Here is a 56,459-nt window from a genome sequence, read left to right as displayed (position 1 = left end):
ACGGCAGGAACCAGAACACCACCGTCAGGTAGATCGCGAACCGCGCCACCAGCAGGATGCCCTCGAGGACGCGCCCCCGGACGTCGCTGCGTCCGCCCGTCCCGCGGAGCACCGACATGACGGCGGCCCGGTGCAGGTTGATGCCCTCGAGCGTGAGCAGCGGGAAGAACAACCAGCCCTGGTTCTGCACGAACACCCGGAGCGCCCCGTTCTTGACAGCCGCTGCGTCCTCGGGCAGGAAGCGGATCGCGTCCGGCGCGATGTCCGGGTCCTTGCCGACGGTGTTCGGGTTGCCATGGTGCCGGGTGTGCTTGTTCATCCACCACGAGTAGCTCAGCCCCACCAGGAACGTGCCGAGCCAGCGGCCCGCGCGGTCGTTCCACTTCTGGGACTCGAACACCTGACGGTGCGCAGCCTCGTGCGACAGGAACGCGAACTGCGTGAACAGCACCCCCAGCGCACCGGCCACGATCAGCTGGAACCACGAGTCACCCAGGAACGCGAAGACGACCCAGCACGCGGCCGTGGCGACGACGAGTGCGGTGAACAGCGCCCAGTAGAAGCCCCGACGGCGACGGAGCAGCCCGGCTTCCTTCACCTGTGCCAGCAGCGCGGAGTACGACGAGGTGCCACCGGTCCGTGGTCCGGCCGGGGAACCGGTCTTCCGGAAGCCGCTGGAGAGGGGTTTCGAGCTGGTCTCCCGCTGCGGGCTGGTACCGGCGTGCTGCGTGGTCATGGGTTCCCTGGTCGTCATCGGAATGGAAGAACGTTCCGGCGGCCGGGGTCTGGGGCTGCTGGTCCAACGCTAGAGCCGTCACGCTCCCGGGTGCAAGCCACAGGTCCGCGTGTCCGCCGCTCGACTACGGTTGTCCCGCCTGCTCGACGGAAGGACCGTTCCCCACATGACCGAGGTACGCGAAGCACGACTGGTCGAGACGTTCGTGACCCTCACCGACTCTCTGGTGGCGGACTACGACGTGGTCGACGTGCTGCAGACGCTGGTCGACCGGGCCGTCGAGCTGTTCGACGCCGCCGCGGGCGCCATCCACCTGCTCGACAAGCACGACGAGCTGCGGGTCGTCGCCTCGACGAGCGAGCGCAGCAGCTTCATCGGCCTGCTCCAGCTCAACGCCGGCGAGGGGCCCTGCATCACCGCCGTGACCACCGGCCGGTTGGTGACGTCGGAGAACGCCGACGACCTGCGGCAGCACTGGCCACGGTTCGCCGAGGCGTCGCGGGCGCGTGGCTACGCGGGCGTCCACGCCATCCCGCTCCGGCTGCGGGACACCACCGTCGGGTCGTTGAACCTGTTCCGCGAGACGGAAGGGGCGCTGAACGGAGCCGATGCCCGGGCCGCCCAGGCCCTCGCCGACGTCGCGACGATCAGCCTGTTGCAGCAACGGACCCTCGAGCACGCGACCCTCACCGCGGAGCAGCTCCAGCGTGCCCTCGACAGCCGGGTCGCCATCGAGCAGGCCAAGGGGTACCTCGCACGTGCGGCCGGGGTCGACGTCGAGCAGGCGTTCGGCATGATCCGTCGCTACGCACGTGCCACCCAGCGGTCGCTGAGCCAGGTCGCCGCCGACGTGGCACGCGACGACGTCCCGCTCGCCGACCTCCTGGCCGCCGGAGCGTCCTGAGCGCCCTGAGGGTTCACACGGGCCGCCTCCGGACCCACCGTTCCTCGTCGAGCCCCGTCCCGGGGTCGGTCAGTCGCGGACCCTCCGGCACGAAGCCGTGCTTGGCGTAGAACCGGCGCGCACGGGTGTTCGCCGCGAAGACGAGCAGGTGTGCGTCCTCGTCGCCGATGGCCGCGTCGAGGAGCAGGGCGGCGACACCGGTGCCGTGCGCACCCCGGTCGACGTACAGGGTGACGAGTTCGAGCTCGGGGAGCCCGCCGGCCGGGTCCGCTCGGCGCTCGGTGCTCGCGACGCCGAGCAGGGTCCCGTCGTCGGCCCGCGCGGTGAGCACCCCGCGGGTGCGTGTCCGGATCCGCTCCGCCCAGCGCGCGGCGCGGTCGGCACCAGCCGTTCCGTCGAGGAAGGCGTCCGGCACCACCCCGCGGTACGTCTGCTCCCAGCAGCGCGCCTGGAACGCACCGATCTCGCGCGCGTCAGCCGTGGTGGCGCGCGCGATGACCGGTGCCGGACCGTGCACGGCTACTTCGTCGTCGTGAAGGTGCCCCGAGCCCGCTGGTCCGAGCCGTAGCCACGGGCGTGCACCACGTGCGTGCCCGGTGCCAGCGCCGCCACGGTCTTCGTGACCTTCAGGCGGACCTTGCCGGCGGCGTTGGCCGTCGTGCGGGTGGCCCGGCCGCCGTCGATGCTGACGGTGACCGACTCGCCGGCGCGGAAGCCCGTCGCCGAGATCGCGACCTTGGCACCCTTCCGGCTGCTCGCCGGCGTCACCGCGATCGGGGTGCTCGTCGCCTGGGCCTCGGCACACGCGTCGCCCGGGGTACCGACCGCCGGAGCGGATGCGGTCACGCGTCCGTTCACGGCGCGCACGCCGTCGTCCTCGCGGATGCGCATGGTGCCGATCGAGTCGCCGATCACCGAGCCGCCCTGGGTGTTGCTGAGCGTCATCGGGTAGTCCGCCGTCCGCGAGAACGACGGGGTGCGGTCGCCGTTCACCGACACGGCGACCGCGCGGCAGACCTCGCCCGGCTGGAACGTGACGGCCTGCATCGCCGGACGGATGCGGTTGTCCGACGCCTGGTCGAGGTCGAAGGAGACCGTCGTCGCCTGTTCGGCCGGCCGCGAGAGCACGACCGCTGCCCGGACGACCGTGCGGGTGCGCCCCTCGTCGACGAAGCGGTCGGCGATGCGGGCGGTGGGACGGTTCGTGACCACCGGGGTACCGAGGGTCGCTGCGGGCAGGAGCGAGAGGTCGCTCAGCAGCATCCCGCTGTTCTTCTGCGGGACGTCGATCGTCACCTCGCGCACCGACGCCAGGTCGATGCCGGTGAAGGTGTCGAGCGGGATGCGTGCCTGCTGCAGGATCGTCTTGCGCGGCGCTGTCCGGGTGCCGGGGAGCAGCTGACCGGCACGGCTGGTGTCCGACACGCGTCGGGTCGCCACGGCACCGGTGGCGTCGCGGAGGCTGATCGAGACGTCGGCGTTCGTCGTCGCCGTGTCGTCCGGGGTGAGCCGGAGCGACAGCGCCTGGAACCCGGTGAAGTCACCGGCCGTCGGGGCCACCGGGACGTGCACCTGTCCGCCGGTCGCCGCCTTGGTGGGCGTGACGTGCAGGGCCGGGGTCGCCGGCACCGAGGAGGCCAGGAACGCGGGCGTGTAGTCCGGGGCGTTCGACGTGATCGAGACGCACGCCGGCAGGGTCTGCTTCGCGGGCAGGTTGTCGGTGCTCGCGCAGGTCTTCGCCGTCAGGGCACCGGTGGTGGTGATCGCCGGGTTCGTCGTGTCGAACAGGGCCAGGTCGCGTCGGCTCGCGCCGGGCTGCGAGGCCGTCACCCGGATGTCTGCCGCGCCCAGGGCGGCGGGCTGCCGGTCGGTGCCGTCGAACATCGGCAGGAACTGCTGCTCACCGTCGAGCGTCAGGCGGAAGAACCCGCTGATCAGGCTCGTGCCGACGGCGTACTGCTGGTCGGACGACAGTCGGGTGGTGTGCTTCGCCTTCGCGCCGCAGACCGCGTCGGACTCGTCGTACCAGTCGTCCGACGACGCCTTCGCGTACTTGCCCGGGGTCCACGTCGTGTTGAAGAAGTTGTGGTTCGCGCCCATCACCAGGACCGAGGAGCGCAGCACGTCGTCCCCGAAGGCCGTGCGGGAGTCGTCGTAGAAGTGCTGGCCCTGCAGGTCGGACACGTCACCGTCGCAGTACGGCAGGACCACCGCCGTGTTCGTGTCCGGCAGGGTCATGCGCCCGAAGTCGGTCGGCGCCAGGGGCAGGACGGCACGGATGCCGAAGGGGCTGGTGCGCTGCATGTTGAGCAGGGCCGCTCGGACCACGCCGTCACCGCCGCGCGAGTGCCCCATCAGCCCGACGTGCTGCAGGTCGAGCTTGCCGGTCAGCAGCGGTGACAGGCGGGGTTCCTGCCCGGCGTCGGCGCGCTGGAGCAGGCTGAGGTGGTCGAGGACGAGCTGGCCGCGGGCCACCGCTCCGCCGTCGTCCGAGTAGCTGCCGTCGAGGGCGTTGATCGCGTTCGCGGAGATCGACACGACGACGTTGCCGTGGCTGGCGAGCGCGGTCGCCGCGGCGTTGTAGCCGAGGTAGCTCGGGATGTCCGTCTGGCCCTTCCCGCACGGCCACGCCCTGGGGTTCTCGGTGCCGCCGACGCAGGCCTCGTGGCGGCCGTGCAGGAACACGACGACGGGGCGCTTGCCCGGGGCGTCCTCCGGGACGAAGACCGCGGCACGCATCTCGCCCTTGCGGCCGAAGCCCTTGATCGTCTCGGCCTCGTTGCCCAGGTCGTAGTCGGCCCGGGTGACCGCGTACTGGCCCGCTGCAGCGGGGTCGTCGGTCAGGGGTGCCGGGGCCTCGCGCGGCGCCACCGTCTGCGGTGCGGTCGCCGACTGGCGGTTGCCCTGCAGGTCGGTCGCACCCGACCATCCGAGTTCGACGCTGCGGGCGTCGGCGACCGTGGGGTCGGTCGTGGTGACCGTCAGCTGCCGCTGGTCGAGGCTCGTCTGCGCCACGCCGATGTCCGTGCCGTCGACCAGCAGGACCGGTGCCGCTGCGCGGATCGGCAGGGGCTCGGCGAGGGTCAGGACGACGGTGTACCCGCCGTCGGTGGGCGTCACGGTCCAGTCCTCGCCCTGCGCGACGGGCGTGCCCGGGGTCGTGATCGTGGTCGTCCCCGTCGCGGCGGTGGGCCCGTCGCCCGGTGCTGCGGTCGCGGGCAGTGCCGCGACCGTGCCGGAGACGGCGAGCGCCCCGGCGATGAGTGTCGAACACGCGATCTGCAGCGCGATGGTGGAACGGCGTCTCGGCGAACGGTTCACGTCGGATCTCCCCTGGTGCGACGGGCATGCGCCACCGCACGCTCCGTCGCCAACAGTAGGGAGACAGCTGTTGGCACCGGATCGTCCTGGAGGATGACGTGACGGCTCAGTACCTGAGGGTCCTCACGGGTGCGATGACCGGGTCGTCCTCGACGAGCCGGGAGGCCCCTGGCACGTCGTCGACGACGCCGTCGGTCGGCATGCCCCCGCGCGGTCGGGCACGTGGACCGTTCGCGAGTCCGGTGACGGCACGCAGACGGCCCCGCGACCAGGGTCGCGGGGCCGTCGGTGGTGCGGGTGGATCAGATGCGGCCGACGGTGCGGCGGCGGCGACGCAGCAGGACCATGAGCGTGGCGCCAGCGGCGAGCAGGGCCGCGGCGATGCTCAGCGGGATGGTCGGGTCCGATCCGGTGAAGGCGAGCTGACCGGTGGGCTGGTCGGTTCCGCCGCCACCGCCGGCGCCCGCGGGGCCGGTCGGGGTGTCGGTGGGCACCACGGCCGGAGCGGTCGGGCTGGGTGTCGCGGTGGGCACCGGTGCCGGGGCACGGACCGTGATGGTGACCGTCTGGGTGTCGTCCGGGCTGGTCCCGTTGGACGCGGTGATCGTCACGGTCGAGGTACCCGGGGTGGTCGGGGTACCCGAGATGACGCCCGTGGTGCTGTTGATCGTCAGGCCGTCGGGCAGGCCCGTGGCGGTGAAGGTCGGGTTCGGGGTGCCGGTCGCGGTGACGGTGGACGAGTAGGGCACGTCCACGGTGCCGTCGGACGGGGTGCCCGAGGTGATGGTCGGCGACTCGGACGGGGTGCCCGGGGCGGGGCAACCGTTCGAGGCGGTGATCGTGTTGGTGTCGAGGGTCACCGCGCCGGTGCGGGCCAGCAGTCGGCCCTGCACGGTCGCGCCGGTGGTGGCGGTCACGGACCGCTGTGCCAGGACGGTGCCCTGGAACTGCGCGCCGGTGCCGACGGTGGCCGAGCTGCCGACCTGCCAGAAGACGTTGCACGAGCTGGCGCCACCGGTGATCGTGATCCGGCTGGCGGACCCGATGGTCAGGGTCGACGCGGCCTGGAACACCCACACGGAGTCCGCGCTGCCGGCCAGGGTCAGTGCGCCGTTGTTCGCCAGGGCGAGCGCGCCACCGGAGTACACACCCGGCGAGAGCGAGAGACCGTTCAGCTCGGTCAGACCGGTCTGGGTCGGGGAGAGCGACGCGGCGACGTTGTACGCGGTGGTGGTGTCGCGCTGGGCCTGTGCGGCTGCGGCGTCGGTCTGGTGCGTGGTGCCGTTGACGACGCCGTTCGGTGCACCGCCGAAGCCCGTGATCGAGGTGCCCGGCGACAGGCCGAGGTCGCCGTTGACCACGGAGGGGCCGGTGTTCGTGACCGCACTGGCGCCGAGGACGCCGTAGGTCGATGCGGTGCCGAGGTTGACGGGACCGTCGATGACCGTGGCGGCTGATGCTCCGCCGCCGGTGCCGAGGGTGATCAACGCTGCGACGGCCGCGGCCGAGACGACGAGGAGGGAGCCCCGTCGGCGGTGGAGAGCGTGCATGGCCGTCTCTTCCTGCTGGGAGAGGCGGGGTGACGTCGGCGACGAGCGCGCATTCTCGGAGACTCGAAGTATGCGCTTCTCCACAGCCAGGACCTAGGAATGTCTGCACATCCGGTCGAAGCCTGACAATCGGCCCGGATCCCAGCCGGATCGGGGGACGCGAGCGCATGATCACCACAGGTTGACCGGTCGCTCGCACCAGCGGCGGCCGGGTAGGGAGTTCGGGTCTCCCGTCAGCCGGTGCGGCGCCTGTCCTCGGGTTGGGCAGGTCGCCCACCCCCCGTGCCACACGGCGAGGGCCCCGCGATCGAGATCGCGGGGCCCTCGCTGGTACCGGGTGTTACTTGACGACGACCGTGATGGTCGGGCTGGTGCTCGTGGTGAGCTCCGAGGTCCCGGCGAAGACGGCGTGCAGGTTGTGCGCGCCCTTCTTCAGCAGGAGCTTCGACGTGACCACGCCGTCCTGCACCGTGACGGTGGCGAGGCGCTTCGAGCCCTGGTAGATCCGGGCGGTGCCGTCGACGCTGAAGCCGGTGGCCTTCACCTGGACGGTCGCCTTGCCACCGCTGTACTTGACGGCGGTGCGCGACGGGGCCTTCTCGACGGAGACCGTCATGGCCTTCGCGGTCTTCGAGTTCGTTCCCGAGTAGACCGGGTCCGCGTTGACGAACGAGGCCGTCACCGAGTGCTTCCCGATGGCGAGCGTGCTCGGCAGCGTCATGCTGGCCGCGCCGTCCTTGACCGGGGCGGTGCCGAGGACCTTGCTGCCGTCCTTGAACGTCACCGTGCCCTGCTGGGTGCCGATGCCACCGGCGATGGTCGCGGTGACCGTGGCCGGCTTGGCGGTGCCGTAGGTCTGCTCGGCGGCCGACGCGGTGAGCGTGGTGGTCGTCGTCGGCAGCGTGGCGTGCAGGTCGAACTTGTCGACCGTCGAACCGATCGCAGCCGGGTCGGCGGTGGCCGTCGGCTGGAGGGTCACACCGCAGCTGTCCACCTTGCCGTGCTGCACCGCCGAGTTGAGCGTCGTGCAGTCGCTGGCGCGGATGTTCTCGACGGCGAGCTTGTCGTCGGTGACCGAGACCTTCACGAAGGTGCGGACGTGCTCCTGGTTCTCGACCGAGTTGGCGAAGTGCCGCTCACCCTTGGGGTCGAGCGGGTCCGCGCCGTAGCCCTGGGTGGCGTCCGGGGTGGTGAGGTCGTAGTACTTCGAGCCCGAGGCCGAGTTCGCCGTCATGTAGATGACGCCGCCGGGGCCGGAGAAGACCTCGGGAGCAGCGGGCTGCTCGTTGACGTTGGCCTTCTTGCCGTTCTTGATCGCGTAGCTGCGCGAGTAGGAGTGGTCGTGGCCCTGCAGGACGAGGTCGACACCCATGTCCGAGAACGAACGCGTGAAGTCGAACCGGCGCTGCTGGTTGTCCTTGTCGTTCGCGTGGTCGGCCGGCGAGTAGATCGAGTGGTGGTAGACCAGCGTGGTCCACTTCGCGTCGTCGCCGTAACGGTTGATGACGTCGCGCACGTAGTTCACGTGGGCAGCGTCCGAACCGGCCGCGTAGGCGTTCGAGTTGATGTCGATGAACAGGACGCCCTTGTACATGTACCAGTAGTCGCCACCCGAGTTCGCGGTCGTGTTGCCGCCCGGGTAGAAGTCCGGCACCTTGAGGGAGTTCGGCACCTGGTTGTGCTGCTCGTAGGCCTTGCCGCCCACGTCGTGGTTGCCGATGGTCGAGGCCCACGGGTAGCGCTTCAGCACGTCGCTGCTGTCCGCGAACGCACCCCACTCGTACTCGTTGTTGGCGTGCTCGACCTGGTCGCCACCGGAGACCAGGAGCTCGGCGTCCGGCTCGGTCGACGTGGCGTACTCGAGCGTGTCCGCCCAGCCGGCGCCGTCGTCGTCGGTGAAGCCGGACGAACCGATCTGCGGGTCACCGAAGAACAGGAAGTCGAAGTCGCCGGAGAAGCTCTTCGTGGTGAAGGTGTACGACGCGGACCAGGCCGAGCCGTCCGCCGCACCGACGTGGTACGTGTACGAGGTGTTCGGCTCGAGGGCCGAGATCGTCGCGTGCGCGTTGATGTAGCCCGATTCGGCGGCGATGCCCGGGATGCTCTTGGTGTTCGAGTCGGTCGCGCTCGAGTCGGCTGCGGTGTTCGCGGCCTCCGAGGCGGCGACCGTCTGCTTGGCGTCGGTGAAGACGCCGTCCGTCATGGACGCGGTCTTCTGGATCTCGAGCGACTGCGCGACGTTCGTGGGGAAGTACCACGAGGCGATGCGCTGGCTCTCGGTCGCGCCGACGCCGAGCAGGATGTGGATCGGGCCACCGGTCGAGATGTTGGTGGTGGGGGTGTTCGTCGCAGCGGTGGCGGCGTTCGTGCCGACCATCGAGGCACCGGCGATGAGCGCGGCCCCGAGGACGGCTCCGCAGACGCGGAGGGTGGTGGTTCTGCGCCGGGTAGTGGCGCCGGACAGGAGACTCATGTTGGTCCGTTTCTCAGACGTGGGATGGTGCAGCACGGAAGACTCTGCACGCCCTGCAAAACGTCTTGGTAAACGCTGAGTGACGGTTCATCGTTGTTCAGGAACGGACGTCGAACGCCCCCGGGACGACGGGCCCGGTCAGCCCGCGGCCAGCCGTTCGACGAACCAGATCATCCCCATCACGAAGACCCCGGCGGTCACCGCGCCCGTCACCCAGAGCGACACCCGGTGCGCCTTCCGCCGCAGCAGCGCGAGCGGCGGGAACACGATGACGATGATCGCGAGCTGCACGGCCTCGATGCCGACGTTGAAGACGAGGAGCGAGACGAGCAGCTGCCACGAGAACGCCTCGTGGATGCCCAGGGCACCGGCGAACCCGAGCCCGTGGATGAGTCCGAAGGCGAAGACGACGGCCAGCCGGGTCCAGCCGGCGCGGTCGAGCGAGAAGTGTCCGTGTTCGCCGACCACCAGTTCGTCGGCCCGCGACCGGCGTCGCCAGAGCCGCCACAGGTACCAGCCGGCGACCGCGGCGATCGACAGGGCGATGAGCGGCTCGACGACGATCGCGGGTGGGCTGACCACACCGAGCGCGGCGAGGATGAACGTGATCGAGTGCGCGATCGTGAACGCGGACGCCGTGTAGACGACCTCGCGCAGGCGACGCGACCCGGCGATGAGCGCGACGAGGAACAGGATGTGGTCGATGCCGGTCAGCAGGTGTTCGGCGCCCAGGCGGAAGAACTCCCAGAAGCGCTCCCCCGCCGACTGTTCGGTGGAGAACGTGCGCTGCGAGGCGTCGAGGGTGGCCGATCCCGCGCGGTCGTCGACGTCGTACGTGACGATCGTCTTGGTGTCGCGGACGAAGGACTCGTCGTCGGGGAACAGCGTCGACGACACCACGTGTCCCGACTGCGTCTCGGACGCCTCCGGGCAGGTGAAGTCGGCGGTGACGTGGGCGTACGGCACCTCGTCCCGCAGGTCGACCGTGACCGTGGGGTCGAGGGTGCCCGTGCAGGCCCGCCCACCGGCTCCGGTCACCGTGAACCGGTCGAACACGTACTCCCCGATCGCGTCGGTGTGCGCCTCGGCGGCCGTCACCATCCCCGGGAAGTCCCCGTCGTCCCAGGCGCGCTGCCCTTGCTCGTGCAGCGCGTCGTCGTGCTCGCTCGTGGCCACCGAGACGAGCATCAGGTCGTACTCGAGCCCGAGCTCCGCCCGCACGACCGTCGGCTTCGTGGACGTCACGTCGGCGTACACGACCGAGCTGAAGCCGTGCGCCGACGCCGGTGCGGCTCCCCCGAGCACGCTGATCACGACCACCCCGAGCAGCACGAGCGCGGCGGCGACCCGTGCGGCCAGCGCAGTCAGCGCGGTCGGGGAAGACGAGTGGACGGGGCGGGCGCGCAGGAGCGCGGCGGTGGTTCCGGAGGGCACGCGCAGACGATCCGGCTCACAGACGACCGGAAGGTGAACAACCGGTGACCAGCAACGGGACGGGTGTTGGACAGGTCCCCCGACCGGCCCGGAGCGGCCGTCGGGCGTGCTTGCATGGTGCCGTGATCCGCCCCGCCACCCGGACGACCTCCCTGTTGACCGCCGTCGCCCTCGCCGCGGCCGGCGCCACCCTGCTGGCCGGCTGCTCCCGGGCGTCGGACGGCACCACTGGCGGCACCGGCACCGGCACCGGCCCGACGGCGAACGCCTCGGCGCACGCGTCCGCCGGCGTCCTGGGCACCGGGTTCTCCGATCCCGACCAGCCGCCGGCACCCGAGGCCACCATCCACCCCGAACCGGGTTCGTGGTCCGGCGTGCACGCTCCCGCGGGCTACGACGTCGTGCTGCTCTCCGACGCGGGGGACGCCGCGGACGCCCCGACCCGGACCCTGCTCGACGCCGTCGACTCGTGGGCGTCGGACGAGGACGTCACCGTCACCCCGGTCTCGGCGACGGACGCCGACGACCGGATCGCCGCGGTCCTGCGCGCCGTCGACGCCGAGCCCGACCTGGTCATCACCGTCGGCAACCACATGGTCGACCCGCTCGCGGCCGTCTCGCCGACCGCGCTCCACCAGCAGTTCCTGGTCGTCGGTGCCGAGATCGCGGAGCCGACGTCGAACGTCACGGCGGCGGACTGGACGGGCGGCGGGTTCCGTGGCGAGGGCCTCGGTCCGTCGAGCCACTACGACCCCGGCACCTTCACCGAGGACCGTGCCGCTCGCGGGCTGCGCGCCGGCCTCGCCGCGGTGCTGCACGACCTGCGCGGCATCGTCGTCTGGGTGCCCTGACCCGGCCTTCCCCCGCTACGCGGTCTCCGGCTCCAGCACCCGGGCCCGCACCTGCGCCGCTGCCCCGAGGGCCACGGCATCAGCCCCGAGCGTCGACTGTGCGAGCCGGATCGTCGCCCCGCTGACGGGCGGTTCCGCGTCGATCGCCGCCGAGATGGCGGGGTGGAGCAGGTCCCACGACCGTGCGATGCCGCCGCCGATCAGGACGGTGGTGACGTCGAGGATCCCCGCGGTCAGCAGCGCGGCACGGGCGAGACCCCATCCCGCGGTGGCGAAGACGGCGGCCGCGTCGGCGTCGCCGCCGCGCGCTGCGACGGCGACGTCCCGTGCCGAGAGCGTGCGCCCGGAGCGCTCGGCGTAGCGGTCGGCGATGCCGCGGGCGCCCGCGATGGTCTCCAGGTGCCCGGTCTGCCCGCAGGTGCAGCGGGCGTCGCCGAACCCGGGGACGTGGCCGATCTCGCCGGCGGCGCCGCGCGGGCCGGCGAAGAGCCGTCCGTCGAGCACGAGGGCGCCGCCGACCCCGGTGCCGAGGGTCATGCCGAGCACGTCGGACTCCCCCACCACCGCGCCGGTCGCGATCTCGCCGAGCAGGAACGCGTTCACGTCGTTGTCCAGTGTCGCCGGCACGCCGAGCGCGTCGGTGACGGCCCGCGTCACGCCGTACCCGGCCCAGCCGGTGAACGAGTTGCCGGTGACCAGCACGGTCCCCGTGGCCCGGTCGACGACACCGGCCGCGCCCACCCCGACACCCGCAAGGGAGGCCCGGTGCGTGTCGAGCAGACCCGTCACCGCCCCGAGGGCGGCCGTCACGATCGCCGCCCCGCCCGCGTGGGCGGGCGTCGGCAGGTCGACCCGGTCGATGACCTCGAGGTCGTGCGTGGTCAGGACGACCTTGGTGTTCGTCCCGCCGATGTCGACCCCGGCCAGGACCCGGCTCACGCGGTCACCGCCGCGAGCGAGGCGAGGCGCGCGGCCCGGCGCTGTCGTTGCAGCACGGGGTCGGGCACCGGCACCGCGGCGAGCAGGCGTCGGGTGTAGTCGGTGGTGGGGTGCAGGAGCGTGGTGCCGGTGGTGCCCTGCTCCTCGACGACGCCCTGGCGCATCACCACGACACGCTCGGCGAAGTGCTGCACGACGGCCAGGTCGTGCGAGACGAACAGGCACGCGAACCCGAGGTCGTCCTGCAGCTCGCCGAGCACCTCGAGCACGGTCTCCTGCACGCTGACGTCGAGCGCCGAGGTCGGTTCGTCGGCGACGAGCAGCCGCGGCTCGAGCACCAGCGCCCGGGCGAGCGAGACCCGCTGGCGCTGCCCACCGGAGAGCTCACGCGGGGCCCGGGATGCCAGGGTCCGCGGCAGCCGGACGGCGTCGAGCACCTCGTCGATGCGGCGACGCCGGTCGGCCGAGGACATCCCGCGACGGTGCACGGCCAGGGGCTCCGCGATGCACTCGGCCACGGACATCCGGGCGTCGAGGGACGCCACCGGGTCCTGCAGCACCACGCCGATGCCGGACCGGAGGGCACGGCGGTCGCGCCCCTTGGCCGTCCGCAGGTCCTGCCCGAACAGCGACACCGTGCCGGACGTCGGCTTGATCAGACCGAGCGCCACCCGGGCCGCGGTCGACTTGCCCGAACCGGACTCGCCGACCAGACCGACGGTCTCACCGGCGTGCACCGTGATGTCGATGCCGGCGAGCGCGTGGACGGCGCGCGCCCCGCGCCCGAACGTCACCGAGACGTCCCGCAGGTCGACCACCGGGGCCGCACCGGGCCTCCCGTCCGCCGCACCCGACGCACCCAGCTCGGAAGACGCCGGCGTCTCCGCGTCACGCCCCCGGATCTGGAGGCGTCTCGCCGACTCGGCGGCGTCGGATGCCGACGCCGGTGTCTCGAGCCGCGGCACCGCGGCGAGGAGCCGCTTGGTGTACTCGTGCTCCGGGCGGAGCAGGACGTCCTCGACCCCGCCGGTCTCGACGATCTCGCCCTGGAGCATGACCGCGACCCGGTCGGCGAAGTCCGCGACGACGCCCATGTTGTGCGTGACCAGCAGCACGCCGGTGCCGGTCTCGACGGCGAGCGCGCGCAGGAGCTCGAGGATCTCGGCCTGGACGGTCACGTCGAGCGCGGTGGTCGGCTCGTCCGCGATGAGCAGCTTCGGTGCGTTCGCGATCGCCATCGCGATGACCACGCGCTGGCGCTGCCCACCGGACAGCTGGAACGGGAACGACCGGGTGCGCGACTCGGGGTCGGGGATGCCGACGCGGCGGAGCAGGTCGACGGCCTCGGCCGCGGCGGCGGACGCGGAGACGTCACGGTGGTTCCGGATCACCTCGGCGATCTGGGCGCCGACGCGGGTGAGCGGGTCGAGGGCGGTCGCGGGCTCCTGGAAGACCATCGACACCGTCGAGCCGCGCAGTGCCCGGAGTTCGGGCTCGGCTGCCCCGACGACCTCGTGCCCGGCGACGACGGCGCTGCCCGATGCCGTCGCGTTCCCGGAGAGCAGGCCCATCGCCGCGAGGGCGACCGTCGACTTGCCGGAGCCGGACTCGCCGACCAGGGCGAGGGTCTCGCCGGGGGCGACCGACAGGGACACCCCCCGCACGGCGTCGACGGTGCCGGACTCGGTGCTGAAGGAGACGCCGAGGTCGGTCGTCCGCAGGATCGGTTCGTTGGTCATCAGCGGCCCCGCACGTCGAAGGCGTCCCGCAGTCCGTCGCCCACCGCGTTGAACGCGCAGACGACCAGGATCACGGCCAGACCCGGCGGCACGATGAGCCACCAGTGTCCGGAGTACGCGGCGGTGAGTCCCGCCGAGAGCATGCCGCCCCAGTCCGTCGCGGGCGGCTGCACGCCGAGCCCGAGGTACGAGACGTAGGCGACCAGCAGGATCGCGTCGGCGACCTGGAACGTCGCCGCGACGACGATCGTCGACACCGAGTTCGGCAGCAGGTGCTTGCCGATCGCGCGGGCGTGCGAGCCGCCGATCGCGCGCAGGGTCAGGACGTAGTCGCGGTTCTTGAGCGTCAGGGTCTCGGCACGGATCAGGCGGGACGGCACGAGCCACGACACCAGACCGAGGATGACGATGAGGCCGCCGACGCCGGGGTTCGTGATCGCCGAGATGACGAGCAGGATGAACAGCGCCGGGATCGCGATGCCGGCGTCGACGACGCGCATCATCAGGGCGTCGACCCAGCCGCCGACGTACCCGGCGACGGAGCCCCACAGGGTGCCGACGACGGTGGCCAGGACCCCGGCGGCGATGCCGACCATCAGGGAGACCTTGCCGCCGTACATCAGGCGGCCGAGGACGTCGTGGCCGACGGCGTCGGTGCCGAGCCAGTGCGCGGCGCTCGGGCCCTGGTTGGCCTGCTCGAGCATCGTGTGCGTCTGGTCGGTCGGGTACAGGAACGGGCCGACGAAGCAGAACAGCACGATGACGACGATCAGGGCGAGGCCGATCACGGCGAGGGTGTTGCTCCGGAACCGGCGGGCGGCGAGCCGGAACCCGGTGGCCGCGACGGTGACGGGGGCTCCCGGGGCTTCGGGGGCCATCTGGACGGCGGTCATGCGCGGCTCGCCTTCACTCGGGGATCGATCAGGGACTGCGCGACGTCGGCGAGCAGGGTGCCGATGACGGTCGCGATGGAGATGACGAGCACGCAGCCGAGCAGCGTCGGGTAGTCGGAGGACTGCGCGGCGTTCCAGAACAGCAGCCCCATGCCGGGGTAGTTGAACAGCTGCTCGGTCACCAGAGCGCCGCCGAACAGCACCGGCAGGTAGTACCCGAGCATCGCCACGACCGGGGTGAGCGAGTTGCGGAAGACGTGCCGCCGCAGGATCGTCGCGGTCGAGGCGCCGCCGGCACGGGCGGTGCGGACGTAGTCCTCCTGCAGGTTCTCGAGCGTCGAGGCGCGCATGTAGCGACTGAACACCGCGATCATCGCCAGCGCTCCGGTCACCACGGGCAGCACGAGTCCGGCCGGGTCCTGGAACACCTCGGCCAGGGTGTTGCCGCTCGGTGCCTGGGACGGCAGCCACGGCAGCTGCTGGCTGAACACGATGATCAGGACGAGTCCGAGGAAGAACGCCGGCGTCGAGTAGAAGACGAACGCCAGGGCGGTGGCGGCGTAGTCGACCGCACCGTTGCGGCGGGCCGCCTGGAGCATGCCGACCGGGATCGCGACGACGAGTCCGAGCACCGCGGAGATGCCGGTGAGCACGAGGGTCTTCGGCAGGCGCTCGGCGATGAGCTGCGAGACCGGCTCGTTGAGCGTGTACGAGGTGCCGAGGTCTCCGGTGAGCAGACGACCGAGGAACCGCAGGTACTGCACGGGCAGCGGCTGGTCGAGCCCCTGCGCCTGGTTGAACTGGGCGATCTGCGTGGGCGTCGCGGAGACGCCGAGCACGCCGCGGGCGGGGCCGCCGGGCAGCGCGTGCAACAGGCAGAACACCACGACGGTGACGATGAGGATCACCGCGAGCGCCTGCAGGACGCGCCTGGTGAGGTAGAGAGCTGTGGTCATGCGGGTTCCGATGGTCGGTTCTTGCCTGAGCCGGGGCGGAGGCGCGGTGCGGGTCGTGCCCGCACCGCGCCTCCAGGCCGTGGTCGCGTCAGCGACCTACTTGGTCCACTTCCACTGGGCCGGGTGGAAGTTGGCGAGCGAGTCCTGGTCGAACCCGGACAGGCCCTTCTTGACGACGGAGATCTGGTAGTCGGGGCTCGGCAGCCAGATCACCGGCAGGTCCTTCGCGACCGCGGCGCTGTAGTCCTGCACGGCGGTGGCGTCGGTCGAGGTGGTGGTCGCGTCGATCAGGTCGTCGACCTGCTTGTTCGAGTAGCTGCCGAAGTTCGCCGAACCGCCGGTCTGGAAGAGCGACTCACCGGTCGGGTAGGCCGGGAAGTACCAGCTGCCCGCGGTGCCGAAGAACGACAGGTCCCAGTCGCAGCTGGCCTCGTCCGAGGTGCAGGTGGGGGTCTGCGACAGCACGCTCGACACCGGCGCGGTCTTGATGGTGAAGTCGATGCCGGTCTTCGCGAGCGAGGACTGGATCGCGCTCATCATGTTGTCGGTCACGGTCGATCCGGACTGCGACAGCACCTGCATCGAGAACTTCGTGCCCTGCTCGACACCCTCGCCGCACTGGCTGGCCGAGGTGCCCGGGTCGGTGCAGACCATCGTGCCGCCCTGCTCCTCCCAGCCGTGGCTGGTGAGCAGGTCCTTGGCCTTCGAGGTGCTGAACGGGTACGGGTTCGACTTCTGCACGTCGGAGACGTAGTCGGACTCCTGCGCCTGCGGGACGGGACCGTAGGTCGAGGTCGCGGTGCCGTTGAAGACGACCTTCGACAGCGACTTCTGGTCGATCGACATCTGGACGGCCTGCCGGGCGTACAGCTGCTTGAAGACGGCGCCCATCGTCGGGTTGTTGAAGTTGTACGGCATGTACGTGATGGCCCAGCCGGTCCAGGGCTCCACGGAGTAGCCCTTCGCCGTGAAGGACGACTCCTGGTCCATGTCGGTGGCGTTGATGTAGCCGTAGTCGACCTCGCCGGAGCGGACCGCGTTCACCTCGGCGTCGGCCGTGGTGAAGGGGAGCAGGTTGACCGTGGTGATGGCGGGCTTCTGACCGCCGTCGTACTTCTTGTTGGCGACGAGGGTGACGTTGCCGGCCGTGGTGAAGGTCTTGACGCCGTAGGGGCCCGAGATCGTCTTCCACAGGGGGTCGCTGGCGTAGTCGCTGATCTTGCCGGCGGCGGTGTTCAGGTACTTCCAGACCTGCTTCGCGCCGGCGGGGGTCTCGTCGGCGTCGGTGACCTTCGCGCTCGCGCTGGTCTTGTCCCAGGCGTGCTGCGGCAGCGGGATGATGTTGCTCAGCTGGTTGGCGAGCATCCAGTCCGAGTTGTACGCCTTGTCGAACGTGATGGTGAAGTGCGTGTCGTCGACGGCCTTGAACGAGGTCCAGTTGTCCGGCGCCTTGCCCTTGGAGTACCCGCCCCACTGCGCCTTGTTGGCCTTGATCAGGTTGAACCAGAACTCGACGTCGCGGCTCGTGATCGCCTCGCCGTCGGACCAGTGCCGGTCGCCGAGCGTCATCGTGACGCTCTTGCCGTCGTCGGCGAACTTCGCGTCGGTGGCGACGGAGCCGGCCTTGTTCCACGCGATCTTGCCGGTGGAGCCGTCGTACGCGACGAGCGGTTCGTACAGCGACTGGGCGATGGAGCCGTTGTTCGTGTTGAGGTGCGCGGCGGTGCCGATCGGCAGGATCCAGTTCGGCGTGAAGTTGGCGGGGAGCGCGTAGTCGATCTCGTCGGTCGATCCCGGCGAGGCGTTGCCGCCTCCGGAACAGCCGGCGAGCAGCGCGCTCACGGCGATCGCAGCTCCGGTGAGGAGCGCCCAGCGACGGGGCTTGGACATGCGGTGTCTCCTTGTGCGAGGGACTTCGGGGAGTGGAGCACGAGGTGCCGAGCGGCACGAGGACAGTCAAGGACCAAAGCCATTGGAAAAACAAACATCTCGATGTAAAAACTGCGTTACTGCGGAACGGTGGAAAGGGTGGACCGCTCGATCCGCCCCGTAGGCTCGCCGAAGAACCGGGCATCCACCCGTGTCGTGTTCCCGTTCCGCCGGCAGCCGCCGGTGTTCCGTCCGGATTGGAGAAAGTCGTGGCCGATCTCAGCGCCCGCGTCCTCGAGCTCGTCGCTTCGGGGCAGGCCGCCAGCCGGACCGAGATCGCGAAGGTGCTCGGGGCCGCCCCGTCGACCGTCTCGCACGTCGTCGGCCAACTCCTGGAACACGGGATCCTCGCCGAGGAGGGCACCGACGTCTCCACCGGCGGCCGCCCCCGCAAGGTGCTCCGCATCGGCGGCGTCGACGAGTACGCGGTTGCCGCGGACGTCGGCGGCGGGCACGCGCGCATCGGCGTGGTGCTGCCGGGAGGCGCGCTCGAGTCGGTCGCGAACGTCCCGTTCGCGCTCTCCGACGGTCCGACCGCCGGGCTCCAGCGGCTGGCCGCGTTGCTCGAGCGGCTCGCCGACGACCGTGGTCGCGAAGGGCTGCGGGGCGTCGGGCTCAGCCTGCCCGGGCCCGTCGACGTCGTCGCCGGCGTCGTCGACCTGCCGAGCCGGATGCCGGGGTGGAACGGGTTCCCCGTGGCCGCCTGGCTGAGCGAGCGGTTCGGGCTGCCGGCGATCGTCGACAACGACGCGAACTGCATGGCGGCGGGCGAGCAGACCGTGCAGGACCCGGCTCGACGCCAGACCATCACGATCAAGGCGGGCTCGGCGATCGGCGCGGGCATCGTCATCGACGGCCGGCTCTACCGCGGGTCGACCGGTGCGGCCGGGGACATCACGCACGTGCGGATCGACGCCGCCGGGGACACCCCGTGCTCGTGCGGCAACACCGGGTGCCTCGAGACGGTGGCGTCCGGCGCCGCCCTGGTCCGCATCCTGTCGAACGCCGGGGTCGACGTCGCCTCGACCGCCGACGTCGTGCGGCTCGCCTCGGACGCGCACCCCGAGGCGACCCGCGCCGTGCGGATGGCGGGCAAGTACCTGGGCGAGGTGCTCGCCGCCAACGTGAACTTCTTCAACCCGGACGCCGTCTACCTCGGCGGCATCCTGTCGACCCTCGACCCCTTCATCGCCGCCGTGCGGAGCCAGCTCTACGAGAGCTGCCACCCGCTGATGACCCAGCACCTGGCGATCGAGCCGGTGTCGCTCGGCGCCGACGCCGGCCTCGTCGGCGCCGGGCAGTTCGCCCTGCAGCGGGGCCTCGCCGCCTCGCTCGAGGAGCTCTCCGCGCCCATCCCCCAGTCCACCACCAGGAACAGGAGCGTCCGTGTCTGAGACCGGTCCCGTCACCCCCGCCGTCCCCGCCTCCCCCGCCAGCGCCGCCAGCGCCGCCGGCGCCGGTCGCCCGGTCATCGCCATCGCCGGCCTGGCCATCGAGACCTCGACGTTCACCCCGACCCGGACCCACGCCCCCGCGTTCCACCCGGACCGCGGCGACGAGGCCATCACCCGCTACCCGTTCCTGGCGACCATGGCCGACCGTGCGGACTTCCGCGGGGCGCTCATCGGGCACGCACTGCCCGGCGGGATCGTCGACCGGGCGTCGTACGACGCGCTGGCCGACGAGATCGTCGAGCGGCTGGGTGCGATGGGGCCGGTCGACGGCCTCTGGTACGACATCCACGGCGCGATGGTGGTCGAGGGGCTCGACGACGCCGAGACGGACCTGCTCGGTCGCATCCGCCAGGTCGTCGGCCCCGACGTCATCGTGTCCGCGTCGATGGACCTGCACGGCAACGTCACGCGCGAGCTCGCCCACCAGGTCGACCTCGTCACCTGCTACCGGATGGCCCCGCACGAGGACACCCTCGAGACGAAGGAGCGCGCCGTCCGGAACCTCGTCGACGTGCTGACCGAACGGCCCGTCGGTGCGCAGCGCCCCGTGAAGGCCTGGATCCCGATCCCCGTCCTGCTGCCCGGCGAGCAGACCTCGACCCGGCTCGAGCCGGCGAAGTCCCTGTACGCGCAGGTCCCGCTCGTCGAGCAGACCGAGGGGGTGCTCGACGCCGCGATCTGGGTCGGGTACGCCTGGGCCGACCAGCCCCGCGACCAGGCCGTGACCGTCGTCACCGGGTGGGACGAGGCAGCCGTCGCGGCCGGCGCCGAGCGGCTCGCGTCGGCGTTCTGGGATGCCCGCGAGGACTTCGTCTTCGTCGCACCCACCGGCACGTTCGAGGAGTGCCTCGACGCCGCGCTCGCCCCTGGCGCCGCGAAGCCGTACTTCGTCTCGGACTCGGGCGACAACCCCACGGCGGGCGGCTCCGGGGACATGACGTGGGGGCTGACGCAGGTGCTCGCCCGTCCGGAGTTCCAGGACCCGTCGGGCCCCACCGTCATCTACGCGAGCGTGCCCGGCGCGGCCGCCGTCGCCGCCGCGGTGGAAGCCGGCGTCGGTGCGACGATCACCGTGACCGCCGGTGCGACGGTCGACCACGTGCACGCGGGTCCGATCACGATGACCGGTCGGGTGCACGCGATCAAGCAGGGCGACCGGGACGCCGAGACCGAGGTCGTGCTGCAGGTCGGCAGCGTGTTCGCGATCCTGACGAAGCTGCGGAAGCCGTACCACCACGAGCACGACTTCACCGACCTCGACCTGGCGCCGCGGCAGGCGGACGTCGTCATCGTGAAGATCGGGTACCTCGAGCCGGAGCTGTTCGACATGTCCGCCGACTGGATGCTCGCGCTCACCCCGGGCGGCGTCGACCAGGACCTGCTGCGCCTCGGGCACCACAGGATCGAGCGCCCGATGTTCCCCTACGATCGAGTGTTCCCGACGGCACCGGACCTCCGCGCCCGCATCGTCCCCGCCTCCAACGAACCGCTCGGAGCCCCTGCATGAGCACCACCGCCGCACTCGAGATCGCCGTCACCTCACCGGCCGGTGCGATCACCGCGCGGGACGGCGGCGCCGACCGCGTCGAACTCTGCGTCGGTCTCGAGCTCGGCGGGCTCACCCCGTCCCAGGCCCTGGTCGAGACGACCCACGAGACGGGGATCCCGGCGCACGCGCTGGTCCGCTGCCGCCCGGGCGGGTTCGTGCACTCCCCCGACGAGGTCGAGCTCATGGTGCGCGAGGTCCGCACGGTCCTGCGCTCCGGGGCCGCCGGCGTCGTGGTCGGAGCCCTGCGCCCCGACCGGACCCTGGACGAGGACGCCCTCCGCCGCTTCGTGGACGCCGCCCGCTCGGTCAGCACCACCGCCGAGATCACCCTGCACCGGGCGATCGACCACGCGATCGACCCCGTCGCCGCCGCCGGATCGCTCGCCGCGCTCGGGTTCACCCGCGTCCTGACCTCCGGCGCCGCCCCCACCGCGGTCGCCGGTGCCGAGACGATCGCGCGCATGGTCGGGGCAGCCGGGCCCGTCCAGGTGATGGCCGGCGCCGGCGTCACCCCCGCCGACGTCCGTGCGCTGCTCGCCACCGGAGCCGCCGCGGTGCACCTGTCGGCCAAGCGCCCGGCCGCCGGCAGCACGCACGCCGGGGTGCCGATGGGCGCCGGCGACGACGGTTCCGCGCACTTCGTCACCGACGCCGAGGTCGTCACCGCCGCACGGCGCGCGCTGGACGCCTGACCCGCTCGCCGTCACACGGGAATGGCGGCCGTCGGAACCCGCTTGACGCCCCCATGACATCGTCAGCAGCGCGCCGCGGGTGGCTCAGCGTCACGTCCGTCGCACTCGGGTCATTCGTGCTCGTCCTGTCCGAGTTCCTGCCCATCGGGCTGCTCCCCGCCATCGCCGACGACCTGGACGTCGGCATCGGCACCGCCGGCCTGATGGTCGTCGCCACCGGACTCGTCGGCGCCGTCGCGGCACCGGTCGTCACCGTCCTGACCTCGCGACTCGACCGCCGGGTGGTGCTCGTGTCCCTGACCGTGCTGCTCGTGGTCGCCGACGGCCTGGCCGCGATCGCGCCGTCGTTCTGGGTGCTGCTCATCGCACGCATGCTGCTCGGTGTCGGCATCGGCGGCTTCTGGGCGATCGGTGCCGGGATCGCCGGGCGACTCGTCCGGCCGGAGCTGACGATCCGTGCGACATCGCTCATCACGGCAGGCGTCTCCGTCGCGACCGTCGTGAGCCTGCCGCTCGGCGCCCTCGTGTCGTCGCTCGCCAGCTGGCGCCTCGGCTTCGTGATCGGTGGGGCGCTCGGTCTCGTCGCGCTCGTCCTGCAGCTGGCGATGCTGCCGCGGATCCCCGCGCAGCAGCGGGTGCGGTTCGCCACGCTCGGGTCGCTGCTCCTCGTGCCCCGCGCCCGGGTCGGGCTCATCGCCGCGGCCTTCGTCTTCGCGGCCCAGTTCGCCGCGTACACCTACATCGCTCCGTACCTGCAGCAGCTCGTCGGTGTCGGCCCCGACACCGTGACGATCGCGCTGCTGGTGTTCGGCGTCGCGGGCATCGTCGGCAACTTCGCCGCGGGCTTCACCCTCGACCGCAGTGTCCTCGGCACCATCGGGGCGTCGAAGTTCGTGCTCGCGGCGGCCGTCGTCCTGCTGCCGCTGCTCGCCCACTCCGTCGTGGGGGTCTTCGTGCTGCTCGTCGTGTGGGGCCTGGTATGGGGTGCGCTGCCGCTCGGGATGCAGACGTGGATGTCGACGGCGTCTCCGGCCGGGTCCGAGACCGGGCTCGCGCTGTTCGTCACGACGATCCAGCTCGCGATCGCCGCCGGTTCGGTGCTCGGTGGGGCCGCAGTGTCATCGTTCGGTCTCGCTGCCGACTTCTGGCTGGCCGGTGGGGTCGCGGTCGTCGGTGCCGTCGTGCTCGTCGCGATGGGGCTGCGGAAGTCGAGCGCCGTGCCGGTGGTCGAGCCGGTCGCGGCCGAGCCGACGCCGACCGGCCCGGTGGCCGTCGCCTGCCCCTGACCGCCGTTCCGGGGCCCGCAAAACACCGGTGTTCGTGCTCTGAACACGCGAGAACCGCGGTTCGACAGGCGAACACCGGTGTTTTGCGAGCCTGACGGCGCGGAACCGGTCCCGACGGCTGAGCACGAGCGCTCCCTGATCTCAGAATCGACGCACCAGATTTTCTGAGATCAGGCCGTATCTCAGAAAATCTGGTGCCCGTATCCTGAGATCGACACCGTCACCTGCTCCGGCGTCCGCAAGACACCGGTGTTCGCGCGCTGAACACGCGCAGACAGCGGTTCAACGGGTGAACACCGGTGTTTTGCGGAATCGCCCCCACGGGGAGGGTCAGGTCAGCGTGACGATGCGGTCGGCTGCGGCGATCACCGCCGGGTCGTGGGCCGCGTGCACGACCACGACACCGGCTGCGGCCTCGTCGGCGAGCGCCGCCACCACGAGCGCCGCCGACTCAGCATCGACCCCGGCGGTCGGTTCGTCGACCAGCAGCACCCCCGCCCGCTGGGCCAGCCCGAGCGCGACGAGCGTGCGCTGCCGCTGCCCGCCGGAGAGCTCCTCGATCGGCCGATCGGCAAGGTCCGTGATCGCCATCCGCTCGAGCTGCGCGTCGACGACCGCTCGGTCAGCGCGTCCGAGCGGCCGCCACCACGCGCGGTGCCGCCACCGCCCCATCGTGACGGCCGCGCGGACGGTGAGCGGGAGCGTGGTCGGCGGCACGGACTGGGTCACGTAGGCGACACCGTCGGACGGGAGGCCCGTCACCCGCCCGGCGGTCGGCCGCACGACGTCCGCGACCACGTCGAGCAGCGTCGACTTGCCGGATCCGTTCGGCCCGGTGAGCGCGGTGACGACCCCGGCGGGGAAGACCGCGTCCACACCGTCGAGGACGGTCCGGTCGCCGAGGACGGCCGTCACCCGGTCCAGGTGGACGGCAGATCGGGGATCGGCGGGGTCGGTCGGCTCGGTCGCAGGCACCTGAGCACGCTATCAGTATCGATACTCGTTTTCATGTAGCGTCTCGGACCGTGACCTGGCTGACCGATCCGTTCTCCGTCGACTTCATGGTGCGCGCCCTGGTCGGCGGCTCCCTGGCGGCGGTCCTGTGCGCCGTCGTCGGCACGTGGGTGCTGGTGCGCGGCATGGCGTTCCTGGGCGAGGCGCTCTCGCACGGCATGCTGCCCGGCGTCGCGATCGCCACCCTGACCGGGGTCCCGCCGGTGCTCGGCGCCGCGGTGAGCGCCGGCGTCATGGTGCTCGGTGTCGGAGCGCTGCGTCGTCGCGCCCGACTGTCGTACGACACCTCGATCGGCCTGCTCTTCGTCGGGATGCTCGCACTCGGCGTGATCATCGTGTCGTCGTCGCGGTCGTTCGCCACCGACGTCACCGCGATCCTGTTCGGGGACGTCCTCGCCGTCACCCGGGCGGACGTCGGCGGCCTCGCGATCGCCGCGGCCGTCGCCCTGGCCGTCGCCGTGGCGTTCCACCGGCCGTTCACCGCGCTGGCGTTCGACACCCGCAAGGCCACGACGCTCGGCCTGCACCCGCGCCTGGCCGAGGTCGTGCTCATCGGGCTCGTCACCCTGGCGGTCGTCGCCTCGTACCGGGCGGTCGGCACCCTGCTCGTCGTGGGCCTGCTGCTCGCGCCCGCCGCCGCTGCCCGCGCGTGGACCCGGCACGTGGCCTCGACGATGCTCCTCGGCGCCGGCATCGGTGCGGCCGCCGTGCTCGTCGGGCTCCTCGTCTCCTGGCACGCCGGCACCGCCGCCGGCGCGAGCATCGCCGCGGTCGCCGTCGGCGGCGTCGTGGTCTCGCGCGCCCTGGCCGCCGTCGTCCTGCGGCGCACCCCGATCCCGACACCGGCGCGCGCGGCCGCGCCGGCAGCACCACGATCCGCCGCACCGTCTCGAGAGGGAGCATGAAGCACTCGACCACCAACCGCGCCCCCGCGCGCATCCTGTCCACCATCGGCCTCGCCACCGGCATGGCCCTCACCGTCACCGCCTGTTCCACGGGCGCCCCGTCGGCCGACAGCTCGACCGGCACCGTCCGTCCCCACGGCTACGTGGCGGGCGCGAGCGAGTCCCAGGAACCCCAGGTGCGCCTCCTGGCCGTGTCGGCGACCGGCGCGACCGCGCTGCACGACCTGCTCACCGAGGAGACCACCGAGCTCGACACCGTGGACGCACCGGAGCACTCGGCGACCGACGGCCGGTTCCTCGTGACGAGCGACGCCGACCGCACGACGATCGTCGACGGCGGGTCCTGGACCGTCGACCACGGCGACCACACGCACTACTACGCCGCCGAGCCGCGGGTGGTGGGCACGATCGACGGCGGCGGCCGGGTCGCGGTGCACTCGTCCGAGACCATGACGACGATCACCTGGCCGGACCGAGCCGAGGCGGTCGTGCTCGACCGCGAGGCACTGGGACAGGGCGAGGTCGACGAGACCGCACGGATCGACGCGCGCGTCCTGCTGCCGATGGGCGAGCATCTCGTGGCGGCCGACGGCGACCGGGTCCGCGTGCTCGACGCCGACGGCGAGGCGACGAACGCCACCGACACCGACACCGACACCCAGGCCTGCACCGACCCCGCCGGCGGGATCGTCACCCGCGCCGGCGCAGTCGTGGGCTGTGCCGACGGGGCGGTCGTGGTGGACGACGCCGGCGAGACGTCGTTCGTCGACCTGCCCGACGGTGCCGAGCGGCCGACGGCCTTCGCCGCACGTGCCGGCCGACCCACCGTCGCCGGGCTGGCGGGCACCACCGGGTTCTGGCTGCTCGACGCGCGACAGGGTTCCTGGCGCCTCGTGCCGACCGAGCGGCCCCTGCGCGCCGTGGTCGCGGTGGACGACGAGGACGAGCACGTGGTCGGCGTCGACGACTCCGGCCGGGTGGTGGTCGTGACCGCCTCGACGGGGAAGGTCGCCACGACGAAGGCACTGGTCGACGCCAGCCCCGACGACGACGCCCCGCTGCTGCAGCTCGATGCCCAGCGCGCCTACCTGGCCGACCCCGCGGACGGCACCGTGCACGAGATCGACTTCGCAGACGGGGCCCGGGTCGCCCGCACGATCGAGCTCCCCGTCGCCCCAGTCGCCTTCGCCGAGGCCGGACTGTGACGCGCACCAGGGCCCTGACCGCGGGCCTCGTCGCCGCAGCGCTCGCCCTCGTCGCCACGGGGTGCACCACCACCGGCTCCGACCGCCCCCTCGTCGCGGTGACGACGAACATCCTCGGCGACGTCGTCAGCGAAGTGGTCGGGGACCGGGCCGACGTCATGGTCCTCATGCCGCCGGGCGCCGACCCGCACTCGTTCGAGGTCTCCGCGCAGCAGGCCGCACGGCTCCGGAGCGCCGACCTGGTGGTCGAGAACGGGCTCGGGCTCGAAGAGGGGGTCGCCCGGCACGTCGCGGCGGCGGCCGAGGACGGTGTGCCGGTCTCCACCGCCGGGGACGCGTTCGACCCGCTCGAGTGGACCACCGAGGACGACAGCGGCCCCGACCCGCACTTCTGGACCGACCCGGCCCGGATGGTCGACGTCGTCGAGGCCCTCGACCAGGACCTGCGCGACGCCGGGATCGAACCGGCCGGCACGGACGCCTACCTGGACGAGCTCCGCGACCTGGACGACACGATGACGACCGCGTTCAGCACCGTGCCCGAGGAACGCCGGGCGCTCGTCACGAACCACCACGTGTTCGGGTACCTGGCCGACCACTACGGCTTCCGGGTCGTCGGGGCGGTGATCCCGAGCGGGACCACCCTGGCCTCCCCGAGCGCCGCCGACCTGCGCGACCTGGCCGACGCCATCGACGAAGCGGGCGTCCGGACGATCTTCGCCGACGCCTCGCAACCCGCACGGCTGGCCGAGGTGCTCGCGGACGAGGTCGACCTGCACGTCGAGATCCGCCCGCTCGCGACGGAGTCCCTCACCGAGGACGGCGACGCCTCCACCTACCTCGGCATGATGCGCTCGAACACCGAGGCCATCGTCGACGGCCTGTCGACTGGTAAATGAGAATGAGAATCAATACAGTGAACGGCATGACGAACACGAAGACGCTCCGGGCCGTGTGGCCCGCCGCCCTGCTCGGTGCGGCCGCCCTGGCCCTGACCGGGTGCGCCACGGACACCGACGCCGGGTCCGACACCACGGACGCCCCGAAGGCCGACGGGACCCGCATCACCCTGACCTACGACGGCGGCCTGCTCGTCCTCGACCAGGACCTGCAGGTGGTGGCCGACGACGCGATCGACGGCTTCACCCGGGTCAACCCGGCCGGTGACGGACGCCACGTGCTCGTCACCGTGCCCGAGGGCTTCCGGGTCCTCGACACGCAGGCCGAGCCGGCCCTGACCGACGCGGTGTTCCCCGCCGACACCGGCGGCCACGCGGTCGTCCACGGCGACCGCACCGCCCTGTTCGCCGACGGCACCGGGGACGTGACGACGTTCGACCACACCGAGCTCGACGGCGCCGACCTGCCCGAGGTCGAGACGACGAAGTCCGAGGCCGCCCACCACGGCGTCGCGATCGAGCTCGAGGACGGCACGCTCCTGACCACCATCGGCACCGAGGAGAGCCGCTCCGGCGTGCGCGCCCTGGACGCCGACGGCGAGGAGATCGCCCGGTCCGAGCAGTGCCCCGACGTCCACGGTGAGGGTGCCGTCAGGGGTGAGGTCGCGGTGTTCGGCTGCACCGACGGCGCCCTGGTCTACGACGACGGCACGTTCGAGAAGATCGACGCCCCGACCGAGTACGGCCGCACCGGCAACCTGTTCACCACCGAGGACTCGTCCGTCGCCGTCGGCGACTACAACGACGACCCCGACAGCGAGGGCTACCTGCTCGACCAGATCGCCCTGATCGACGCGGCCTCGGGGAAGTACACCGTCGCGGACATGCCCGACGGCGTCGGCTTCACCTTCCGCGACCTGGCCCGCGGCCCCGGCGACGAGGCGGTCGTGCTCGGCGACGACGGTGCCCTGCACACCTTCGACGAGACGACCGGCGAGCCGCTCGAGTCGTACCCGGTGATCGACGCGTGGGACGGCCCGGCCGAGTGGCAGGACGCCCACCCCGCCCTGAAGGTCGCCGGTGACGTCGCCTACGTCACCGAACCCGCCGAGCAGAGGATCCACGCGGTCGACCTGACCACCGGCAAGGTGATCGCCTCGAGCGACGAGCTGCCGGGCGTGCCCAACGAGATCGCGGTCGCGTAGCGACGAGCGAACAAGCGAACAAGCGAACGAGCGACGGGGTCCGGAACACGACCCCGAGACGCAACAGGAGGCCCGTGGCGATCCCGCCACGGGCCTCCTGTCCGCTGTCAGCGCGTGGACCGCGCGACGTCAGCCGCCGTGCGTCAGCCCTTGACCGGGATCGACTGCGCCTTGAGCGCCGCGATGGTCTTGGACTGCCCGGACTCGAGCGCCTCGCTCAGCGTGCCCGAGCCGGACGCGGCCTGCCCGAAGCCGTCGGAGACGTCCGAGTAGGTCTGCGTCATCGTCGGACCCCAGGTGAAGGGCTGGATGTCCTTCGCAGCGGTGGCGAACTCCTCGTAGATCTTCTGGCCACCGTAGAAGTCGAGCCCCTGGGTCAGGGCCGGCAGCTCGGCACCGGTGGTCGAGGCCGGGTACAGGTTGGCCTCCTTGTTCAGCGCGGAGAGCGCCTCGGTCGAGGTGTTCAGCCAGACCAGGAACTTCGACGCCTCGGCCGGGTGCTTGCTGCCCGCGAAGACGACGTTCGACGAACCGCCCCAGGCGGCCGACTTGGTCTCGCCGGACTTCCACTGCGGCATCGGGGCGACGGCCCACTTGCCCGAGGTCGACGGGGCACCGCTCGAGATGGTGTTCGCACCCCAGACCGCGGAGACCCAGGTCCAGTCCTTGCCGCTGTCGTAGGCGTTGTTCCACTGGTCGGTGAAGCTCGGCAGGGTGTTCACGAGCTTCTTGTCGATCAGGTCCTGCCAGTAGTCGGCGACCTTCTTCGACGCGGCGTCGTCCAGGTTGACCTTCCAGTCCTGGCCCGAGTTCTCGAACCACTGGCCACCGGCCTGCGAGACGAGCCCGGCGAACTGGTTGACGTCACCCTTGGCGAAGTTGGTGATGTTGCCGCCGAGCTTCTTGATCTTCACGGCGTCCTCGGCGTACTCCTCCCACGTCTTCGGGGCGTCGAGGCCGGCCTTCTCGAACAGGTCCTTGCGGTAGTACAGCGCCATCGGACCGGAGTCCTGCGGCACGGCGTAGACCGACTTCCCCTCGCCGAAGGTGACCTGGTTCCACAGGCCGTCAGAGAAGTCCTTCTTCGCGTCGCTGATGCCGGAGCACGCGCCGATGTCCTCCAGGCCGCCCTGCACGCGGAACGCCGGCAGGGTGTCGTACTCGACCTGCCCGATGTCCGGCGCCTGCTTGGCCTTCAGCTGGTTGAAGAAGTTCTGGTAGGTGCCGCTGTTGCCGTTCGCGACGATCGAGACCTTGACCTGGATGTCCGGGTTGGCCTTGTTCCAGATCGCGACGACCTTGTCCATGTTCGGCACCCAGGTCGTGAAGTCGAGGGTGACCTTGCCGCCCGAGGGCTTGCAGCTGGCGGCCGCGGTGCCGGATCCGCCGCTGCTGCTGCTGCCGCCGGTGCTGCAGCCGGCGAGGGCCACGGTGGCGGCCACGGCGATCGCGGCGACGCTGAGGAACTTCGTTGTCTTCATGCTGTTTCCGTTCGGATGTGGTGTGGGGAGAGCTGGTGCGGGAAGGGGTGCGGGTCGAGGGGCTACTTCAGGCCGCCGGAGCCGAGGCCGGAGCGCCAGAAGCGCTGCAGGCTCAGGAAGGCGACGAGCAGCGGGATGATCGAGACGAACGACCCGATGAGCACGAGGGTGCGCAGGTCCGGGTACTGGTTCACGCTCGAGTTCCACGTGTAGAGACCGAGGGTGACGGGGAACAGCGACGAGTCGCGGAGCATCACGAGCGGCAGGAAGAAGTTGTTCCAGACGGCGACGAACTGGAACAGGAAGATCGTCACGAGCGCGGGCGACATGAGCCGCACGGCCACGGTGAAGAACGTGCGGACCTCGCCGGAACCGTCGATGCGGGCGGCCTCGATGATCTCGTCGGGCACGCTCGACGCCGCGAACAACCGTGACAGGTAGACGCCGAACGGGCTGACGATGCTCGGCAGGAACACCGACCAGAACGTGTCGGTCAGGTCGACCTGGCTGAAGATGAGGAACAGCGGCAGGGCCAGCGCGGTCGCCGGCACGAGCACGCCGCCGAGGAACACGTTGAACAGGACCTCGCGGCCACGGAACCGGTACTTCGCCAGGGCGTACCCGCACATCGCGGAGAGCACGGTGCCGAGCAGCCCGGCGACCCCGGCGTAGGCGATGCTGTTCAGCAGCCAGCGCAGGTAGATGCCGTCCTGCCGCGTGAACAGCTCGACGAGGTTGCCGAAGAAGTCCTGCACCGAGGTGGCGCTGAACCACAGCGAGAACGTCGAGTTGAAGTTCGCGGCGGTCTTGGTGGACGAGACCAGCAGCCAGAAGATCGGCAGCAGGAAGTAGAGGGTGAAGACCCCCATCACGATCATCGCGGCGCTGCGTGAGATGACGCTCTCACGGGGACCGCGCGCTCCGCGCTGGCGCAGACGGGAGGCCCGGTTCGGCTCGAGCGGTCGGCCGACGTCGCGGACGAGGTCACCTGGGGACGGGGCGTTGACGGTCACTGGGCGGCCTTCCGCTGGGTCAGTCGGAGGAACCCGATCGACAGGACGAACGTGGCGACGGCGAGGACGACCGAGAACGCCGCGGCGAGGTTGAAGTTCGGCACCGAGGACGTCGAGTAGACGAGCATGTTCGGTGTGAACGTCGACGAGATGGTCGAGGTGAACTGCCGGAAGACGGTCGGCTCGGTCAGCAGCTGCAGGGTGCCGATGACGGAGAACACCGCGGTGAGCACGATGGCCGGCACGACGAGCGGGATCTTGATCGACAGGGCGATCCGGAGCTGGGACGCACCGTCGAGCTTCGCCGCCTCGTACACCTCGGCGGGGATCGCGAGGAGCGACGAGTAGATGATGAGCATGTTGTAGCCGACGTAGACCCAGGTCACGACGTTGGCGACCGCCCACAGCACGGTGCTGCCGCCGAGCAGGTCGACCCGCGAGGTCACCGCGGAGAACGGCGACAGGTCGGGGGCGTAGAGGTAGCCCCACATGATCGCGGCGATGACGCCGGGCACCGCGTACGGCGCGAAGAACGCCAGGCGGAAGAACCGCTTGCCGCGCAGCAGCGGGGAGTCGAGCAGCAGGGCGAACAGGAGCGCGAGCCCGAGCATCACCGGGACCTGCACGACACCGAACAGCAGCACGCGGAGCACCGAGCTCCAGAACTCGCCGTCCTGGAACACCAGGGCGTACTGGCTCAGGCCGCCGAAGACCTGCGTCGGGGCGCCGAACGTGCCCTGCCGCTCGATCTTCTGCAGCGACTCCCACACGGCGTAGAGGATGGGGACCAGGTAGAACGCCGTGAACAGGACGGCGAACGGCAGGACGAAGATCGCGATCGCGCGGCGGTAGCGGAACCCGCCGCCCCGGCGTCGTCGGGTCGCGCTGGGCGACTGTGCGGTGGTGGTCATGAGCGGTTCCTGTCGGTGCGGATGATCTGGGTCCCGCCTGGGGCGATGGCGGTGGTGCCGGTGACGGGGCGGTCGGCGACGAGTTCGTGGCCGGCCTCGTGGTGCTCGACGGTGCGGTCGGAGTGGTTCAGCAGGAAGACCCACTCGTGGGTGTCGTCGCGGCGACGGACGACCTCGAGCCCTGGGCGGACGGCGGGGTCGGCGTGCACCCCGGCCTCGTCGAGCACGCGGTGGACGAACCCGCCCAGCGCTGCGGTGTCGAGGACCGTGGACGTGTACCAGGCGGTGCCGGCGCCGTGCTCGTTGCGGGTCACGGCGGGGCGTCCGGCGAGGGAGCCCTCGGCGTAGTCGACGACGCTCGTCGCGCCGCGCAGCTCGACCGGCTCGGACCAGACGCTGCCGGTCGTGCCGTCGGACAGCGCGATCGTGGCGTCGGCGGCGAGCGGGAGGAACTCGTCCACCCGCACGCCGAGCAGGTCGCGGAAGGCGCCCGGGTAGCCGCCGGTGCGGACCCGGTCGCGCTCGTCGACGATGCCGCTGAAGCAGCTGACGACGGCGTGCCCGCCAGCGGCGACGTGGTCGGCGATGACGGCCGCGTGCTCGTCGCGCACCAGGTAGAGCTCGGGGACGACGACGAGCGCGTACCCGTCGAGGGGTGCTCCGGGGGCGACGACGTCGACGGTCACGCCGAGGTCCCACAGCGCGGCGTGGAACGCGTGGACCTGCTCCAGGTAGCGGAGCGCGGTGCTGGGGTGGGCCTCCAGGTCGGCGGCCCACTGGTTCTCCCAGCTGAAGACGAGCGCCACGTCGGCGACCACGCGCGACCCCCGCAGTTCGCCGAGCCGCTCGACCAGGGCGCCGAGCGCGACCACGTCGTGCCACGTCGTCGACTCGGTGCCGGCGTGCGGCAGCAGCGCGGAGTGGAACTTCTCGCTGCCCTGCACGGACGCGCGCCACTGGAAGAAGCAGACCCCGTCGGCACCGCGGGCGATGTGCGCCGCGGTGTTCCGGAGCATCTCCCCCGGGGCCTTCGCGACGTTGTGCGGCTGCCAGTTCACGGCACCGGTCGAGTGCTCCATGAGCAGCCACGGGGCGCCGCCGGCCAGGCCGCGGGTGGTGTCGGCGGCGAAGGCGAGCTCGACGTGCGGCCGGGGCAGGCGGTGGTCCAGGTAGTGGTCGTTCGCGATGACGTCCATGTCGCCGGCCCACGACCAGTAGTCGAGCGCCGTGATGTGCGCGGCGACCATGAAGTTCGTCGTGACGGGCTTGTCGCTCAGCTCGCGCAGGACGGCGGCCTCGGCGCGGTGGTGGCCGAGGAGCTCGTCGGACGAGAACCGGTCGAAGTCGATGGTCTGTGCCGGGTTCGTGAACGACAGCGTCGCGCGGGGCGGCAGCACCTGCTCCCACGCCGAGTAGCGCTGGCTCCAGAACGAGGTGCCCCAGGCGGCGTTCAGCGCGTCGACCGTGCCGTACCGGGCCTGCAGCCAGCCGCGGAACGCCTGGGCGGAGACGTCGCAGTAGCAGTGCGCGTTGTGGCAGCCGAGCTCGTTCGACACGTGCCAGAGCCGCACGGCGGGGTGGTCGCCGTAGCGCTCGGCGGTGGCGCGGACCAGGGCGAGGGCGTGCTCGCGGTAGACCGGGGAGCTCGGGCAGAACGCCTGGCGGCCACCGGGCCAGCGGGTCGTGCCGTCGGCGACGACGGGCAGGACCTCGGGGTGGCGGGTGGTGAGCCACGGCGGCGTCGAGGCGGTGCCGGTGCCCAGGTCGACCCCGATGCCCGCGCCGTGCAGCAGTTCGATGACGGTGTCGAGCGCGGCGAAGTCGTACTCACCCTGCCGGGGTTCGACGTGCGACCAGCCGAAGACGTTGATCGCGACGAGGTTCACGCCGGCCTCGCGCATGAGCCGGACGTCCTCGACCCACACCTCGGGGTCCCACTGCTCGGGGTTGTAGTCGCACCCGAACGCGAGGCCCGTCGAGCCGAGGCCGAGCGCGCCGGTGGCGGTCGTCGGCAGGGTGGTGGTCGTCACGGGGATCCTCGCTGATCGGGGCGACCCGCCGCCTCGGCCGCGTGCGACCCCTTCGACGGCGAAGGCCACCCAGTGTTCTGGGAGCGCTCCCAGGCCGCACCGGGGATCAGGGCCGGAGGTTTCTGGGAGCGCTCCCAGATCAAACACCAGCGGCTGCACCCTGTCAACTGCGAGGCGTTCCGAGGGCTCCTCAGCGGCGGATATGGTTGCCCCATGTCCGAGGTCCGATCCGCTCGTCAGCGCGCCACGATCCAGGACGTCGCGGACGAAGCGGGGATGTCCCGCGGCACCGTCTCACGGGTGCTCAACGACGAGCCGTACGTGTCACCGAAGGCGCGCGAGGCCGTGCAGGACGCCGTCCGACGTGTCGGCTACGTGCGCAGTGCCGCCGCCCGCAGCCTGGTCACCCGGCGTTCCGGGGCGATCGCGCTCATCGTGCACGAACCCTCGGTCGTGGTGCTCGACGACCCCAACATCGGCAACATCCTGATCGGCACGAACGCCGTGCTGTCCGACGCCGACCAGCAGCTCGTCACGATCATGGTCGACTCCGCCCGCGACAGCGAGCGGGTGGTCGAGTACCTGCGCGGCGGCTTCGTCGACGGCGCCATCGTGCTGTCCGCCCGCGACGGCGACCCGATCACCGGGGCGATCGAGGAGATCGGCATGCCCGCGTGCTTCGTCGGGCACCCGTCCGACGCCGCGAACATCTCGTACATCGGCATCGACAACCGCGACGCCGCCGAGCAGATCACCCGACGGCTGGTCGACACCGGCCGACGACGGATCGGGATGCTCGCCTCCGGGCTCGACCGCGACTCCGGCCAGGACCGCCTGGCGGGGTTCACCGCGGCACTCGGCGAGCGCTTCGACCCCGACCTCGTCGCCCGGAACCCCCTGTTCAGCTACACCGCCGGCGCCGAGGGCATGCGCGAGCTGCTCGAGCGGGCCCCGGACATCGACGGGGTGTTCGCCGCGTCGGACGCCGTCGCCGCCGGTGCCATGGACGTCCTGCAGCGCAGCGGCCGGAGCGTGCCGTCGGACGTCGGTGTGGTCGGGTTCGACGACAGCGCCTGGGCGCTGCGGTGCGACCCGCAGCTGTCGACGGTGCGGCAGCCGGCGCGCCTGCTCGGCGAGCAGGCGGCACACCAGGTCCTCGAGCAGATCGGCGGCACCGACGACGGCCCACGCGGTCTGCTGTTGCCGACGGAGGTCGTCTGGCGCGGGTCCGCGTAGTCGGCCACGGAACGGACGGGAGGCCCGTGGCGGCGTCGCCACGGGCCTCCCGTCCGTCCGTGGGTGCGTTCCGCACCCGGCTGGTTCAGCCCTGCGGCGGCGAGTAGAGCTGCAGGTCGTTGCCTTCGCTGTCCTTGAAGGGGATGATCTTGCCCCACGGGTGCTCGCTGATCTCGCCCTGGATGTCCGCGCCGCGCTCCTTGAGCGAGGCGACCTCGTCCTCGATGCTGCCGTCCGGCTGGAACGACACGACGGCGCCGCCGTCGCTCGCCTGGCTGGCGGACTCGCGTCCGTTCAGGCCGATCATCAGACCACCGGCGTCGATCTCGCTCCAGTCGTCGGACTGGTCCTTGACGGTGAGACCGAGCGTGTCGCGGTAGAACGCGACGGCGCGCTCCATGTCGCTGACCGGGACCCAGACTGCTGCGACTCCACTTGCCATGGTGTTTCCTCTCGTCGTGGTGTGCCGTGGACGGTAGGCAGGGCTCGTGCACGCCGGTACAGGGTCGGTGTCCCCCGGCGTCGGGTCAGCCCGCCGCCGGACGCCACATGCTGATCGGGGTCGCCGCGCGGAACCCCGCGATCGGCGCGCCGTCCGCGAACCCGTGCCGTCGGTACAGCCGGCGGTTCACCGGGGTGGACGACTCCAGGTAGGTGCCCCGGGACGACCGGTCGGCGCGTTCGAGTGCGTGCCCGAGCAGCAGGCCACCGACGCCACGACCCCGCGCGGCGGCCGACACCCCGATCTCGGTGAGGTACCAGTGCGGGGTCATCGGGCGGGCGCGCTCCATGCGGCGCAGGTGCGTCACGGCGCGGAGCGCACCGCGGATCCCGAGCGTCCGGAGGAACTCGGGCACCTGTCGAACGAAGGCGCCGAAGCCGCCGGTGTGCCGACCGGGCGCCTGCCAGAACGCGGCGCCGACCACGCGGTCACCGATCGTGGCGACGTCCACCCGACGACCGGTCGTCGGCACCGAGCGGATGAGGGCAGCGAAGAGGCGGGCCAGCACGGCGGGACGGTCCTCGCCGGATCGGGGCGGCCGGAACTCGGCGAGCACCGGGTCGTCGGCGAAGGCCTCGGCCAGGACGGCTGCGGCCGCCTCGAGTTCGGCGGGTCCTGCTGCTCGGACGACGGTCTCCATGGTGACTCCTCGGGTCGAACGACTTGGCCACTTGGCCGACTTCATCTTGGCGGGCCTTCCTGCACGCGCACCGGGCACTTCCCGAGAGGATCGAGGGCAGATCGCGGGCGCTGCCGGTGCGTGAATCGGCCATCGCAGCCTCTCGCACCCCTGACCTGCAAACCGACCGTAGAAGCGCTCCGAATGTCATGTGTGCCGCACACTGCGGCGCGTACAGAAAAGAGGGCTGATCATGACCAGCAGCGCAGCAACCGCACGCACCGGCTCCGGCTCGACGTGGACCCAGCGGGGCGCGTTCGTCTTCGGTGTCGTCTTCCTGATCGTCGGCATCGCCGGGTTCATCCCCGGACTCACCATGGACATGGGCTCGATGTCCGTGGCCGGCCACGGCTCCATGGCCCTGCTCCTGGGCCTGTTCCAGGTGTCCGTCCTGCACAACATCGTGCACCTGCTCTTCGGCATCGTCGGGCTGCTCGCCGCCCGCCGTGCAGCCTCAGCGCGCCTGTACCTCGTCGCCGGCGGCATCGTCTACGCGGTGCTCTTCGTCTACGGGCTCTTCACCGCGGGCATGGCCGGTGGCGCGAACTTCGTGCCGCTGAACAGCGCAGACAACGTGCTGCACGCCTTCCTCGCCGTCGCGATGATCGTGCTCGGTTTCGTCCTGCCGCGGATCGGCACGCGCACCGCGCGCTGAACCGCAGCACACACCGGACGGGAGGCCCGTGGCGACACTGCCACGGGCCTCCCGTCCGCCGTGTGGTCCGCAACCGACCTGCCGGGGGCTTGAAAGGTATGCCTATTCAAGCGTCGGCTGCCGTCAGGAGCGCCCGTCGTCCGCGTCGAAGAGCACGCACTGCAGCATCTCGGCGTTCACCACCTTGCAGAAGTGGTGCGCCTCCATCTGCACGTCGGGCTCGCCCTTCACGCAGTGGAACCCGACCACGTAGACGTCGAAGCCCCGCAGCGGTGCCGAGGTCTGCAGCACGGCGGCACCGCGGTCGAGCAGGGCGAGCTCGAAGCCGCCGGGCTCTCCGTGTGGGGTGACACCGGTCTTCCGGTCGTGCACGGTGGGGTTCAGGGGCATGCGGGCGTCCTTCCGTCCGTTCGAGGTGCGCGCCATGCAACCCGGAACGCCCTTGCTGGCGTCGGAGGCCAGGTAACGACTTCGCATCGAAGTTTGATGTTCTACATATTTCTTTGGTTCTCCGCCAGGCTCGACGTTCATGAAGACTTCCGTCAAGAGCGCCCTCGTAGCTGCCGCCACCATCTCTCTGTTGCTCGCCAGCGGCACCGCAGCCGAAGCGACGCAACCGCGCGAGCCTCGAGCCGCGTGGGGGTACTACAACAAGGTGGTCAACAAGTCGAAGAAGTCCCACCACACCGGTTCGCAGATCCTCGCATCCTGCGGGTCCCGCACGTCCTCGATGAACTGCGGCCTCACGAAGGGCCGCGCAGCAACACGAACGATCGGTCTGGAGTTCGGTGCGACGAGGAAGTGGGCCGCGGGCAAGCTCGACTTCAGCGCTTCCCGCACACAGAGCGTCTCGGTGACCTGCAGCAGGCAGCGTGTCCCCAAGGGAAGGATGCTCGTCGCCTACCCGGTCGGGAACCGCTACAAGTACAAGATCGAGAAGCACATGACCGGCGCTGGGAAGGACTACGTCACCGGTCGTTCCGGCTGGTTGTACGCCTTCAACCCGGGCAGTGCACGCGTGACGTGCGACATCATCCGGTACCGCTGACCGATGTTCGCCCTGCGCCTGAGCATCAGAGTGACCAGCATTGCCGTCGCCGCCTTGCTGCTGGCGGGATGTTCCACAGCAGGTCACCCGGCCCGCGCGGACGTCACGGTCGGGATGACGGTCACCGAAGCCGGTGCCCTCGTCCCGGACGGTGACGCGTTCGTCTGGTACGACCTGTCTCCACAGGTGCTCCATCGCCCAGCGACACTGTCTCAGGCCGACGGAGCGGACGGCGTCATCGTCGCCGTCTGCGATGGGATTGGCCACGGGGACGTCGCGGTCGGGGTTGTTCCGGAGACCGACTTCGACGGCGCAGTGAGCACCGCTGCCCGCAAGGAGGAGTACCGGCACTTCCTCCCCGAGTGCGCGCAAGCCCGAGGACACCCGCGTTCCGCACCGTGACCGTGGCTGAACCCGACCGGCGTACTGTCCGCTGCATGCCCGCACTCATCGACACGTTCACCCTGTCCAACGGTCTGCACATCCCGAAGATCGGTTTCGGCACCTGGCAGATCCCGTCCGGCTCCGACGCGTACGACGCTACGAAGACCGCCCTCGAGCTCGGCTACCGCCACATCGACACCGCCCTGGCGTACGGCAACGAGGCGAGCGTCGGCGAGGCCGTCCGCGACAGCGGCATCCCCCGCGACGAACTCTTCATCACCACGAAGCTGCCGGCCGAGATCAAGACGGCCTCGGGCGCCCGCGACGCCTTCGAGGAGTCGAGCAACAACCTCGACCTCGGACACGTCGACCTGTACCTGATCCACGCGCCGTGGCCCTGGAGCGACATGGGCTCCGACCACCGCGACGGCAACGTCGAGGTCTGGAAGGTCTTCGAGGAGCTCTACGACGCCGGCCGCACCAAGAGCATCGGTGTCTCGAACTTCGCCGTCGCCGACCTCGAGGACCTGCTCGGCCGCACGAACGTCGTCCCGCACGCCAACCAGATCCGCTGGTTCATCGGCAACACCCAGGACGAGACGACCGCCTTCGACCGCGAGCACGACATCCTGACCGAGGGATACTCCCCGCTCGCCACCGGTGGCCTGCTCGAGAACCAGCAGATCGCCGAGATCGCGGCGAAGTACGACAAGACCGTCGCCCAGGTCGCCATCCGCTACCTGCTCGAGAAGGACGTCCTGCCCCTGCCGAAGTCCACGACCCCGTCACGCATCGCCGAGAACGCCGACGTCGACTTCGTGCTCGCCGCCGAGGACGTGGCCGCGCTCGACGCGCTCGAGGACACCGCGAGCTGACGCGGCCCCACCCCGGACGGGAGGCGCGGTGCCGGCTGGCACCGCGCCTCCGGTCGGTACACGGCCGAGTCACGGGCGAGGCTCAGCCGCCGTGCGGACGCACGGTGATCTCGGCTACGAAGTTCCGGTCCTCGCGCTCGAGGTCGTCGTCGGGGGCGTTCACGAACGTCACGGCAATGCCGGTGGCGAGAAGGATGCCGGCGCGCGTTCCCTGGCCTTCGTCATCCGGGGAGGCGTGTAGCGTTTGGCGCCCCTTCACCGGGCATTTTTGCGGGACAGGTATACGGCAATACCCCTGGTCAGGCGGCAGTAGGCAGCGGAAGGCGTCGAAGGTGACAATTGGGGTGTAGCGGTGAACCACCCGCTATTGGGACGTCTCGGACGGGCCGGGAGGGCCGTCGGGCGCGGCGGCCCTCCCGGCTTCGATCAGAGCGACCGGGCGTAGTCGACGGTTGGGTACGGGATGAAGCCAAGGGATTCGTAGAGGGCCCGTGCCGGCGCGTGGAACTCGTCGCCACCGGTCCCGATGTGCACCACCGTGACGCCGAGCTGTTCGAGCCTGGTCAGCGCGCCCGCGCAGAGCGCTCGCGCGACTCCACGGCGGCGAGCGTCTGGGTGGACAGCAACCATTTCGAGCCGGCCGGAGGACTCGCCTGTGGTGTTCCAGCCGACGTACCCCAGGGGTCTACCGTGCTCCTCGGCCAGCGTGATGAACCGACCTTCGTCGGGAGCGAGCAGGGATGGGACCTCCTGGCGGTAGTCGTCTTCCCAATGCCCATGGTCGTGCGCGGTCACATTAGGTCGGAGCTGTGGGAGCGAACCGGCGAGCAGTGGCCGGAAGGTCTCGATCGTCAACTCGATGAGCGTCGGCAGATCGAGCGGTGTGCAGTCGCGGATGTGCATGGTTGTGCTTCTTTCGTGAGCAGTCTGAAGGCTCCACGCCCGTGGTTCGGGGTGGAGGAGAGCGGCGGCCGGAGCCGTCCCGTCAGTAGCGCGTGCGCCAGCTCGCGAAGCAGTCCATGCGCACACGGTATCCAGCGGTGCCATGGTCACGGAAGAAGCGCGGCGCAGCGCGTCCCGACTGCCGATCGCGCTGCGACGCGCATCGCTAGTCTCGGTGGCTCGGACAGTGATGGAGGGATCCCGACGATGCGACCACTGATCCTCTCGGGCGGCCCGGCAGTCGGGAAGACGACTTGCGCTCGGGCTCTCGCGGTTGCCCAGGAGCGAGCCGCCTACATCGACGGCGACGACATCCGTCAGCTCGTTGTCAGCGGAGCCGCAACGCTGTGGTCTGGTCCGGAAGGTCAGGCGCAACATGAGCTGGCTGCCCGCAACGTGGCAGACCTCGCGCGGAACCTCCACGCCGACGGTTTCGCCGTCACAGTATCCGATGTAGTGACCACGGAGGTTCTGCCCGTGTACCGCGCGCAGCTGCCGGAATGCTTCATCGTGCACCTAGCAATCAGCCTCGACGAAGCCCGCGCTCGAGCCGCAACCCGCCCGGTGTACATCACAGACGAAGAGTTCGAGCTGCTGCATCGGATCACTGCCGCTCCTCCCGCGGTTGACCTCGTCATCGACGTCACGGACATGACTGTGGAGGAGCAGGTCAACCGGATACGCGACGCCTGGGCGGAAGCCACGCACGCCGCCTAGTAGCCGATCGGCTAACGAGACAGCCGGCCCGTGGAGCAGGATGTGTTTCGATACCCCGATGAAGCTCCACGTTGAGGTGCATGGCCAGGGGGACCGCACGGCGGTGCTGCTGCACGGGATGATGGGTTCTCGCGAGAGCTGGTGGCGAGTAGTGCCGCTGCTGGTCGCGAGCGGCTATCGCGTCTCAGTGGTCGATCTTCCGGGCCACGGACTGTCACCGCGCGACGACACCTTGACGGTAGATCGGGCCGCCCGATCGATCGCGGAGTCCGTTGCCGACGAATGCGGACCGACGCCTGACCTCGTGATGGGCCATTCGTACGGTGCGATGCTCCTCGCAGCGGCTGTGGACGCCGGGCTGCTGGCCCCGGCGCTCTCGGTCTACATTGATGCTCCCTTCACGTCGCGCGGCGGCTGGGACCGCACCGAACTCACCGCCGAGTACGAGCAGGACAAACGAGCGCGCACGTACGACGGGCTTCGAGCATCGCGGCCGTTCTACAGCGACCAGGACTGCGTTGTCGAGGCTCGTGCAGCGGACCACTTCGATCCGGCCACGGCGGCGTCGCCGGCAACGGGGCCTGGGGTGTCCTTCGAGCCGGAGCCCGGATCGATCATCGTGCGAGCGAAGCCGAGCCTGTACGTCAATGACGTGACAGCGGCGCACCACGAGAGCCGGGGCGTGATCGTCCGGGACGTCCCCGGAGCAGCCCACTCCGTCTGGTACAGCCACTTTGACAAGTTCGTTGGCGCGCTGCCCGAGGTGTTCCGGTAAGCCATCGCTATGGGGGACGAAGCGATCCCGGTAGCATCCGAGCGTGTCGACGCCGCAACCATTCGCTGCTCTGCCGCTGTCTCAGGACAACGTCTCGTACGAGTACGGACCTGACTCTGTGACACGCGTCGGCGTTGAGCCAGGCTCGGTCGAACAGTTCGAGCTCGAAGAGAGCCAGCGTTTCCCGGGTACCACGCGAAGTGTGTGGGTGCACCGCCCAGCAGGGCATCGGGCCGACGAGCCGAGCGCGGTCATGTTCTTCAACGACGGCTGGTGGTACCTCGATCCCGACGGCGACGTCCGCGGTGGGATCGTCCTCGACAACCTCGCTGCCAAGCGTGACTTGCCACAGATGATTGGCGTATTTGTGGACCCTGGCGTGCTCGATGTCAACGGAACGCCGACGAAGCACCGCAACGCTGAGTACGACGCGTTCAACGACACGTACGCCAGCTTCCTCCTCGACGAGGTACTCCCCATCGTGCGAGAGCGCTACGCGGTCTCGGACGATCCGATGATGCGCGGCATCTGTGGTGGCAGTAGCGGCGGGAACGCTGCCGTCACCGCGGCGTGGAGCCGACCCGAGGGCCTGGGTCGAGCGATCGCCTTCAATCCGAGCTTCGCGCAGATGCCCGGCGGCAACCCGTACCCGGCCCTTTTTGCTACCGAACCCCGCAGGCAGACACGTCTGTTCCTCCACGCCGCTCACCGCGATTTGCACTGGAACGAGCCTGAGTGGAATTGGTTCGCCGAGAGCCTGGACACCGCGGCTGCGCTCGGACGCGCGGGCTACGACTTTCGCCTCGTTGTCGGCGACGGCAACCATTCACCCAACCACGGCGGAGTACTCCTCCCCGACGCTCTGCGCTGGCTCTGGCAAGCTCACCCCGCGTCCGTTCGATAGCCGATCGCCTACAGGGCGCCTGCAGCCGGCACTCGCGGGGGTATCCACTTAGCTTGGTGGTACCCGGCGGCATGGACAGTTGTAGGGTCCGAAGCATGGCGCTGGTGCTGACGTGTGGGTTGTCGTTCTCCGGTAAGAGCACGTTGGCTGCTGCGCTGTCCAACGCATTGGCGGGTGAGCTATTGAGCCTTGACCGGATCAATGAGGAGCGTGGACTTCACGGTGGACAGGGCATCCCGTTGGAGGAGTGGGCGGCCACGAACCGGATCGCGCACGCGCGTGCGGGCGTGCTCCTTGCTGCTGGCCACCACGTCGTGGTCGATGACACAGGATCGCCGCGCTTCATCCGCGACGAGTGGCGCGCGACCGCATCAGCTGCAGGGGTGCCGTTCGTACTCGTGTGGGTGCAGATCAGTCCGGAGTTGCAGCGGGAACGGGTCCTGGCCAACAGGTTGGGGCAGGTGCGGCCCGACGTTACGGACGCGGTGCTCGCAGAGCACGGCGCGAGCTTCGAGCCACCGGTACAGGAGGCCCCGTTGGTCATCGACGCGACTTCCACGAGCGACCCAGTGACCATCGCAGCCATCGTCGAAGCGATTAAGGCTGCGGCTGTCCGGTAGTCGATCCCTCTGTGAGACATGGCAGGGGTTTCTGTGGCACGCGCCCCTGGTCAGGAAGGAACCAACGAAGCGTCCTCGGTGAGCAGCTATGCCAGGGTGGAGGGAATCTACGAGCGAAAGGCGACCTCCCATGGCGCAGAAAGTCACCACGCACCTCGTCGACGACCTCACCGGCGACACCATCGAAGACGGCAAGGGCCGCACCGTGTCCTTCTCTTTCGATGGCGGCCACTACGAAATCGATCTGACCGACGACAACACCGACGCGCTCCGCGAAACGTTCTCCGACTACATCGCCGCAGCACGCAAGGTCACCAGCCGCGCTGGCCGCACCAGCGCCGGCAGCGCGCCGAAGCGTGGCAACTCGGAAGAGCTCGCGAAGATCCGCGAATGGGCGAACGCGAACGGCCACGAGGTCTCCTCCCGCGGCCGCATCAGCCAGGCCGTCCGCGACGCCTACAACGCCGCGCACTGACGCCACTCTGCCAGCGGAACAGTCGGCCACCTCGAGGGGTGGCCGGCTGTTCGCGTTCGCCCCGACATGACGTTCACAGGTCGGCACGCCGCACGAATAGTTCACTTTCGTAAAGTGTCCTGTTCATACGCGTCCTTCCTGTCGCGCTTACCCTCCGCGCTCAGACCGAGAGATGGTCTCTTGAAGGAAGGTGATCCGGCGACCCTGCAGGCTCAACGGCTACTCCTGAACGTGATCTAAGATTCAGGTTCACCAACTGCCAAATCCCTCCCACTGCCGAGGCGTTGCGGTTCCGCGCCTTGGCTTGTCAAAACCTCCCACCCATGCTTGTGCGAGGAGCGCTGCGGACGTCAGCCTCCCGGGGAGAAGACTATGAACATCACCAAGAGGTCGCGCCGGTTGACTTCGCTCGGGGTAGCACTCGGGCTCGCCGTAGCAATCGCGGTTCCCACAATGGCTTCTGCGTCGACTGGACTCGAAGCCACACCAACGGTGAGCAACGCACCAAACACCGCCCAGTATGACGCCCAGCTCCACGCGTTGGCCGGCACGCAGACGGAAGCGGAGATCCACCAGGTCGAGTGGTCTGGCGGCCAGGTATACCTGCTGGTCGACGGCGCAACGGGCAAGGTCACAGCGGCGTACAAGCCCAATTCACGAGTACACACCGATGCTTTGTCGTTCTCGTCACCCGGCTGCACTTCAACCAGCCTCTGCATGACAACAACCTCATCGGTGCCTTATGGCTACACCGGCACCGGGTCGCTGTCCGGCCGCTGGGGCCCATTGAAGCGCTTCGCGGCGGGCGACCGCGAGGCATACATCAACTACGGGGGACATCAGTACAGCTTTCCGCCGGACGGCTTCATCGTCTTCGGAAGCCACCCGGTGACCATCACGCGAATTCAACGCCTCTAAGTTCTCTTAGGATGGGCGCGACACCGGCTGCCCGGTCACGCGCCCATCTGTTCTGCTTGGTGAGACCATGACACGCAATGCACCGCCTCAGCTGGGCGAATCACGATGGAGTAGCGGCCAATGATTCGACGCCTACGCAACCTGTCGCTGCGCGCGCGCCTGACGCTCGGGAGCGTAGGGGTCGCCGCGCTGGTCATCGCCGCGCTGGTCATGGTGATGCGCGTTCAGGTGGACAACGTTGTCGCGAACGCAACCCGCACATTGCTTCGCGCGGACGCTAGCCCGTACGTGACGGAAGTGGAACGCTCAGCGGACCCGAGTTTCCGTGCGCCAGGAAACGGGCAGCTTGTCGCCGTCCTCGATCCGAGCGGCAAGCGTGTTCTTTCATCAATCGAACAGCATTCGCTGCTGCGGAAGCTACCCGAGATCGCGCGATTTGACGACGGCTCCTCAACGGCGATCCAGGCTGGCTCGTCGTACCGGGTCGTCGTCGATCATCCGCAAAGCGCCTCGGGGCGTTGGACCGTAATCGCCGCAAGTGACGCTCAGGGAGAGGCGCTCGTCATCGACTCGCTGACCGGCGGCGTCGTCGTCGCCGGCGTGCTGGTTCTGGCCTGTTTCGGCGGCGCGACATGGCTGTTGTCCTGCGCCGCGCTCAGGCCCGTCTCGAGGATGCGTCGCGAAGCAGAACGACTCAGCGCCGGAGAAGCCGACGCCGACCTTCCCGTTGGAGACGCTCGGGACGAACTCCAAGCTCTTGCACGCACCTTGAACGAGTTCTTGAGCAGGACGCGCGACGCTGCCGCACGCGAGCGCCAGATGGTATCCGACGCGAGCCACGAACTCCGCACCCCCCTCGCCATACTCACAACGCAACTGGAACTCGCTTCACTCGACAGGGGCGACGCCGCCGCACTCCAAGTTCACGTCAAGCAAGCGCAGCACAACGTCGCGCGACTCGCGCGACTCGCGAACGACCTCCTTACCCTCTCCCGAGCGGACGAAGCCGAACGCGTGGACTCGACGTCGCGAACGCTCACCAGTTGGGAAGAGCTCAGCGATGAAGTACTGGTAGCAGTAGACCGCCTACGAATGATCGCAGCCGCAAAAAACATCACGATCGAATTCGACATCGATCCGCAAGACGGATCCGACTCGGAAGAAAATGCAACGCAGGAACCCCACGTGTTCCGACTGGATCGCCGCGGAATGAGTCAACTCATCACCAACACTGCCAGCAACGCGATCGACGCACTCCCGGAATCTGGGACGATCACAGTCGCCTGGTCGCTGGAAGACAGCTCCGCCCGGCTGACGGTCACTGATGACGGCCCCGGTGTGCCTCCGGACTTCATCGCCGTGGCGTTCGACCGATTTACCAGGCCGGACAAGGCGCGTACAGCGCGACCGACTGACGGCCAGCCGAAACTCGGAGGATCCGGACTCGGCCTCGCGATCGTCCAAGCCACAGCCCAGCTCGCCGGAGGCACTGCTTCAATGCGTAATCTCGACCCGCGCGGACTGGAAGTTACCGTCGTGATTCCACGGATAAGCCCCGAAAAGCCCAAGATAACTAAACGAGAGCGGCGTTTTGGACACGCAAACACCGGGAAAGCCGGCTGAAACCGTCGGCCGCACGCCACGCACCGGCGTCCTCCGCACAGCCCCCCGGGGGGGGGGGGGGCATGCCGGCGCCTCGCCCGTGCTGTGGTTGGAGCGCGAGGGCAGATGGCGCCTATTACGAGATCGACCTCACCGACGACAACGTCGACGCGCTCCGCGAAACGTTCTCCGACTACATCGCCGCCGCACGCAAGGCCAACGGCCGCTCCGTCCGCACTACTGCTGGCAGTGCGCCGAAGCGTGGGAACTCGGAAGCGCTCGCCAAGATCCGCGACTGGGCCAACGCGAACGGCCACGAGGTCTCCTCCCGCGGCCGCATCAGCCAAGCCGTCCGCGACGCGTACGACGCCGCACACTGACACCCCCGCGACACGGCACACGGGCGCGTGTCGGCTAGATAGGCACCTCAGCCGTGCAGTTTCCGCATCGTTCTGCGGGCGGGACGCGCTGACGACGACGACTGCACGTGCGCTGGTTGACGAGCAGGGGTCGCGCGACCGATGACGGCGCCCGACCCCTACTGTGGTTGCTGCCTGTCGTTCAGTCGCAGATCCGGTGGTAAATGTACGCGGTGCAGATCTGCCGCTTCTTGTCGCAGTTCTTCGCGTGGACCGTCTCGGTCCACGTGTGACAGACGAGTGGACGCGCCTGCGCAGGAGCCGCAGCAGCGGGCAGAACGACACCCACTCCCGCCAGCGCCACGACCATCCCCATACCGGCCAGTGCCTGCTTGATCTTGCTCATCGCATGTCCCCCTGTTTGTTCGGAGCCGTTCGGCACCTCATCGTAAACGGGCGGCCATGCCCTCGCACGCGCCATTGATGGCGGGTTGTATAGGGAGGTGACTCGTCCGTCAGGACGCTGGTTCGACGCCATAGGCTGAAGGGTTCCGGTTAATGGCGTGCAGCAGCCCACGGATCTTCCAGGCCCCGGCTCCGACCTCGATCGCGTACTCCCCGGGCGCATCGATGCGGCGGGCGATCGCCTGGTGATTTGTCATCGTCACACCCTTCGAGACGGTAGCCGATCGGCTATCGGGCACCGAGACCAGCGCTCCTGAGTCCGTCGACGACGCCATCCACCCCGCAGTCGGCCCGGTCTCGAAACCGACCTGGAGTGAACGGCATCAGGTCCTCGGGAGCGTGTGGCAGCGAGTTCGCTTGACGACGGTCACCTGATCGACAGATCGATCGCGACGACGCCGAGCACGAAGGTCAGGACGATGACCACGAGGCCGATCGCTGGCGTCACTACCCGTCGCCGCACCGTGGGAACACCGGACGCTCCGATGACCCAGGTCGTGATCGTGACGATGAGTGCGACCAGCGGTACGAGGAACTGCGCGGTCTCCCCGACGGCGTACGAACACTGCAACGTCGCGTCGGAAGCGCAGGGCGTGTACTGCTCCAGTTGCGCGGCGACCATCCCCGGCAGCGAGCCGATCGTCGCGAACACCTCGAGGAACACGAGGGAACAGAGCGCGAGCCCCAGTCCCCACGAACCACGCGGACGGCGCTGCCCCTCGTCGTGCACGGATGACCGCTTCATGTGGCCTGACCGTAGCGCAGGGGTGACACGGAGCACGGACTCGTAGGGTCGAGTCGTACCGACCGCACACCCGGGTGGGTCCGTGCCCCACAGCGGACCTGACGACGGGAACAGATCGTCCCTGTTGCCGGTTGCACCACACGGTGTCGCAGCCAGTGACACGAGAGCCCAGGAGGCCACCATGACCACCACCGAGACCGCCATCCTCGCCGGCGGATGCTTCTGGGGAGCGCAGCAGCTCCTCCGTCGTCGTCCCGGCATCGTCAGCACCCGCGTCGGCTACTCCGGCGGCGACGTGCCGAACGCGACGTACCGCAACCACGGCGACCACGCCGAGTCGGTCGAGATCGTCTTCGACCCGTCCCAGATCTCGTACCGGGACCTGCTGGAGTTCTTCTTCCAGATCCACGATCCGTCGACGAAGGACCGCCAGGGCAACGACATCGGTCGCAGCTACCGTTCGGCCGTCTTCTACACGACCGACGAGCAGAAGCAGGTCGCGCTCGACACCATCGCCGACGTCGACGCGTCGGGCATCTGGCCCGGCAAGGTCGTCACCGAGGTCACCGCGGCCGGCCCGTTCTGGGAGGCCGAGGACGAGCACCAGGACTACCTCGAGAAGAACCCGCACGGCTACACCTGCCACTTCGTGCGTCCGGGCTGGAAGCTCCCGCACCGCGACGAGGCGACCGCGGCCGTCTGACCTGACGAACGACTGAGAGGCACGGAGCCAGCTGGCTCCGTGCCTCTTTCTCTTGCCCTGTCCGCCGAACGCGAGCCGCGAAAGCGGCGTGGTCCCCCAGTTCTGGGTGGTCGCCGAACCACATCGCTGCGGGTTCGCGCAAGGTTCCGAGCTGACTCGATCTCTGCGGTGCAACGGGGTCCGGACCGGTTGTAACGTTTGCTCGCCTTTGCTGATCCTCAGAACTTCCGGAGAACCCGACATGCCCGAGACAACCCCCACCGAGCAGCCTCCTGCCTACGTTCCCGCGGCCCCCGAGCCGCGTCCGGCACGAGGCCGCCTCGGCACCGCAGCGGTCGTCCTCGGGATCCTCGGGATCCTCTTCGCGGTGATTCCGCCGACCAACGCGTTCGGCATCTTCCTCGGCGTCGTCGCGGTGGTGCTCGGCATCATCGGCATCCGTCGCAAGGGGCGCCGTGCCGTCGCGGGGACCGTCCTCGGCGCGGTCGCAGTGGTCCTCGGCAGCATGCTCGCGGGCGTCTACAGCGGCTCCTCCGACGACTCTGCTGCCCCTGACGCTCCCGCCGCCACCGAGGTCGCCGCTGCCAGCCCGGCCGCTGCGACCGAGGAGTCGAAGAAGGCGGCGAAGCCGAAGACCCCCGAGAAGGCCGCCGCAGAGAAGCCTGCCGAGGCATCCGGCACCGTCGGACAGCTCCAGGCAGCTGCCGCTGCGAAGAGCTACCTCGACTCCGGCATGGGCTTCTCCGCCGCCAGCCTGCTCCAGCAGCTGACCTCGAGCGCGGGCAACGGGTTCGCCCAGGCGGACGCACAGTGGGCCATCGACCACTCCGGTGCCGACTGGAACGCGCAGGCACTCGCCGCAGCCAAGGGGTACCTCGACTCGGGCATGGGGTTCTCCGAGGCCAGCCTGAACGGCCAGCTGACGTCGAGCGCCGGCAACCAGTTCACCCCCGAGCAGGCGCAGGACGCCGTCGCGAAGGCCGGGGCCGACTGGAACGCACAGGCAGTCACCGCCGCGGAGGGCTACATGTCCTCGGGCATGGGCTTCTCGCGCGCGAGCCTCATCGCACAGCTCACGTCGTCCGCAGGGAACCAGTTCACGCAGCCGCAGGCCGAGTACGCGGCGACGCAGGTCGGGCTGAACTGACCTGACGACCGCCGCGGATCAGCGCGATCCGCCGAGCAGTTCCAACCAGTCCCCGGGAAGGCGATCCGCCGGCCCGGGGACTGCCTGCGTCACGGGGTGGCTGGTGGGGGCTGCGAGCTCGAGCCCCTCGGAGCGGGTGTCGTCGCGGTAGTCCCAGGCCCAGGTCTCGCCGGGCTCGTAGCTCTGGATGACCGCGTGCCCGGTCTCCTCCCAGTGCCGCGTCGCGTGCGTGTTGAGGGAGTCGTCGCAGCAGCCGACGTGGCCGCACGCCGCGCAGCGGCGCAGCGGCGCAGGTGCACCCACCACGAGCCGGTCGCGTCGCACTCGACGCACCCGTCTCCGCTCGGTGCGATCTCGGGGTGGATCATCTCGGCCTGGTCCGTCATGGCCCCATCATGCCTGTGAAGGGCCACATGCGGTCGGGAGGCACGGGGCGGGCCCGCACCGCGCCTCCAGGCCGTCGTCGGGTCGCGTCCAGGGCGAGGCGTGGGGCGGTCGTGCGGGTGGCCGGGCCAGGATGGTTCTGGGGCCGACAGCCGATCGGCTCGCAGAGGGAGGACACCGTGGACACAGCGCCGTACTCGCAGCCGTTGCGGGAGTACATCGAACAGCTGCGGACCGAGGGGTACAGCGTCGCGGGCGGCCAGACGGCCGACCCGGACCTGATCGACCCGCACGGCAACCCGGTGCTGACCTGGCAGGACGACTACCCGTACTCGGAACGCCTGCCGCGGGACGAGTACGAGTACCAGAAGTACCTGCTGCAGATCGAGCTGCTGAAGTGCCAGTACTGGCTCGAGGACACCGGGCAGAAGGTCGTCGTGCTGTTCGAGGGGCGTGACGCCGCGGGCAAGGGCGGCACGATCAAGCGGTTCACGGAGCACCTCAACCCCCGGACCTCGCGGGTGGTCGCGCTGAGCAAGCCGACCGAGCGCGAGCGCGGTGAGTGGTACTTCCAGCGGTACGTGCAGCACCTGCCGGCCGCCGGTGAGATGGTCCTGTTCGACCGCTCCTGGTACAACCGTGCCGGCGTCGAACGGGTGATGGGGTTCTGCGACGACGACGAGTACGAGTCCTTCATGACCCAGGTGCCGCAGTTCGAGCGGATGCTCGTCGACTCCGGCATCCACCTGACGAAGTTCTGGTTCTCGGTGACCCGGCGCGAGCAGCGGACCCGGTTCGCGATGCGGCAGCTCGACCCGGTGCGGCGGTGGAAGCTGTCCGACATCGACCTGCTGTCGCTCGACCGGTGGGAGGACTACACCGAGGCGAAGATGGCGATGTTCACCCGGACGAGCAAGCGGTACGCGCCGTGGACGATCGTGCGGTCGAACGACAAGAAGCGCGCACGGCTCAACGCGATGCGGTACTTCCTGACGCAGTTCGACTACCCGGACAAGGACGCCGACGTGATCGGCAAGCCGGACCCGCTCATCGTCCGCCGGGGCAAGCGGGACGTCGACATCGAGTGATCCCCCGCGGCGGCTGAACCGCCCGCCGACTCGGAACGTTTACACGCCGCCGCTTCCCGTCACGCACTCGAAACAGACGGGCAACGGCGCCGACACAGGGCCGCAAGACACTTGTCGCACTACCTGTCACCCGACAGGTACTCCGCGAAAGGTCTGCAGTCATGCGTTCTCCGCAAGCACCGCTCCACGCACCGCGCGCCTCGTCCGACGTCGACACGCAGGGGCTCGCCAGCCTCGGCTACGAGCAGGAGCTCCACCGCGGGGTCGGCTCGTTCTCCTCCTTCGCGGCGGGCTTCTCCTTCGTCTCGATCCTCACCACGGTCTTCCAGCTGTTCGGACTCGGCTTCGGGCTGGGCGGTGCTGCGTTCTTCTGGGCGTGGCCGCTCGTCTTCGGCGGCCAGCTGCTCGTGGCGCTGAACTTCGCGCAGCTCGCGGCCCGCTGGCCGATCTCGGGCGCGATCTTCCAGTGGTCGAGCCGTCTGGCCGGAGCCCGGTTCGGGTGGTTCACCGGCTGGACGATGATCATCGGCCAGATCCTCACCGTCGCGGTGGCGGCCATCGCCGTGCAGGCCGTGCTCCCCGCGATCTGGGACGGATTCCAGATCGTCGGCGGTCCGGGCGCCGACCCGTCCGTCGCGTCGCCGACCGGTGCTGCGAACGCGGTGGTCCTCGGGCTGGTGATGCTCGCCGTGACCACGATCGTGAACATCACGAGCGTCCGGCTGATGGCCCGCGTGACGAGCTTCGGCGTGCTCATCGAGATCGTCGGCGTGGTCGTGCTCATCGGCGCCCTGTTCCTGCTGCCGCACCGCAGTGCCTCCGTGGTGTTCACGACCGCCGGCTCGACGAGCACCGAGCCGTACGTGTGGGCGTTCCTGGCGTCCTCGCTGATGGCCGCGTACGTGATGGTCGGCTTCGACTCCGCCGGTGAGCTCGCGGAGGAGACCCACAACCCGCGCCGGACCACCCCGAAGACGATCGTCCGGGCGCTGACGGTCTCCGGCCTCGGCGGCGGGCTGCTCATCATCGGCGCCCTGGTCGCCGCGCCGAGCCTGACCGACGGCAAGCTCGCCTCGCAGGGCCTGGCGTGGGTGATCACCTCGACCCTCGGCGACGTCTTCGGGCGGCTCCTGCTCTGCACCGTCGCCGTCGCCGTCTTCGCCTGCACCCTGGCCGTGCAGACCGCCGGCGCCCGGATGGTCTACTCGATGGCCCGCGAGAAGGCGCTGCCCTTCCACCGCACCCTCGCCCGGGTCTCGCCCCGCACCGGCACCCCGATCGCCGCGTCGATCGTCGTCGGGGTCGGCGCCGGGCTGGCCCTCGCCGTCAACATCGGGCAGTCCGCGATCTTCACCGCCCTGTCGAGCCTGTGCATCGCGATGCTCTACCTGGCCTACCTCGGGGTCACCGGGCCGCTGCTGGTCCAGCGCATCACGCTCCGTCGCACGGGCCTGCCGACCGGGGTGGACGAGGACGGCAAGCCGCTGTTCACCCTCGGCCGCTGGGGCATCCCGCTCAACGCCCTGGCCGTGGCGTTCCAGATCGGCATGGCGATCAACCTCATCTGGCCCCGGCCGGAGATCTACGACCTGACCGGCACGTCGTGGTGGCTGCAGTACAGCGCCCTGCTGTTCATCGGCGGCGTGCTGCTCGTCGGCTGGGCGTGGTCGAGCTGGCGGCACCGGGTGCACGGCCCGATCACCCTTGCCGAGGTCCCCACCACCGCGGCGGTGCCCGTCCCCGCAGCCGCGGCTGCCGCGAACCCGGTGGCCGAGGCCCCGGCGTCCGCCTCCGCCTCCGTCGAAGCCTGACCCGGAAGGAACCCCATGCGCGACCTCCACCAGACCGACAGCGTGCTCGCCTCCCGGTCCGACGCACGTGCCCAGGCCGGCTCGCAGTCCGAGTACATGCCGTACCTGCCGGCGTCGTCGTCGCCGTTCGCCCCCGCGGGCGTCGACCCCGCGCAGCTCGTGTGGGCGGAGACGGTGGCACCCGGCGGGTACACGCACAAGGTGCTGGCCCGCGGGTCACGGCTGCGGTTCGACGACCCGACGGGTGACGCCTGCGCCAACGTCCTGGTGTGCAACGCGCTCGAACCGTGGGAGCGGCTCAACGTCGCCGACACCCAGAAGATCCCGTGGCAGGCGTACCTGGGCCAGGGGTCGCCGCTGCTGAGCGGGGACGGCCGGGCACTGGCGACCGTGCTCGAGGACACCTCCGGGCACCACGACGCCTTCTGCGGCACCTCGACCGACGCGTGGAACGAACGGAAGTACGGCGACGCCGCACCCGAGGGACGCTCCCCGAGCGGTCGGTCGCTCTTCGCGAAGGCCGCCGCCAAGCACGGGCTCACCAAGCGTGACCTGCCACCGAGCGTCTCGTTCTTCCAGGGCGTGCGGATCGACGACGAGGGGGCGATGACCTTCACCGGTTCGGCCGGAGCAGGCACCCACGTCACGCTCGTCGCCGAGCTGCCGCTGCTCGTGCTGGTCGCCGACGTCGCGCACCCGATCGACCCGCGACCGGACTACGTCGTCGGACCGCTCCGGGTGCACGCCTGGCGCGGGACCCCGACGACCGCGGCCGACGAACGGTTCACCGCGACACCGGAGCTCACCCGCGCCTACCTGAACTCGATCGACTACGCGGAAGCCCGAGGCCTGTGATGACCGGTACGACGACCCACACCCGCACCTCCACCGTCCCCGTCGGGGCCGTCCACGACCCGGACGTCGCCCTCGACTGGAGCGAGTCCCTGGTGCCCGGCACGGTGGTCCGCGACGACCGGGTCGCCCCGCTCGCACCGTGGTCCGCCGTGGTCCGTGCCGGCCAGGTGCTCACCATCGTCGACGTCGGCGGCAACCAGAGCGCCGACTGCCTGCTCTACGACGCCCACGACCCCGACGAGCGGTACAGCGTGCCGGACACCCTCGCCGCCCAGGGCAACGCGTACGTCCGCACCGGCACCGTCCTGATGTCGAACGAGGGCCGTCCGCTGATGACCGTCGTCGCGAACGAGATCGACCGGCAGGACACCATCGGCGGCGCGTGCTCGAAGGAGTCGAACACCCTGCGGTACGGGCACCACACCCAGTACCAGCACGGCTGCCGCGAGAACTTCCTGGCCGAGGCCGGCCGCCACGGACTCGGTGCCCGCGACATCGTGTCGAACCTCAACTGGTTCATGAACGTGCCGGTCGAGGCCGACGGCGCCCTGGGCATCGTCGACGGCATGAGCGCCCCGGGCAAGCGTGTCGCGATCCGGGCCGAGCGGGACGTGCTCGTCGTCGTCTCGAACTGCCCGCAGATGAACAACCCCTGCAACGACTTCTCCTGCACGCCGCTGCGCATGATCGTGGTCCAGCCGTGACCGCCGCGCCCGACCCCACCGGGACCGCCACCGTGAACCAGACCCCCGCGCTCAGCACCGACACCGTCCTCGTCGCGAACCGCGGTGAGATCGCCCGCCGCATCATCCGCTCCGCCAAGGCACTCGGCATGCGCACCGTCGCCGTCTACTCCGACGCCGACCGCGCGGCACCCCACGTCCGCGAGGCCGACACCGCCGTCCGGCTCGGTCCCGCACCCGCCCGCGACTCGTACCTGCGCATCGACGCCGTGGTGCAGGCGGCGAAGGACACCGGCGCCGGGCTCGTGCACCCCGGCTACGGGTTCCTGTCCGAGAACACCGAGTTCGCCCGCGCCTGCGAGGACGCCGGCATCCGGTTCGTCGGACCGACCGCCGACCAGATCGTCCGGTTCGGCGCGAAGCACACCGCCCGCGAGCTCGCCGCAGCCGCCGGGGTCCCGATGCTCGCCGGCACCGGGCTGCTCGCCAGCGTCGACGACGCCGTGACCGAGGCCGAGCGCATCGGGCTGCCCGTCATGCTCAAGGCCACCGGGGGTGGCGGCGGGATCGGCATGCAGGCCTGCTCGACGCTCGACGAGGTCCGCGAGGCCTACACGAGCGTCGTCCGGCTGGCGACCGCGAACTTCGGGTCGGCCGGCATCTTCCTCGAACGGCTCGTGCGGCCGGCCCGGCACGTCGAGGTCCAGCTCTTCGGCGACGGCGAGGGCCGCGTCGCCGTGATCGGCGACCGCGACTGCTCCCTGCAGCGCCGCAACCAGAAGGTCATCGAGGAGGCCCCGGCACCGGCGCTGCCCGAGCACGTCCGCGCCGAGCTGCACGCGTCCGCCCGCCGCCTGGCCGAGAGCGTCGGGTACCGCAGCGCCGGCACCGTCGAGTTCGTCTACGACCCGGTGCGGGAAGAGGCGTCGTTCCTCGAGGTGAACACCCGCCTGCAGGTCGAGCACCCGGTCACCGAGGAAGTGTTCGGCGTCGACCTCGTCGAGCTCATGCTCCGCCTGGCCCGCGACGGTGCCGCCGGCATCGACCCCGACGTGTTCGACCGCACCTGGACCCCGAACGGCCACGCCGTCGAGGCCCGCGTCTACGCCGAGGACCCCGCGAAGGGCTCGCTGCCCTCCAGCGGCCTCGTCACCCAGGCGGTGTTCCCGAGCGCGACCACCGCATCCGGCGAGCGCACCGGCATCCGCGTCGACGGCTGGGTCGAGACCGGCTCCGAGGTGTCCGCGTTCTACGACCCGATGCTCGCGAAGGTGATCGCGACCGGGGAGACCCGCGACGACGCCCTCGACCTGCTGCGCGACGGGCTCGCGACCACCCGCATCGACGGCATCGTCACGAACGCCGGGCTCCTCCGTGCGCTGACCGACGACCTCGAGCTCCGCACCGCCACGCACTCCACCTCGACGCTCGACGCAACGGAGGACCCGGACCCGCGCATCGACGTCGTCGCGCCGGGCACCATGACGATGATCCAGGACCTGCCCGGCCGGGTCGGGTACTGGCAGGTGGGTGTGCCGCCGAGCGGCCCGTTCGACGCGGCGTCCTTCGCCGAGGCGAACCGCGCGGTGGGCAACCCCGACGGCGCCCCCGCGCTCGAGGTCACCGCCACCGGCCCGACGCTCCGGTTCTCGGCCGCCTCGGTGGTCGCGCTCACGGGTGCACCGGCCCCGGTCACCCTCGACGGCGAACCCGTGGCGCTGTGGGAGCCGGTCGAGGTCGGCGCCGGCCAGACCCTGGCGATCGGCACGGCCCCCGGTCCGGGCCTCCGCACCTACCTGGCGGTCCGCGGCGGCTTCGACGTGCCGACGTACCTCGGGTCGACCGCGACCTTCACGCTCGGTGGCTTCGGTGGCCACGCCGGTCGGGCACTGCTCGCCGGCGACGTCCTGCGCCCGGGCTCCCCGGACTCGGACGCCCCGCACCCGGCGTTCCCGTCCGGTACCCGTCTGGGTCTGGTGGGCGGGCCGACCCCGGCCGACCGTCGCACCGCCCTGACCGACGCGTGGGAGATCGGCGTCACGGAAGGCCCGCACGCGGCCCCGGACTTCTTCACCCGCGCCGACCTCGACGTCTTCTACGCCACCGACTACGCCGTGCACCACAACTCGGCGCGCACCGGCATCCGGCTCATCGGCCCCCGACCCGAGTGGGCGCGGACCGACGGCGGCGAGGCCGGTCTGCACCCGTCGAACATCCACGACACCCCGTACGCGGTCGGTGCGATCGACTTCACCGGGGACACCCCGATCATCCTGGGGCCGGACGGGCCGTCGCTCGGCGGCTTCGTCTGCCCCGCCGTGGTGGCCAGCGGCGACCTGTGGAAGCTGGGCCAGCTCCGACCCGGTGACACGGTCCGGTTCGTCCCCGTCCGCGAAGCCGACGCCGCCGCGCTCGACGCACACCGGGCCTCCAGGACGGTGCCGCGCACCGGGAGCGACGGCAGCACCGGAGGTGACGGCGACGACGGCGTGATCGCCCGCCTGGATGCGACCGACGT

General features: G+C 70.4%; 54 protein-coding genes and 1 pseudogene (1 of these 55 cut by a window edge). 30 read left to right on the top strand and 25 right to left on the bottom strand.

What is annotated here, in order from left to right; all coding sequences use genetic code 11:
* Positions 1-736: fatty acid desaturase family protein (locus tag QRN30_RS04045; RefSeq protein WP_284760522.1), on the bottom strand; the 736-nt coding region annotated here is incomplete at its 3' end.
* Positions 737-902: 166 nt separating this feature from the next.
* Between QRN30_RS04045 and QRN30_RS04040 the strand changes: the two genes are divergently transcribed.
* Positions 903-1,640: a GAF and ANTAR domain-containing protein gene (locus tag QRN30_RS04040; RefSeq protein ID WP_214585208.1), complete on the top strand. Its 738-nt coding sequence runs from the start codon at positions 903-905 to the stop codon at positions 1,638-1,640.
* 13 nt (positions 1,641-1,653) lie between these two features.
* On the opposite strand, the gene QRN30_RS04035 is transcribed toward QRN30_RS04040, so the two are convergent.
* From QRN30_RS04035 to QRN30_RS04015, 5 genes are all read right to left on the bottom strand, one after another.
* Positions 1,654-2,157, bottom strand: coding sequence for a GNAT family N-acetyltransferase (locus QRN30_RS04035; RefSeq protein ID WP_259494999.1), 504 nt, complete (start codon positions 2,155-2,157; stop codon positions 1,654-1,656).
* A gap of 2 nt (positions 2,158-2,159) precedes the next feature.
* Positions 2,160-4,961 (bottom strand): alpha/beta hydrolase, encoded by a 2,802-nt coding sequence (locus tag QRN30_RS04030; protein ID WP_284760521.1) that lies wholly within the window; start codon positions 4,959-4,961, stop codon positions 2,160-2,162.
* A gap of 302 nt (positions 4,962-5,263) precedes the next feature.
* Positions 5,264-6,511 carry an ice-binding family protein gene (locus QRN30_RS04025; RefSeq protein ID WP_056073284.1) on the bottom strand — a complete coding sequence of 416 codons (1,248 nt, stop codon included), beginning with the start codon at positions 6,509-6,511 and terminating at the stop codon, positions 5,264-5,266.
* Between the two features lie 340 nt (positions 6,512-6,851).
* The gene (locus QRN30_RS04020; protein WP_284760520.1) at positions 6,852-8,984 is read right to left on the bottom strand and encodes an Ig-like domain repeat protein; all 2,133 of its coding nucleotides are present in this window, start codon (positions 8,982-8,984) and stop codon (positions 6,852-6,854) included.
* Positions 8,985-9,122: 138 nt separating this feature from the next.
* Positions 9,123-10,418 carry a HupE/UreJ family protein gene (locus tag QRN30_RS04015; protein WP_284760519.1) on the bottom strand — a complete coding sequence of 432 codons (1,296 nt, stop codon included), beginning with the start codon at positions 10,416-10,418 and terminating at the stop codon, positions 9,123-9,125.
* 122 nt (positions 10,419-10,540) lie between these two features.
* Between QRN30_RS04015 and QRN30_RS04010 the strand changes: the two genes are divergently transcribed.
* On the top strand, positions 10,541-11,269 hold the full coding sequence (locus tag QRN30_RS04010) for a type 1 periplasmic-binding domain-containing protein (protein WP_017887588.1): 729 nt from the start codon (positions 10,541-10,543) through the stop codon (positions 11,267-11,269).
* Positions 11,270-11,284: 15 nt separating this feature from the next.
* Here the strand turns inward: QRN30_RS04010 and QRN30_RS04005 are convergent, their stop codons facing one another.
* The 5 genes from QRN30_RS04005 to QRN30_RS03985 form a co-directional block, all read right to left on the bottom strand.
* Complete coding sequence (locus tag QRN30_RS04005; RefSeq protein WP_262118279.1) at positions 11,285-12,208, bottom strand: ROK family protein; 924 nt, start codon at positions 12,206-12,208, stop codon at positions 11,285-11,287.
* Positions 12,205-13,947: a dipeptide ABC transporter ATP-binding protein gene (locus QRN30_RS04000; protein ID WP_017887590.1), complete on the bottom strand. Its 1,743-nt coding sequence runs from the start codon at positions 13,945-13,947 to the stop codon at positions 12,205-12,207. The genes QRN30_RS04005 and QRN30_RS04000 overlap by 4 nt, the downstream gene beginning before the upstream one ends.
* Positions 13,947-14,840: an ABC transporter permease gene (locus tag QRN30_RS03995; RefSeq protein WP_017887591.1), complete on the bottom strand. Its 894-nt coding sequence runs from the start codon at positions 14,838-14,840 to the stop codon at positions 13,947-13,949. Before QRN30_RS03995 ends, QRN30_RS04000 begins: the two co-directional genes overlap by 1 nt.
* A complete protein-coding gene (locus QRN30_RS03990; protein WP_017887592.1) occupies positions 14,837-15,796 on the bottom strand; it encodes an ABC transporter permease in 960 nt (319 codons plus the stop codon). Before QRN30_RS03990 ends, QRN30_RS03995 begins: the two co-directional genes overlap by 4 nt.
* A 96-nt stretch (positions 15,797-15,892) precedes the next feature.
* Positions 15,893-17,686, bottom strand: coding sequence for a peptide ABC transporter substrate-binding protein (locus QRN30_RS03985; protein WP_140449175.1), 1,794 nt, complete (start codon positions 17,684-17,686; stop codon positions 15,893-15,895).
* A 248-nt stretch (positions 17,687-17,934) separates the two neighbouring features.
* Here QRN30_RS03985 and QRN30_RS03980 point away from each other — a divergent pair, with 248 nt between their 5' ends.
* From QRN30_RS03980 to QRN30_RS03965, 4 genes are read left to right on the top strand one after another with little or no spacing between them, the layout of a single operon-like run.
* Positions 17,935-19,119, top strand: coding sequence for an ROK family protein (locus QRN30_RS03980; protein ID WP_017887594.1), 1,185 nt, complete (start codon positions 17,935-17,937; stop codon positions 19,117-19,119).
* Positions 19,112-20,686 carry a M81 family metallopeptidase gene (locus tag QRN30_RS03975; RefSeq protein ID WP_259494982.1) on the top strand — a complete coding sequence of 525 codons (1,575 nt, stop codon included), beginning with the start codon at positions 19,112-19,114 and terminating at the stop codon, positions 20,684-20,686. Before QRN30_RS03980 ends, QRN30_RS03975 begins: the two co-directional genes overlap by 8 nt.
* Complete coding sequence (locus QRN30_RS03970; RefSeq protein ID WP_017887596.1) at positions 20,683-21,420, top strand: copper homeostasis protein CutC; 738 nt, start codon at positions 20,683-20,685, stop codon at positions 21,418-21,420. The genes QRN30_RS03975 and QRN30_RS03970 overlap by 4 nt, the downstream gene beginning before the upstream one ends.
* A gap of 53 nt (positions 21,421-21,473) precedes the next feature.
* Positions 21,474-22,706: an MFS transporter gene (locus tag QRN30_RS03965; protein WP_042540984.1), complete on the top strand. Its 1,233-nt coding sequence runs from the start codon at positions 21,474-21,476 to the stop codon at positions 22,704-22,706.
* A gap of 330 nt (positions 22,707-23,036) precedes the next feature.
* Here the strand turns inward: QRN30_RS03965 and aztA are convergent, their stop codons facing one another.
* The gene (gene aztA, locus QRN30_RS03960; RefSeq protein WP_259494977.1) at positions 23,037-23,681 is read right to left on the bottom strand and encodes a zinc ABC transporter ATP-binding protein AztA; all 645 of its coding nucleotides are present in this window, start codon (positions 23,679-23,681) and stop codon (positions 23,037-23,039) included.
* A 50-nt stretch (positions 23,682-23,731) separates the two neighbouring features.
* On the opposite strand from aztA, the gene aztB reads away from it, so the two are divergent.
* The 4 genes from aztB to QRN30_RS03940 are packed head-to-tail and all read left to right on the top strand — an operon-like array spanning position 23,732 to position 27,934.
* Positions 23,732-24,625 (top strand): zinc ABC transporter permease AztB, encoded by an 894-nt coding sequence (gene aztB, locus QRN30_RS03955; protein WP_056073299.1) that lies wholly within the window; start codon positions 23,732-23,734, stop codon positions 24,623-24,625.
* A complete protein-coding gene (locus QRN30_RS03950; RefSeq protein ID WP_194589828.1) occupies positions 24,622-25,830 on the top strand; it encodes a YncE family protein in 1,209 nt (402 codons plus the stop codon). The genes aztB and QRN30_RS03950 overlap by 4 nt, the downstream gene beginning before the upstream one ends.
* Entirely contained in the window at positions 25,827-26,729 is a 903-nt protein-coding gene (locus QRN30_RS03945; RefSeq protein ID WP_284760518.1) for a metal ABC transporter substrate-binding protein, read from the top strand. The genes QRN30_RS03950 and QRN30_RS03945 overlap by 4 nt, the downstream gene beginning before the upstream one ends.
* Positions 26,730-26,755: 26 nt before the next feature.
* Positions 26,756-27,934 (top strand): hypothetical protein, encoded by a 1,179-nt coding sequence (locus QRN30_RS03940; protein ID WP_284760517.1) that lies wholly within the window; start codon positions 26,756-26,758, stop codon positions 27,932-27,934.
* Positions 27,935-28,077: 143 nt separating this feature from the next.
* Here the strand turns inward: QRN30_RS03940 and QRN30_RS03935 are convergent, their stop codons facing one another.
* The 4 genes from QRN30_RS03935 to QRN30_RS03920 all read right to left on the bottom strand — a co-directional run bounded on the left by QRN30_RS03935 (position 28,078) and on the right by QRN30_RS03920 (position 33,369).
* Entirely contained in the window at positions 28,078-29,415 is a 1,338-nt protein-coding gene (locus tag QRN30_RS03935; protein ID WP_284760516.1) for an ABC transporter substrate-binding protein, read from the bottom strand.
* Between the two features lie 62 nt (positions 29,416-29,477).
* A complete protein-coding gene (locus QRN30_RS03930; RefSeq protein ID WP_017887605.1) occupies positions 29,478-30,428 on the bottom strand; it encodes a carbohydrate ABC transporter permease in 951 nt (316 codons plus the stop codon).
* Positions 30,425-31,339, bottom strand: a complete 915-nt coding sequence (locus QRN30_RS03925) for a carbohydrate ABC transporter permease (protein WP_017887606.1) — start codon at positions 31,337-31,339, stop codon at positions 30,425-30,427. The genes QRN30_RS03930 and QRN30_RS03925 overlap by 4 nt, the downstream gene beginning before the upstream one ends.
* Positions 31,336-33,369, bottom strand: a complete 2,034-nt coding sequence (locus QRN30_RS03920) for a beta-galactosidase (protein WP_017887607.1) — start codon at positions 33,367-33,369, stop codon at positions 31,336-31,338. The genes QRN30_RS03925 and QRN30_RS03920 overlap by 4 nt, the downstream gene beginning before the upstream one ends.
* 213 nt (positions 33,370-33,582) lie before the next feature.
* Between QRN30_RS03920 and QRN30_RS03915 the strand changes: the two genes are divergently transcribed.
* Positions 33,583-34,605, top strand: coding sequence for a LacI family DNA-binding transcriptional regulator (locus tag QRN30_RS03915; RefSeq protein WP_017887608.1), 1,023 nt, complete (start codon positions 33,583-33,585; stop codon positions 34,603-34,605).
* 85 nt (positions 34,606-34,690) lie between these two features.
* On the opposite strand, the gene QRN30_RS03910 is transcribed toward QRN30_RS03915, so the two are convergent.
* Positions 34,691-35,047, bottom strand: a complete 357-nt coding sequence (locus QRN30_RS03910; protein WP_031260007.1) for a VOC family protein — start codon at positions 35,045-35,047, stop codon at positions 34,691-34,693.
* Positions 35,048-35,132: 85 nt separating this feature from the next.
* Positions 35,133-35,747: a GNAT family N-acetyltransferase gene (locus tag QRN30_RS03905; RefSeq protein WP_214518883.1), complete on the bottom strand. Its 615-nt coding sequence runs from the start codon at positions 35,745-35,747 to the stop codon at positions 35,133-35,135.
* 232 nt (positions 35,748-35,979) lie between these two features.
* On the opposite strand from QRN30_RS03905, the gene QRN30_RS03900 reads away from it, so the two are divergent.
* Positions 35,980-36,441 (top strand): DUF4383 domain-containing protein, encoded by a 462-nt coding sequence (locus QRN30_RS03900; protein ID WP_017887611.1) that lies wholly within the window; start codon positions 35,980-35,982, stop codon positions 36,439-36,441.
* A 123-nt stretch (positions 36,442-36,564) separates the two neighbouring features.
* Here the strand turns inward: QRN30_RS03900 and QRN30_RS03895 are convergent, their stop codons facing one another.
* Entirely contained in the window at positions 36,565-36,831 is a 267-nt protein-coding gene (locus QRN30_RS03895; protein ID WP_194589833.1) for a DUF1264 domain-containing protein, read from the bottom strand.
* Between the two features lie 139 nt (positions 36,832-36,970).
* Between QRN30_RS03895 and QRN30_RS03890 the strand changes: the two genes are divergently transcribed.
* Genes QRN30_RS03890 through QRN30_RS03880 form a run of 3 tightly spaced genes read left to right on the top strand, consistent with a single transcriptional unit; the run spans position 36,971 to position 38,748 of the window.
* On the top strand, positions 36,971-37,489 hold the full coding sequence (locus tag QRN30_RS03890) for a hypothetical protein (RefSeq protein WP_194589834.1): 519 nt from the start codon (positions 36,971-36,973) through the stop codon (positions 37,487-37,489).
* A 3-nt stretch (positions 37,490-37,492) separates the two neighbouring features.
* Positions 37,493-37,891, top strand: coding sequence for a hypothetical protein (locus tag QRN30_RS03885; RefSeq protein WP_140449165.1), 399 nt, complete (start codon positions 37,493-37,495; stop codon positions 37,889-37,891).
* 35 nt (positions 37,892-37,926) lie between these two features.
* Complete coding sequence (locus QRN30_RS03880; RefSeq protein WP_284760515.1) at positions 37,927-38,748, top strand: aldo/keto reductase; 822 nt, start codon at positions 37,927-37,929, stop codon at positions 38,746-38,748.
* Between the two features lie 82 nt (positions 38,749-38,830).
* Here the strand turns inward: QRN30_RS03880 and QRN30_RS03875 are convergent, their stop codons facing one another.
* Both QRN30_RS03875 and QRN30_RS03870 read right to left on the bottom strand, forming a co-directional pair.
* A complete protein-coding gene (locus QRN30_RS03875) occupies positions 38,831-39,007 on the bottom strand; it encodes a hypothetical protein (RefSeq protein ID WP_194589837.1) in 177 nt (58 codons plus the stop codon).
* A gap of 167 nt (positions 39,008-39,174) precedes the next feature.
* Positions 39,175-39,651, bottom strand: a complete 477-nt coding sequence (locus QRN30_RS03870; RefSeq protein WP_284760514.1) for a GNAT family N-acetyltransferase — start codon at positions 39,649-39,651, stop codon at positions 39,175-39,177.
* A gap of 246 nt (positions 39,652-39,897) precedes the next feature.
* Between QRN30_RS03870 and QRN30_RS03865 the strand changes: the two genes are divergently transcribed.
* The 8 genes from QRN30_RS03865 to QRN30_RS03830 all read left to right on the top strand — a co-directional run bounded on the left by QRN30_RS03865 (position 39,898) and on the right by QRN30_RS03830 (position 46,081).
* The gene (locus tag QRN30_RS03865; protein ID WP_284760513.1) at positions 39,898-40,407 is read left to right on the top strand and encodes a P-loop nucleotide/nucleoside kinase family protein; all 510 of its coding nucleotides are present in this window, start codon (positions 39,898-39,900) and stop codon (positions 40,405-40,407) included.
* 58 nt (positions 40,408-40,465) lie between these two features.
* On the top strand, positions 40,466-41,182 hold the full coding sequence (locus QRN30_RS03860) for an alpha/beta fold hydrolase (RefSeq protein WP_284760512.1): 717 nt from the start codon (positions 40,466-40,468) through the stop codon (positions 41,180-41,182).
* A gap of 43 nt (positions 41,183-41,225) precedes the next feature.
* Positions 41,226-42,086, top strand: a complete 861-nt coding sequence (locus tag QRN30_RS03855; protein WP_111022417.1) for an alpha/beta hydrolase — start codon at positions 41,226-41,228, stop codon at positions 42,084-42,086.
* 95 nt (positions 42,087-42,181) lie between these two features.
* The gene (locus QRN30_RS03850; RefSeq protein ID WP_042540950.1) at positions 42,182-42,706 is read left to right on the top strand and encodes a P-loop nucleotide/nucleoside kinase family protein; all 525 of its coding nucleotides are present in this window, start codon (positions 42,182-42,184) and stop codon (positions 42,704-42,706) included.
* A gap of 130 nt (positions 42,707-42,836) precedes the next feature.
* Complete coding sequence (locus QRN30_RS03845; RefSeq protein WP_017887618.1) at positions 42,837-43,181, top strand: histone-like nucleoid-structuring protein Lsr2; 345 nt, start codon at positions 42,837-42,839, stop codon at positions 43,179-43,181.
* 372 nt (positions 43,182-43,553) lie between these two features.
* Entirely contained in the window at positions 43,554-44,099 is a 546-nt protein-coding gene (locus QRN30_RS03840; protein WP_284760511.1) for a hypothetical protein, read from the top strand.
* A 120-nt stretch (positions 44,100-44,219) separates the two neighbouring features.
* Positions 44,220-45,722, top strand: coding sequence for a sensor histidine kinase (locus tag QRN30_RS03835; RefSeq protein ID WP_017887620.1), 1,503 nt, complete (start codon positions 44,220-44,222; stop codon positions 45,720-45,722).
* Positions 45,723-45,784: 62 nt separating this feature from the next.
* Positions 45,785-46,081 (top strand): histone-like nucleoid-structuring protein Lsr2, encoded by a 297-nt coding sequence (locus QRN30_RS03830; protein ID WP_284760510.1) that lies wholly within the window; start codon positions 45,785-45,787, stop codon positions 46,079-46,081.
* A 181-nt stretch (positions 46,082-46,262) separates the two neighbouring features.
* Here QRN30_RS03830 and QRN30_RS03825 read toward each other — a convergent pair whose 3' ends face one another.
* From QRN30_RS03825 to QRN30_RS03815, 3 genes are all read right to left on the bottom strand, one after another.
* Complete coding sequence (locus QRN30_RS03825; RefSeq protein WP_194589841.1) at positions 46,263-46,466, bottom strand: hypothetical protein; 204 nt, start codon at positions 46,464-46,466, stop codon at positions 46,263-46,265.
* A gap of 109 nt (positions 46,467-46,575) precedes the next feature.
* The gene (locus tag QRN30_RS03820; RefSeq protein WP_284760509.1) at positions 46,576-46,722 is read right to left on the bottom strand and encodes a hypothetical protein; all 147 of its coding nucleotides are present in this window, start codon (positions 46,720-46,722) and stop codon (positions 46,576-46,578) included.
* A 170-nt stretch (positions 46,723-46,892) separates the two neighbouring features.
* Positions 46,893-47,270 carry a hypothetical protein gene (locus QRN30_RS03815; protein ID WP_017887622.1) on the bottom strand — a complete coding sequence of 126 codons (378 nt, stop codon included), beginning with the start codon at positions 47,268-47,270 and terminating at the stop codon, positions 46,893-46,895.
* Positions 47,271-47,451: 181 nt separating this feature from the next.
* Here QRN30_RS03815 and msrA point away from each other — a divergent pair, with 181 nt between their 5' ends.
* Entirely contained in the window at positions 47,452-47,973 is a 522-nt protein-coding gene (msrA, locus tag QRN30_RS03810; RefSeq protein ID WP_017887623.1) for a peptide-methionine (S)-S-oxide reductase MsrA, read from the top strand.
* A 241-nt stretch (positions 47,974-48,214) separates the two neighbouring features.
* Entirely contained in the window at positions 48,215-49,120 is a 906-nt protein-coding gene (locus QRN30_RS03805; RefSeq protein ID WP_284760508.1) for an Ltp family lipoprotein, read from the top strand.
* Between the two features lie 18 nt (positions 49,121-49,138).
* On the opposite strand, the pseudogene QRN30_RS03800 reads toward QRN30_RS03805, so the two are convergent.
* Positions 49,139-49,506, bottom strand: a pseudogene (locus QRN30_RS03800) (UBP-type zinc finger domain-containing protein).
* Positions 49,507-49,683: 177 nt separating this feature from the next.
* On the opposite strand from QRN30_RS03800, the gene ppk2 reads away from it, so the two are divergent.
* The 5 genes from ppk2 to uca form a co-directional block, all read left to right on the top strand.
* Positions 49,684-50,592, top strand: a complete 909-nt coding sequence (gene ppk2 / locus QRN30_RS03795) for a polyphosphate kinase 2 (protein WP_017887624.1) — start codon at positions 49,684-49,686, stop codon at positions 50,590-50,592.
* 161 nt (positions 50,593-50,753) lie between these two features.
* Entirely contained in the window at positions 50,754-52,403 is a 1,650-nt protein-coding gene (locus tag QRN30_RS03790) for an APC family permease (protein ID WP_284760507.1), read from the top strand.
* A 15-nt stretch (positions 52,404-52,418) separates the two neighbouring features.
* The gene (locus QRN30_RS03785; RefSeq protein WP_071249809.1) at positions 52,419-53,258 is read left to right on the top strand and encodes an urea amidolyase associated protein UAAP1; all 840 of its coding nucleotides are present in this window, start codon (positions 52,419-52,421) and stop codon (positions 53,256-53,258) included.
* Entirely contained in the window at positions 53,258-53,962 is a 705-nt protein-coding gene (locus QRN30_RS03780; protein WP_056071598.1) for an urea amidolyase associated protein UAAP2, read from the top strand. The genes QRN30_RS03785 and QRN30_RS03780 overlap by 1 nt, the downstream gene beginning before the upstream one ends.
* Positions 53,959-56,459, top strand: partial view of an urea carboxylase gene (uca, locus tag QRN30_RS03775; protein ID WP_017887628.1) — the 5' portion only. The gene runs 1,219 nt beyond the window's last position; 2,501 of the gene's 3,720 nt are visible here — the first part of the coding sequence; it begins with the start codon at positions 53,959-53,961; the stop codon falls past the right edge of the window. The genes QRN30_RS03780 and uca overlap by 4 nt, the downstream gene beginning before the upstream one ends.

It is taken from the genome of Curtobacterium sp. MEB011 (assembly GCF_030209655.1).
In the GTDB taxonomy this organism is placed as follows: Bacteria; Actinomycetota; Actinomycetes; order Actinomycetales; family Microbacteriaceae; genus Curtobacterium; species Curtobacterium poinsettiae.
Note: the sequence above shows the minus strand (reverse complement) of the source record. Positions and strands in the feature narration are given on the sequence as shown.

Bases quoted from the DNA above. Each gene is read 5' to 3' on its own strand.
- QRN30_RS04025 (WP_056073284.1), bottom strand. From the start codon at position 6,511: ATGCACGCTCTCCACCGCCGACGGGGCTCCCTCCTCGTCGTCTCGGCC.
- msrA (WP_017887623.1), top strand. From the start codon at position 47,452: ATGACCACCACCGAGACCGCCATCCTCGCCGGCGGATGCTTCTGGGGA.
- QRN30_RS03865 (WP_284760513.1), top strand. From the start codon at position 39,898: ATGCGACCACTGATCCTCTCGGGCGGCCCGGCAGTCGGGAAGACGACT.
- QRN30_RS03780 (WP_056071598.1), top strand. From the start codon at position 53,258: ATGACCGGTACGACGACCCACACCCGCACCTCCACCGTCCCCGTCGGG.
- QRN30_RS03895 (WP_194589833.1), bottom strand. From the start codon at position 36,831: ATGCCCCTGAACCCCACCGTGCACGACCGGAAGACCGGTGTCACCCCA.
- QRN30_RS03835 (WP_017887620.1), top strand. From the start codon at position 44,220: ATGATTCGACGCCTACGCAACCTGTCGCTGCGCGCGCGCCTGACGCTC.
- QRN30_RS03815 (WP_017887622.1), bottom strand. From the start codon at position 47,270: ATGAAGCGGTCATCCGTGCACGACGAGGGGCAGCGCCGTCCGCGTGGT.
- QRN30_RS03825 (WP_194589841.1), bottom strand. From the start codon at position 46,466: ATGAGCAAGATCAAGCAGGCACTGGCCGGTATGGGGATGGTCGTGGCG.
- QRN30_RS04020 (WP_284760520.1), bottom strand. From the start codon at position 8,984: ATGAGTCTCCTGTCCGGCGCCACTACCCGGCGCAGAACCACCACCCTC.
- QRN30_RS03905 (WP_214518883.1), bottom strand. From the start codon at position 35,747: ATGGAGACCGTCGTCCGAGCAGCAGGACCCGCCGAACTCGAGGCGGCC.
- QRN30_RS03900 (WP_017887611.1), top strand. From the start codon at position 35,980: ATGACCAGCAGCGCAGCAACCGCACGCACCGGCTCCGGCTCGACGTGG.
- QRN30_RS03790 (WP_284760507.1), top strand. From the start codon at position 50,754: ATGCGTTCTCCGCAAGCACCGCTCCACGCACCGCGCGCCTCGTCCGAC.
- QRN30_RS03910 (WP_031260007.1), bottom strand. From the start codon at position 35,047: ATGGCAAGTGGAGTCGCAGCAGTCTGGGTCCCGGTCAGCGACATGGAG.
- QRN30_RS04000 (WP_017887590.1), bottom strand. From the start codon at position 13,947: ATGACCAACGAACCGATCCTGCGGACGACCGACCTCGGCGTCTCCTTC.
- QRN30_RS03845 (WP_017887618.1), top strand. From the start codon at position 42,837: ATGGCGCAGAAAGTCACCACGCACCTCGTCGACGACCTCACCGGCGAC.
- QRN30_RS03805 (WP_284760508.1), top strand. From the start codon at position 48,215: ATGCCCGAGACAACCCCCACCGAGCAGCCTCCTGCCTACGTTCCCGCG.
- QRN30_RS03870 (WP_284760514.1), bottom strand. From the start codon at position 39,651: ATGCACATCCGCGACTGCACACCGCTCGATCTGCCGACGCTCATCGAG.
- QRN30_RS03970 (WP_017887596.1), top strand. From the start codon at position 20,683: ATGAGCACCACCGCCGCACTCGAGATCGCCGTCACCTCACCGGCCGGT.
- QRN30_RS03915 (WP_017887608.1), top strand. From the start codon at position 33,583: ATGTCCGAGGTCCGATCCGCTCGTCAGCGCGCCACGATCCAGGACGTC.
- QRN30_RS03840 (WP_284760511.1), top strand. From the start codon at position 43,554: ATGAACATCACCAAGAGGTCGCGCCGGTTGACTTCGCTCGGGGTAGCA.
- QRN30_RS03885 (WP_140449165.1), top strand. From the start codon at position 37,493: ATGTTCGCCCTGCGCCTGAGCATCAGAGTGACCAGCATTGCCGTCGCC.
- QRN30_RS03890 (WP_194589834.1), top strand. From the start codon at position 36,971: ATGAAGACTTCCGTCAAGAGCGCCCTCGTAGCTGCCGCCACCATCTCT.
- QRN30_RS03935 (WP_284760516.1), bottom strand. From the start codon at position 29,415: ATGAAGACAACGAAGTTCCTCAGCGTCGCCGCGATCGCCGTGGCCGCC.
- QRN30_RS03990 (WP_017887592.1), bottom strand. From the start codon at position 15,796: ATGACCACAGCTCTCTACCTCACCAGGCGCGTCCTGCAGGCGCTCGCG.
- QRN30_RS03925 (WP_017887606.1), bottom strand. From the start codon at position 31,339: ATGACCACCACCGCACAGTCGCCCAGCGCGACCCGACGACGCCGGGGC.
- QRN30_RS03985 (WP_140449175.1), bottom strand. From the start codon at position 17,686: ATGTCCAAGCCCCGTCGCTGGGCGCTCCTCACCGGAGCTGCGATCGCC.
- QRN30_RS03850 (WP_042540950.1), top strand. From the start codon at position 42,182: ATGGCGCTGGTGCTGACGTGTGGGTTGTCGTTCTCCGGTAAGAGCACG.
- QRN30_RS03950 (WP_194589828.1), top strand. From the start codon at position 24,622: ATGAAGCACTCGACCACCAACCGCGCCCCCGCGCGCATCCTGTCCACC.
- QRN30_RS03965 (WP_042540984.1), top strand. From the start codon at position 21,474: ATGACATCGTCAGCAGCGCGCCGCGGGTGGCTCAGCGTCACGTCCGTC.
- QRN30_RS03860 (WP_284760512.1), top strand. From the start codon at position 40,466: ATGAAGCTCCACGTTGAGGTGCATGGCCAGGGGGACCGCACGGCGGTG.
- QRN30_RS03880 (WP_284760515.1), top strand. From the start codon at position 37,927: ATGCCCGCACTCATCGACACGTTCACCCTGTCCAACGGTCTGCACATC.
- QRN30_RS03785 (WP_071249809.1), top strand. From the start codon at position 52,419: ATGCGCGACCTCCACCAGACCGACAGCGTGCTCGCCTCCCGGTCCGAC.
- QRN30_RS03820 (WP_284760509.1), bottom strand. From the start codon at position 46,722: ATGACAAATCACCAGGCGATCGCCCGCCGCATCGATGCGCCCGGGGAG.
- QRN30_RS03940 (WP_284760517.1), top strand. From the start codon at position 26,756: ATGACGAACACGAAGACGCTCCGGGCCGTGTGGCCCGCCGCCCTGCTC.
- QRN30_RS03995 (WP_017887591.1), bottom strand. From the start codon at position 14,840: ATGACCGCCGTCCAGATGGCCCCCGAAGCCCCGGGAGCCCCCGTCACC.
- QRN30_RS03830 (WP_284760510.1), top strand. From the start codon at position 45,785: ATGCCGGCGCCTCGCCCGTGCTGTGGTTGGAGCGCGAGGGCAGATGGC.
- QRN30_RS04040 (WP_214585208.1), top strand. From the start codon at position 903: ATGACCGAGGTACGCGAAGCACGACTGGTCGAGACGTTCGTGACCCTC.